63 protein-coding genes (2 of these 63 running past the window's edge) are annotated in these 57671 nt (G+C 41.8%); 50 read left to right on the forward strand and 13 right to left on the reverse strand.

The window, feature by feature from the left end; all coding sequences use genetic code 11:
- The 4 genes in view from queC to queF are tightly spaced (at most 17 nt apart) and all read left to right on the forward strand, a layout consistent with a single transcriptional unit that may run on beyond the window.
- Positions 1-428, forward strand: the 3' portion of a protein-coding gene (queC, locus tag NYE49_RS07515) for a 7-cyano-7-deazaguanine synthase QueC (RefSeq protein ID WP_069837470.1). It extends 232 nt beyond the left edge of the window; the window shows 428 of its 660 coding nt (coding positions 233-660); the start codon falls outside the window, past its left edge; the stop codon is at positions 426-428.
- Positions 429-869 (forward strand): 6-carboxytetrahydropterin synthase QueD, encoded by a 441-nt coding sequence (queD, locus tag NYE49_RS07520; RefSeq protein WP_123373493.1) that lies wholly within the window; start codon positions 429-431, stop codon positions 867-869.
- Complete coding sequence (gene queE / locus NYE49_RS07525; protein WP_231834243.1) at positions 862-1593, forward strand: 7-carboxy-7-deazaguanine synthase QueE; 732 nt, start codon at positions 862-864, stop codon at positions 1591-1593. Before queD ends, queE begins: the two co-directional genes overlap by 8 nt.
- A 17-nt stretch (positions 1594-1610) precedes the next feature.
- Complete coding sequence (gene queF, locus NYE49_RS07530) at positions 1611-2108, forward strand: preQ(1) synthase (protein ID WP_003218613.1); 498 nt, start codon at positions 1611-1613, stop codon at positions 2106-2108.
- Between the two features lie 580 nt (positions 2109-2688).
- Here the strand turns inward: queF and NYE49_RS07535 are convergent.
- Entirely contained in the window at positions 2689-3045 is a 357-nt protein-coding gene (locus NYE49_RS07535) for a winged helix-turn-helix transcriptional regulator (protein ID WP_123373494.1), read from the reverse strand.
- Between the two features lie 168 nt (positions 3046-3213).
- On the opposite strand from NYE49_RS07535, the gene NYE49_RS07540 reads away from it, so the two are divergent.
- The 5 genes from NYE49_RS07540 to NYE49_RS07560 all read left to right on the forward strand — a co-directional run bounded on the left by NYE49_RS07540 (position 3214) and on the right by NYE49_RS07560 (position 7901).
- Positions 3214-3960, forward strand: a complete 747-nt coding sequence (locus NYE49_RS07540) for a glucose 1-dehydrogenase (protein ID WP_010334554.1) — start codon at positions 3214-3216, stop codon at positions 3958-3960.
- Positions 3961-4446: 486 nt separating this feature from the next.
- Positions 4447-5646 (forward strand): spore protein YkvP, encoded by a 1200-nt coding sequence (gene ykvP, locus NYE49_RS07545; RefSeq protein ID WP_342410985.1) that lies wholly within the window; start codon positions 4447-4449, stop codon positions 5644-5646.
- 15 nt (positions 5647-5661) lie between these two features.
- Positions 5662-5889 (forward strand): LysM peptidoglycan-binding domain-containing protein, encoded by a 228-nt coding sequence (locus NYE49_RS07550; protein ID WP_123373496.1) that lies wholly within the window; start codon positions 5662-5664, stop codon positions 5887-5889.
- 96 nt (positions 5890-5985) lie between these two features.
- On the forward strand, positions 5986-6921 hold the full coding sequence (locus NYE49_RS07555) for a glycosyl hydrolase family 18 protein (protein WP_123373497.1): 936 nt from the start codon (positions 5986-5988) through the stop codon (positions 6919-6921).
- A 689-nt stretch (positions 6922-7610) separates the two neighbouring features.
- Positions 7611-7901: a YkvR family protein gene (locus tag NYE49_RS07560; RefSeq protein ID WP_174616621.1), complete on the forward strand. Its 291-nt coding sequence runs from the start codon at positions 7611-7613 to the stop codon at positions 7899-7901.
- 120 nt (positions 7902-8021) lie between these two features.
- Here the strand turns inward: NYE49_RS07560 and NYE49_RS07565 are convergent, their stop codons facing one another.
- Positions 8022-8207 carry a YkvS family protein gene (locus tag NYE49_RS07565; RefSeq protein ID WP_003232446.1) on the reverse strand — a complete coding sequence of 62 codons (186 nt, stop codon included), beginning with the start codon at positions 8205-8207 and terminating at the stop codon, positions 8022-8024.
- A gap of 165 nt (positions 8208-8372) precedes the next feature.
- On the opposite strand from NYE49_RS07565, the gene NYE49_RS07570 reads away from it, so the two are divergent.
- The 5 genes from NYE49_RS07570 to pfeT all read left to right on the forward strand — a co-directional run bounded on the left by NYE49_RS07570 (position 8373) and on the right by pfeT (position 13644).
- Positions 8373-8567, forward strand: coding sequence for a hypothetical protein (locus NYE49_RS07570; protein ID WP_015383518.1), 195 nt, complete (start codon positions 8373-8375; stop codon positions 8565-8567).
- A gap of 298 nt (positions 8568-8865) precedes the next feature.
- On the forward strand, positions 8866-9492 hold the full coding sequence (locus NYE49_RS07575) for a cell wall hydrolase (protein ID WP_003232442.1): 627 nt from the start codon (positions 8866-8868) through the stop codon (positions 9490-9492).
- Positions 9493-9609: 117 nt separating this feature from the next.
- Complete coding sequence (gene ykvU / locus NYE49_RS07580) at positions 9610-10947, forward strand: sporulation protein YkvU (protein ID WP_015383520.1); 1338 nt, start codon at positions 9610-9612, stop codon at positions 10945-10947.
- 50 nt (positions 10948-10997) lie between these two features.
- Positions 10998-11495 (forward strand): sporulation thiol-disulfide oxidoreductase StoA, encoded by a 498-nt coding sequence (gene stoA / locus NYE49_RS07585; protein ID WP_003245444.1) that lies wholly within the window; start codon positions 10998-11000, stop codon positions 11493-11495.
- A gap of 235 nt (positions 11496-11730) precedes the next feature.
- Positions 11731-13644, forward strand: a complete 1914-nt coding sequence (gene pfeT, locus NYE49_RS07590; RefSeq protein ID WP_047182538.1) for a metal-transporting ATPase PfeT — start codon at positions 11731-11733, stop codon at positions 13642-13644.
- 37 nt (positions 13645-13681) lie between these two features.
- Here the strand turns inward: pfeT and NYE49_RS07595 are convergent, their stop codons facing one another.
- Positions 13682-13885 (reverse strand): hypothetical protein, encoded by a 204-nt coding sequence (locus NYE49_RS07595; RefSeq protein ID WP_014476643.1) that lies wholly within the window; start codon positions 13883-13885, stop codon positions 13682-13684.
- Between the two features lie 165 nt (positions 13886-14050).
- Between NYE49_RS07595 and papB the strand changes: the two genes are divergently transcribed.
- The 8 genes from papB to splB all read left to right on the forward strand — a co-directional run bounded on the left by papB (position 14051) and on the right by splB (position 23161).
- The gene (gene papB, locus NYE49_RS07600; protein WP_047182539.1) at positions 14051-15145 is read left to right on the forward strand and encodes a di/tri-peptidase; all 1095 of its coding nucleotides are present in this window, start codon (positions 14051-14053) and stop codon (positions 15143-15145) included.
- A 281-nt stretch (positions 15146-15426) separates the two neighbouring features.
- Entirely contained in the window at positions 15427-16392 is a 966-nt protein-coding gene (locus tag NYE49_RS07605) for a LacI family DNA-binding transcriptional regulator (RefSeq protein ID WP_014479644.1), read from the forward strand.
- A 62-nt stretch (positions 16393-16454) separates the two neighbouring features.
- The gene (gene glcT, locus NYE49_RS07610; protein WP_047182540.1) at positions 16455-17321 is read left to right on the forward strand and encodes a ptsGHI operon transcription antiterminator GlcT; all 867 of its coding nucleotides are present in this window, start codon (positions 16455-16457) and stop codon (positions 17319-17321) included.
- 228 nt (positions 17322-17549) lie between these two features.
- A complete protein-coding gene (gene ptsG, locus NYE49_RS07615) occupies positions 17550-19649 on the forward strand; it encodes a PTS glucose transporter subunit IIABC (RefSeq protein WP_003244661.1) in 2100 nt (699 codons plus the stop codon).
- A 97-nt stretch (positions 19650-19746) separates the two neighbouring features.
- Positions 19747-20013, forward strand: coding sequence for a phosphocarrier protein HPr (locus NYE49_RS07620; protein ID WP_003154654.1), 267 nt, complete (start codon positions 19747-19749; stop codon positions 20011-20013).
- Positions 20013-21725 carry a phosphoenolpyruvate--protein phosphotransferase gene (ptsP, locus tag NYE49_RS07625; RefSeq protein ID WP_003218638.1) on the forward strand — a complete coding sequence of 571 codons (1713 nt, stop codon included), beginning with the start codon at positions 20013-20015 and terminating at the stop codon, positions 21723-21725. The genes NYE49_RS07620 and ptsP overlap by 1 nt, the downstream gene beginning before the upstream one ends.
- A gap of 90 nt (positions 21726-21815) precedes the next feature.
- Positions 21816-22055 (forward strand): splAB operon transcriptional regulator SplA, encoded by a 240-nt coding sequence (gene splA / locus NYE49_RS07630; RefSeq protein WP_003218644.1) that lies wholly within the window; start codon positions 21816-21818, stop codon positions 22053-22055.
- A 77-nt stretch (positions 22056-22132) separates the two neighbouring features.
- Entirely contained in the window at positions 22133-23161 is a 1029-nt protein-coding gene (gene splB, locus NYE49_RS07635; RefSeq protein ID WP_003232425.1) for a spore photoproduct lyase, read from the forward strand.
- Here the strand turns inward: splB and NYE49_RS07640 are convergent.
- The gene (locus tag NYE49_RS07640; protein WP_041517836.1) at positions 23154-23855 is read right to left on the reverse strand and encodes a GNAT family N-acetyltransferase; all 702 of its coding nucleotides are present in this window, start codon (positions 23853-23855) and stop codon (positions 23154-23156) included. The genes splB and NYE49_RS07640 overlap by 8 nt on opposite strands.
- Before the next feature lie 134 nt (positions 23856-23989).
- Here NYE49_RS07640 and mcpC point away from each other — a divergent pair, with 134 nt between their 5' ends.
- Both mcpC and NYE49_RS07650 read left to right on the forward strand, forming a co-directional pair.
- Entirely contained in the window at positions 23990-25957 is a 1968-nt protein-coding gene (gene mcpC / locus NYE49_RS07645) for a methyl-accepting chemotaxis protein McpC (protein WP_015383527.1), read from the forward strand.
- A 137-nt stretch (positions 25958-26094) separates the two neighbouring features.
- A complete protein-coding gene (locus NYE49_RS07650; protein WP_047182541.1) occupies positions 26095-26961 on the forward strand; it encodes an NAD(P)-dependent oxidoreductase in 867 nt (288 codons plus the stop codon).
- A 38-nt stretch (positions 26962-26999) separates the two neighbouring features.
- On the opposite strand, the gene NYE49_RS07655 is transcribed toward NYE49_RS07650, so the two are convergent.
- On the reverse strand, positions 27000-27773 hold the full coding sequence (locus NYE49_RS07655) for a CAP domain-containing protein (protein WP_015383529.1): 774 nt from the start codon (positions 27771-27773) through the stop codon (positions 27000-27002).
- 336 nt (positions 27774-28109) lie between these two features.
- Here NYE49_RS07655 and NYE49_RS07660 point away from each other — a divergent pair, with 336 nt between their 5' ends.
- Entirely contained in the window at positions 28110-30233 is a 2124-nt protein-coding gene (locus NYE49_RS07660) for a penicillin-binding protein 2 (protein WP_047182542.1), read from the forward strand.
- Between the two features lie 163 nt (positions 30234-30396).
- A complete protein-coding gene (kinA, locus tag NYE49_RS07665; protein ID WP_015252197.1) occupies positions 30397-32217 on the forward strand; it encodes a sporulation histidine kinase KinA in 1821 nt (606 codons plus the stop codon).
- A gap of 9 nt (positions 32218-32226) precedes the next feature.
- Here kinA and NYE49_RS07670 read toward each other — a convergent pair whose 3' ends face one another.
- Positions 32227-33408, reverse strand: coding sequence for an aminotransferase A (locus NYE49_RS07670; RefSeq protein WP_123373508.1), 1182 nt, complete (start codon positions 33406-33408; stop codon positions 32227-32229).
- Between the two features lie 201 nt (positions 33409-33609).
- Positions 33610-33771: a hypothetical protein gene (locus NYE49_RS07675; RefSeq protein ID WP_003245246.1), complete on the reverse strand. Its 162-nt coding sequence runs from the start codon at positions 33769-33771 to the stop codon at positions 33610-33612.
- Positions 33772-33974: 203 nt separating this feature from the next.
- On the opposite strand from NYE49_RS07675, the gene cheV reads away from it, so the two are divergent.
- Positions 33975-34886, forward strand: coding sequence for a chemotaxis protein CheV (cheV, locus tag NYE49_RS07680; protein ID WP_014476655.1), 912 nt, complete (start codon positions 33975-33977; stop codon positions 34884-34886).
- A gap of 43 nt (positions 34887-34929) precedes the next feature.
- Here cheV and NYE49_RS07685 read toward each other — a convergent pair whose 3' ends face one another.
- From NYE49_RS07685 to NYE49_RS07700, 4 genes are all read right to left on the reverse strand, one after another.
- Complete coding sequence (locus NYE49_RS07685) at positions 34930-35394, reverse strand: YkyB family protein (RefSeq protein ID WP_003232406.1); 465 nt, start codon at positions 35392-35394, stop codon at positions 34930-34932.
- A gap of 125 nt (positions 35395-35519) precedes the next feature.
- The gene (locus NYE49_RS07690) at positions 35520-36812 is read right to left on the reverse strand and encodes an MFS transporter (RefSeq protein ID WP_014479656.1); all 1293 of its coding nucleotides are present in this window, start codon (positions 36810-36812) and stop codon (positions 35520-35522) included.
- Between the two features lie 75 nt (positions 36813-36887).
- Positions 36888-37382, reverse strand: a complete 495-nt coding sequence (locus tag NYE49_RS07695; protein WP_123373645.1) for a L,D-transpeptidase family protein — start codon at positions 37380-37382, stop codon at positions 36888-36890.
- Between the two features lie 55 nt (positions 37383-37437).
- A complete protein-coding gene (locus tag NYE49_RS07700) occupies positions 37438-38298 on the reverse strand; it encodes a metallophosphoesterase (protein ID WP_047182545.1) in 861 nt (286 codons plus the stop codon).
- A gap of 142 nt (positions 38299-38440) precedes the next feature.
- Here NYE49_RS07700 and fadH point away from each other — a divergent pair, with 142 nt between their 5' ends.
- The 13 genes from fadH to NYE49_RS07765 all read left to right on the forward strand — a co-directional run bounded on the left by fadH (position 38441) and on the right by NYE49_RS07765 (position 48208).
- The gene (gene fadH / locus NYE49_RS07705) at positions 38441-39205 is read left to right on the forward strand and encodes a 2,4-dienoyl-CoA reductase (protein ID WP_015383534.1); all 765 of its coding nucleotides are present in this window, start codon (positions 38441-38443) and stop codon (positions 39203-39205) included.
- A gap of 63 nt (positions 39206-39268) precedes the next feature.
- On the forward strand, positions 39269-40492 hold the full coding sequence (locus NYE49_RS07710) for an EAL-associated domain-containing protein (RefSeq protein WP_047182546.1): 1224 nt from the start codon (positions 39269-39271) through the stop codon (positions 40490-40492).
- Positions 40493-41138: 646 nt separating this feature from the next.
- A complete protein-coding gene (locus NYE49_RS07715; RefSeq protein WP_003218671.1) occupies positions 41139-41378 on the forward strand; it encodes a DUF1797 family protein in 240 nt (79 codons plus the stop codon).
- 110 nt (positions 41379-41488) lie between these two features.
- Positions 41489-42007, forward strand: a complete 519-nt coding sequence (locus NYE49_RS07720; RefSeq protein WP_003232389.1) for a ribonuclease H-like YkuK family protein — start codon at positions 41489-41491, stop codon at positions 42005-42007.
- A 133-nt stretch (positions 42008-42140) separates the two neighbouring features.
- Positions 42141-42338 (forward strand): AbrB antirepressor AbbA, encoded by a 198-nt coding sequence (gene abbA / locus NYE49_RS07725; RefSeq protein WP_010886502.1) that lies wholly within the window; start codon positions 42141-42143, stop codon positions 42336-42338.
- Positions 42339-42475: 137 nt separating this feature from the next.
- Positions 42476-42919, forward strand: coding sequence for a cyclic-di-AMP-binding protein CbpB (cbpB, locus tag NYE49_RS07730; RefSeq protein ID WP_003218674.1), 444 nt, complete (start codon positions 42476-42478; stop codon positions 42917-42919).
- A 147-nt stretch (positions 42920-43066) separates the two neighbouring features.
- Positions 43067-43948, forward strand: a complete 882-nt coding sequence (gene ccpC, locus NYE49_RS07735; RefSeq protein ID WP_003232387.1) for a transcriptional regulator CcpC — start codon at positions 43067-43069, stop codon at positions 43946-43948.
- Between the two features lie 113 nt (positions 43949-44061).
- Positions 44062-44538: a flavodoxin gene (locus NYE49_RS07740; RefSeq protein ID WP_014476664.1), complete on the forward strand. Its 477-nt coding sequence runs from the start codon at positions 44062-44064 to the stop codon at positions 44536-44538.
- Positions 44528-45421, forward strand: a complete 894-nt coding sequence (locus NYE49_RS07745; RefSeq protein WP_047182547.1) for a hypothetical protein — start codon at positions 44528-44530, stop codon at positions 45419-45421. The genes NYE49_RS07740 and NYE49_RS07745 overlap by 11 nt, the downstream gene beginning before the upstream one ends.
- A 15-nt stretch (positions 45422-45436) precedes the next feature.
- Positions 45437-45892: a flavodoxin gene (locus NYE49_RS07750; RefSeq protein WP_015383540.1), complete on the forward strand. Its 456-nt coding sequence runs from the start codon at positions 45437-45439 to the stop codon at positions 45890-45892.
- A gap of 104 nt (positions 45893-45996) precedes the next feature.
- Complete coding sequence (dapD, locus tag NYE49_RS07755; RefSeq protein ID WP_003218680.1) at positions 45997-46707, forward strand: 2,3,4,5-tetrahydropyridine-2,6-dicarboxylate N-acetyltransferase; 711 nt, start codon at positions 45997-45999, stop codon at positions 46705-46707.
- Positions 46708-46776: 69 nt separating this feature from the next.
- Complete coding sequence (locus NYE49_RS07760) at positions 46777-47901, forward strand: N-acetyldiaminopimelate deacetylase (protein WP_047182548.1); 1125 nt, start codon at positions 46777-46779, stop codon at positions 47899-47901.
- A gap of 61 nt (positions 47902-47962) precedes the next feature.
- A complete protein-coding gene (locus NYE49_RS07765) occupies positions 47963-48208 on the forward strand; it encodes a YkuS family protein (RefSeq protein ID WP_003232382.1) in 246 nt (81 codons plus the stop codon).
- Positions 48209-48244: 36 nt separating this feature from the next.
- Here the strand turns inward: NYE49_RS07765 and mscT are convergent, their stop codons facing one another.
- Positions 48245-49048 (reverse strand): small-conductance mechanosensitive channel protein MscT, encoded by an 804-nt coding sequence (gene mscT / locus NYE49_RS07770; RefSeq protein WP_041517839.1) that lies wholly within the window; start codon positions 49046-49048, stop codon positions 48245-48247.
- A gap of 236 nt (positions 49049-49284) precedes the next feature.
- On the opposite strand from mscT, the gene ahpA reads away from it, so the two are divergent.
- The 3 genes from ahpA (at position 49285) to rok (ending at position 51385) form a co-directional block, all read left to right on the forward strand.
- Positions 49285-49827 carry a biofilm-specific peroxidase AhpA gene (gene ahpA, locus NYE49_RS07775; protein ID WP_047182549.1) on the forward strand — a complete coding sequence of 181 codons (543 nt, stop codon included), beginning with the start codon at positions 49285-49287 and terminating at the stop codon, positions 49825-49827.
- A 70-nt stretch (positions 49828-49897) separates the two neighbouring features.
- Positions 49898-50344, forward strand: a complete 447-nt coding sequence (gene ykuV, locus NYE49_RS07780) for a thiol-disulfide oxidoreductase YkuV (protein ID WP_047182550.1) — start codon at positions 49898-49900, stop codon at positions 50342-50344.
- 465 nt (positions 50345-50809) lie between these two features.
- Complete coding sequence (gene rok, locus NYE49_RS07785) at positions 50810-51385, forward strand: transcriptional regulator Rok (protein ID WP_003232378.1); 576 nt, start codon at positions 50810-50812, stop codon at positions 51383-51385.
- Positions 51386-51425: 40 nt separating this feature from the next.
- On the opposite strand, the gene cse15 is transcribed toward rok, so the two are convergent.
- Positions 51426-52391 carry a spore protein Cse15 gene (cse15, locus tag NYE49_RS07790; RefSeq protein WP_047182551.1) on the reverse strand — a complete coding sequence of 322 codons (966 nt, stop codon included), beginning with the start codon at positions 52389-52391 and terminating at the stop codon, positions 51426-51428.
- A gap of 136 nt (positions 52392-52527) precedes the next feature.
- On the opposite strand from cse15, the gene NYE49_RS07795 reads away from it, so the two are divergent.
- The 7 genes from NYE49_RS07795 to NYE49_RS07825 all read left to right on the forward strand — a co-directional run.
- The gene (locus NYE49_RS07795) at positions 52528-53127 is read left to right on the forward strand and encodes a molybdenum cofactor guanylyltransferase (RefSeq protein ID WP_047182552.1); all 600 of its coding nucleotides are present in this window, start codon (positions 52528-52530) and stop codon (positions 53125-53127) included.
- Positions 53128-53177: 50 nt separating this feature from the next.
- Entirely contained in the window at positions 53178-54197 is a 1020-nt protein-coding gene (locus NYE49_RS07800; RefSeq protein ID WP_342410986.1) for a molybdopterin-synthase adenylyltransferase MoeB, read from the forward strand.
- A 17-nt stretch (positions 54198-54214) separates the two neighbouring features.
- A complete protein-coding gene (gene glp, locus NYE49_RS07805) occupies positions 54215-55507 on the forward strand; it encodes a gephyrin-like molybdotransferase Glp (RefSeq protein WP_015383547.1) in 1293 nt (430 codons plus the stop codon).
- On the forward strand, positions 55468-55989 hold the full coding sequence (gene mobB, locus NYE49_RS07810) for a molybdopterin-guanine dinucleotide biosynthesis protein B (RefSeq protein ID WP_003232370.1): 522 nt from the start codon (positions 55468-55470) through the stop codon (positions 55987-55989). Before glp ends, mobB begins: the two co-directional genes overlap by 40 nt.
- A complete protein-coding gene (locus NYE49_RS07815) occupies positions 55989-56462 on the forward strand; it encodes a molybdenum cofactor biosynthesis protein MoaE (protein WP_015715811.1) in 474 nt (157 codons plus the stop codon). The genes mobB and NYE49_RS07815 overlap by 1 nt, the downstream gene beginning before the upstream one ends.
- The gene (gene moaD, locus NYE49_RS07820) at positions 56455-56688 is read left to right on the forward strand and encodes a molybdopterin converting factor subunit 1 (RefSeq protein ID WP_014476678.1); all 234 of its coding nucleotides are present in this window, start codon (positions 56455-56457) and stop codon (positions 56686-56688) included. The genes NYE49_RS07815 and moaD overlap by 8 nt, the downstream gene beginning before the upstream one ends.
- 223 nt (positions 56689-56911) lie before the next feature.
- Positions 56912-57671, forward strand: partial view of an ABC transporter ATP-binding protein gene (locus NYE49_RS07825; RefSeq protein ID WP_047182553.1) — the beginning only. Its footprint extends 998 nt past the window's final position; the window shows 760 of its 1758 coding nt (coding positions 1-760); the start codon lies at positions 56912-56914; the stop codon falls past the right edge of the window.

The raw sequence follows: 57671 nt of genomic DNA on the forward strand, positions 1-57671 counted from the left end.
ATGATATTGAGATAGAAGTAAAAGACGGCGAACTGCCATCCACATTCGTTCCAGGCCGCAATTTGGTATTCTTATCCTTTGCGTCTATCCTGGCTTACCAAATTGGCGCGCGCCACATTATTACAGGAGTTTGCGAGACAGACTTCAGCGGTTATCCTGACTGCCGTGACGAATTCGTGAAATCTTGCAATGTCACGGTAAATCTGGCAATGGAGAAGCCGTTTGTGATCCACACGCCTCTCATGTGGCTCAATAAGGCGGAAACGTGGAAGCTTGCAGATGAGCTTGGCGCGCTGGAGTTTGTGAAAAACAACACGCTGACATGCTATAACGGCATCATCGCCGACGGCTGCGGCGAATGTCCGGCATGTCATCTTCGTTCAAAAGGTTATGAAGAATATATGGTGATGAAAGGAGAGCGTGTATAAATGTTATCTCAAATTTATCCGCAGGCCCAGCATCCTTATTCGTTTGAACTGAATAAGGACATGCATATCTCAGCCGCTCATTTTATCCCTCGGGAAAGTGCGGGAGCGTGCAGCAGGGTTCACGGACATACGTATACCGTAAATATAACCGTCGCCGGCGACGAACTTGACAATTCAGGCTTTCTTGTCAACTTCAGCGTACTCAAAAAACTGGTGCACGGAAACTATGATCACACGCTATTAAATGATCATGAAGATTTTTCTCAGGACGACCGGTATTCGCTGCCGACAACTGAAGTCGTGGCGAAAACGATTTATGACAACGTACAGGCTTATTTAGACACTTTGGAGAATAAGCCGACCTGTGTACAGGTGTTTGTCCGTGAAACACCGACAAGCTACTGTGTCTACCGTCCGAAAAAGGGTGGTTTGAATGGCTAAAGGAATTCCTGTATTAGAAATTTTCGGCCCGACGATTCAAGGAGAAGGCATGGTGATCGGACAGAAAACGATGTTCGTCCGGACAGCCGGCTGCGATTATTCCTGCAGCTGGTGTGACTCCGCTTTCACTTGGGACGGATCTGCTAAAAAAGATATTCGCTGGATGACGGCGGAGGAGATTTTTGCGGAGCTTAAGGACATTGGGGGAGACGCGTTTTCTCATGTGACGATCTCAGGCGGCAACCCGGCCCTGTTAAAACAGCTGGATGCTTTTATTGAACTGCTGAAGGAAAATAACATCCGTGCAGCGCTTGAAACTCAAGGGACCGTTTATCAGGATTGGTTTACGCTGATTGATGACCTGACAATTTCTCCAAAACCGCCAAGCTCAAAAATGATAACGAACTTTCAAAAGCTTGACCACATTTTAACTTCACTTCAAGAGAATGATAGACAGCATGCTGTCAGCTTGAAGGTTGTTATCTTTAATGATGAAGATCTGGAATTTGCCAAAACTGTGCACAAGCGGTATCCGGGAATCCCGTTTTATTTACAAGTCGGAAATGATGACGTGCATACGACAGATGATCAGTCACTGATTGCACATTTGCTTGGAAAATATGAAGCGCTTGTTGATAAGGTAGCTGTCGATGCGGAGCTGAACCTCGTCAGAGTGCTCCCGCAGCTGCATACCCTGTTATGGGGCAACAAACGCGGAGTATAATAGAAAGGAAGATGAACATGACGACAAGAAAAGAATCAGAATTAGAAGGTGTAACATTGCTAGGCAACCAAGGTACAAATTATTTGTTCGAATATGCACCGGACGTGCTGGAATCCTTCCCGAATAAACATGTAAACCGTGATTACTTTGTAAAATTCAATTGTCCGGAATTCACATCTTTATGTCCTAAAACAGGGCAGCCTGACTTTGCGACAATCTACATCAGCTACATTCCTGATGAAAAAATGGTTGAAAGCAAATCATTAAAGCTGTATCTATTCAGCTTCAGAAACCATGGTGACTTCCACGAGGACTGCATGAACATCATCATGAATGACTTGATCGAATTAATGGACCCGCGCTACATCGAAGTATGGGGCAAATTCACGCCAAGAGGCGGAATTTCCATCGATCCGTACACAAACTACGGAAAGCCTGGCACGAAATATGAGAAAATGGCCGAATACCGCATGATGAATCATGATTTGTATCCGGAGACGATTGATAATCGTTAATTATTCCGTTGTGTGATACGGAGTGTGAAACGAAGTGGAGTCACAGTAAAATCCGAACATTCAGTGCTGATTTTCAGCGGAAATGTGACCTGGTCACAGCGAAGTGTGACCCGCACTAAGCTCAATAAAAGTGTGACCCGGTCACACTAAAAGTGGGAAAAGTCACACCTGAAAATGGCTCTACTCATGGGAATTGTATTAAAAAGTGTGACCTGAGGTGCAACCTGAACTGTGACTTTTATGCAGTGAAAAATTGATAGTACAGAAGCAGATTAAGGCGTACAATTTGTACGTCTTTTCTTTTTTATCCGAAAGAAAAAATGCCTGTCTAGAGATCATAGGCATTATATATTATTATCAATATCTTCATTTATTTTTTGGCTAAGTTTCTGAATCTTCTCTTTAACATTTGAAACAGCTCTTTTTTGAATTTCATCAATTCTCCTGAATATAGTCGATGACACTTCTTATTAGAACTTCACTTTCAAAATTGAATATCTCATTTATTTCTGACTGTTCTTCATCTGTTAGGTGATGGTATTGAAGTTGTTTAGCATTTACTTCAGCAGCTACATCAATCCTAACTTAGTTGTTCTAGTTGTACAATTTCATATTCACCTTCTGCATACTCTTGCTCCGCATAATGCACTCCCCATTGACAGAGCTCCTGCAAGATAGGTTTAAGAGATTCTCCAAGTTCAGTGGATGAATATTCAACCTTCGGCGGTACTTGATTATACATCTTTCTGCTCACAAGTCCACTGGCTTCAAGCTCTCTAAGTGTTTGAATCAGCATTTTCTGAGTTATATTTGGGATAATGCGCTTTAATTCACTCGTTCTCTTTGGTCCATTCATTAAAAAGTATAATACAAGACCTTTCCATTTTCCGCCAATAACTTCCTTTGTCACTTCAAACCCACAGCTAAATTTTTTCATGTCTAAAGCTCTCCATTCCACATTTATTACTTTTTAGTTACTATATCACAAAAAAGTGGGTACTTCCGATAATGTGCTTACTGAAGGATACTATATCTTGTAAGTTGTTCTTCAAGTACTTAAAGGTACTAGACATAAAATAATATTAATTCTAAAGGAGTGTTAAGTATGGGTAAATTTGAAGGTAAAATAGCGCTTGTAACGGGTGGAACAAGTGGGATTGGTCTTGCTACAGCACAAAAGTTTGTAAACGAAGGTGCATATGTTTATATCACAGGACGTAGACAAAACGAACTTGATAAAGCTGTTAACCAAATTGGCAAGAACGTAACCGGTGTTCAAGGTGATATTTCTAAGCTTGAAGACTTAGACAAACTATATGACATTATAAAGCAGGAAAAAGGTAAGTTGGACATTCTTTTTGCTAATGCAGGCATCGGCAACTTCCTTCCATTAGGTGAAATTACTGAAGAGCAGGTTGATAGAACGTTCGACATTAACGTTAAAGGAACCATCTTTACTGTTCAAAAAGCGTTATCACTATTCCCGGACAAAGTAGGTTCTATTATTGTAACGGGCTCTACTGCTGGATCAATTGGCAACCCAGCGTTTAGTGTATATGGAGCATCTAAAGCAGCTTTAAGAGCACTAGTTCGCAACTGGATTCTTGACCTAAAAGGTACTGAAATCCGTGTAAATGTGGTTAGTCCAGGAGTTATTCTTACACCTGCATACGATGAGCTTTTTGGTGATGCACTTGAAGGAGCAATGGAAAATACGAGAAATACTGTTCCAGCTGGAAAAGTTGGGACCCCTGAAGAAGTAGCAAACGCTGTATCTTTCCTTGCTTCAGACGAAAGCAGTTACTTGACGGGTGTTGAATTGTTCGTAGATGGCGGGCTAGCACAGGTATAATTTCACTGCGCAGAGATTACAAATAGTCCCCAAAAAAGGTTAATGGGGATTTACATTTACTTGAAGAAGTCGTATAAAAAAGTCGTTTTCCTTAAAGGACAGGGAATTCGACTTTTTTATGTTTGAATTTGATTAACGTTGTAAATTCGCATTTTCCTGGGGCTACCACTAAATGACCTGTAAAAAAGATTACACTGTGATTAAATGTACTTAAAGTAACGGGGGCTCTTGATTTTTAATAAAAAATAATATCCCTGTCCTTGTATTCTAATACTTTTGAAAATATTTAAAGGAATCCTTATGTCCTGAATAACCACATAGGAAAATATGTTGTAGGTTGCTTTCTTTTTTTGTGGGGCATCCCACACAAGCTATCACGTGATCTCACACCTGAACGTTTTTTATAGACTAGTACCGCGACAAGTTATATTACAGATACATACCAATAAAGTAGACATTAAAAAGTGAAAGAGAGGATGGAAATGTGTGAAAATTCTTTTCCTTGAGAGTCATCCCATGTGGCTCTATGGTTTACCGAATGGGTTTAGGGAAGCAGGACATACCGTAATGATTTCCGGTCCTGTAAGTCGGGAAAATATCACTGAAATGATGGACGAATTTAAACCAGATCTAATAGTATCTATGGGATGGACACCAGAGCATTCAAGGGAAAAGCAGGCCTGGATTCGCAACGCTACTAAAAAGGTGAATATCCCTCTCGTTTATTGGGCAACTGAAGACCCGCTGCACACTCAAAACTTTACTATCCCGTTAATTAAAAAGATGAAACCAGATTTTGTTTTCACGGTTACGCCTTCTCTGTGTAAAACTTATGAAAGCATGGGGATTAAAGCAGCTCACTTAGACTTTGCATTTCACGAAAGTATACATCACCAGATTAAACCATTAGCGAAATACAGTTGTGATATAGCAGTGGTGGCTAATGCTTACCCTAATTTTCTTGAAGAACATCCGGAAGTGTTCCGTTCGTCCTCTTTAAAAACGCTTATTCGTCCTCTTATACGGAAGGGTATTCGCATTGATTTTTGGGGGAGAAACTGGGAAAAAATGAGTAAATATATAGGAAGAGAAATTCCCCGCAATTGGATCCATGGATACCTTGATTACACTGAAGCATATAAAGTTTACAGTTCAGCAAAAATCATTATCGGTTTGCAAAACTGTGAAAGCCAACTTACGCAACGCACCTATGAGATTCTCGGTTCCGGGGGGTTTTTATTGACATCGGATACACCAGCAGTTCGAGGTAAATTCAAACCTGGCCGCGATCTCATCGTTTCTTCCTCCCCAAAAGAAACATTGGAAAAGGTTAAATACTATTTGAATCATGATAGCGAGAGAAAAAAGATTCAGATAAACGGTAAAAAGGCTGTAAAGAATGATTCCTATCGGCATAGAGCCGAGAGAATGCTTGAGGTGCTAAAAAGCAGAGGAATTATAAGAAACTTAGGGGAAACCATTCATTATGTAGATGTTCTCAAAGAAAAATACCTGATCCATCATGTTACTCCCGGTGAAACATTATCAATAATTGCCAGGAAGTATAATGTTTCCCTGCAGCAACTCATGGAGCTTAATCATTTCAAATCAGATCAAATATATGCTGGACAAATCATTAAGATTAGAGAGAAACTGTTTAGAAATATGAATAACAAATTTTTCTAAAGGAGAGTAATATGAATGAAGGGGAAAATACCGAAAATAGGAAATCGAGCGAATAAAGTAAAAAGAACGCCTCGTTATATGGAATTTCCCGTGACATACGAAGTATATCATGTGGAATCCGGTGATACATTATGGACGATTGCCAAATCCTTTGAAATTCCGGTACAACAACTTATGAATCTTAATAAGCTTTCTTCAGATAGAATTTATCCTGGACAAATTATAAAGATAAGAGAAAGATAATCTTTGAGGTTTCGGAAACGAATCAAATTGAAATGACAATCCTCATTTTTTTATTTGTGGGGAACTTGATATTTTTGGGGATGAAGGGGTTATGAGATGTTTCAAATGAGCTATTTCTATTCTGGATTAGGATGGGATTTTATTCAACACGTTGATCAAACGAACGGAGTATTAAATGTTGTGTCTCCTGATTTTTTCTATATCAGAAAAGATGGATCATTACTTCTCCGTTCAGCTAATCCCGATGTGATTAAAGCTCTTCATAGAAGAAATTTAAAAGTAGTTCCTTTTCTAAGCAATCATTGGGATCAGGATTTGGGACGTTTTGCATTAATGAACCGAGTTCTTTTAGCTAAACAAATTTCTCATGCAATAGAAGAACTGGATTTGGACGGAGTTAATATCGATATAGAAAACCTTACAGAAAAAGATCGGAATTTATTTACAGATTTTGTTAGATTGGTAAGGAAAAGTATTCCTAGACATAAAGAAGTATCAGTTGCAGTGGCGGCAAATCCTTTTGGCTGGACGAAGGGCTGGCACGGATCATATGATTACGAGTATTTAGCTAAATATGCAGATTACCTTATGATTATGGCCTACGATGAAAGCCACCTTGCTGGGCCTACTGCAAGTGTAGGATGGGTGGAAAAGTCCATTCAATATGCTCTGACCCAAAAAATCTCTCCTCAAAAACTAGTTTTAGGATTGCCATTCTATGGCCGCTGTTGGATGAAAGGCCAATCTGCCTCTCAAGCCATTCCCCTTTACCTTGTTGACTCATTAGTAAAAAGGCATAACGGGACAATTATTTTTGACACAAAGAGTCAATCTCCAAAAGCTATTTTTACTGTCAATCACGATAACAAGGGGCTGTTGCCTTCGGGAACATATACATTATGGTTTGAAAATGAACAGTCACTCAGAGCAAAAATAAAACTCGCTCAAAAATATAATCTGAAAGGTCTTGGCAGCTGGAGTCTTGGACAAGAGGATGCGTCAGTCTGGAATACAGTGTTTAAAAATATATAATGATTTATAGTTCAAAGCAAAATTCGAAGATAATTGCAATGAATCTCTAAATCTTGGACATACTGAAAGATGTTTATTACGAGTGCGGGTAAAACAGTGAGGGCATTCCATAGACCCTTGTCCCGAAATGTTCTATACGAGGCCTTGAAATACACATTCAAACTTATGTTATAGAACGCATTTAAAGTAATTACGGATGACTTGAATTTATTCTGCTTCCATGATTTATGTCATACACACGCTACCTTGATAGCGGGATTATTGCATTTCATTCAGAATTGTTCAGGCTCGATATGGAAGCGCACGAATAACTAGAACTTTAAAAACTCACCTCATATACTTCCTGAATGGATGCGGGGTTATCTCATTAAAGAATGGGGAATTCGGCGCCAAGGTACGCATGGAGAACCATGACTTGTTGATAATCGACCATATAGTTTCTCCTCAGAAATGAGGGGGGTTTTACATAAAAAAGACGAGCGAATCCGGGGGGAATTCCACTCGCCGCTTTCTAATGAAAAGACGGGATGCTGGATGGCAGCTCGTCTGTTTTATTATAATTTAACGAACGTATGTTTGTAAAGGTGTCTTTTCGAATGAATTGGTTCATATAACCGTTAAGAACAGATTCATTGTAAACATTCGCTAAGGTATGCTAAGATGCATGGACTATAAAGGAGTGATATGAAGTGAAGACATTGCGGTTAAACAATGTAACGTTAGAAATGGCTGCATATCAAGAGGAGAGCGAGCCGAAGCGTAAAATTGCATTTACCTTAAACGTTACGAGTGAGACTTACCATGATATCGCTGTCCTGTTGTATGAAAAAACGTTTAATGTCGAGGTTCCGGAACGCGATCTTGCCTTCCGGGGGGAAATGACAAATTATTCAACAGCTTTGACCAACCTGTACGAACCAGGGTCCGTCAGCGAGTTCTATATAGAAATAACGGAAATAGACAAAAACGCCGATTCATGATCGGTGTTTTTTATGTAAAAAAGCTGCCGGCCGGCAGCTTTTGAGAAAGCGAATTTCATATGTAAGGTGTTAAATTGTCCGTCTTGCAGTTTTTTGAATAAATGTGGAAATAAGGAGGTTTTAATAGGAGTCTCTGATGATCTTATAATTTTTATGATTAACAACTGTCAATGAATCTAACTCAAGATCCCGATAGTTATCCATGATTGTCACATCAACGATAACAGAATTCTCATTTACTTTTTCAACAACACCGGTTAATCCGTTTTTAAATTCAATGACATTCCCAACCTTAGCGATTTTCACAAGCTTCCTCTCCTTTAAACATAATAATGCCTTTTGAAAGTATTTTGCAGTATTTTCATTGAGAAGTAAAGCGATAAGGAGTTTTATCTCCCTTATGAATTGTTCTGTCGCTATAAAGATGATATATTGATTTTCGTCAATAGAAAGAAAAGGGGGGAATTTTCGTTGCGTCCCGAAGAAATAACAGAAATGATTGAACAGCTGCGCACCGGCGCCATAACCGAACTGAGAGTCCAGAAAGAGCATTTTCTTAATTTCAGGGCCGTGTTATCTAAACAAGATGATTTTAAACATTTCCGAGGAATTGCCCAGCAAGGCGGAGATGTTATCTTTCAATACTTAGAACAGCCAAGAAGCTGAAGGTTTCTCATACGTGAGAAGCCTTTTTATCATATATGACAGAATACAAGCCTTTTATTACAGCTGTCTGTAACAGGTGTAAATAAAATGTAAAGTGCCAAAGATGGATAAACATGTTTTAATTTGACAATATTTATAGAATTTCAGACTGTTTTTTTGCCATTAAGCAGTGAGTCATCCTCTTTATTCCATCCTGATACCTCCTTGGGAGAGTTGGAAAATCTTTTTCCGTGAAAATGAATGGATCTCTTGTTAAGGTTATGAAGTGTTTTTTGGAGCACTTTAAGGAGGAAACTGTATGACAACGAAATTCACTGCTCTGGCTGTTTTTCTTCTTTGTTTCATGCCTGCAGCCAAAATTGAGCATACACAAGCTTCACTACTGAGCGCAAAGAAGACAAAACATGAAGAAGCGAAATGGCTTACACATATAGATCGAAATACGAATGAATCTTTCCCTTCACTGTCTGCTGATAAGGACAAGAAAATAAAACCGATTAAGCTATCAGCACACACTGAAAAGAAAGAGAAAGATAAACCCGACAAAACAAATGATGAGAAAGAAACATATACACAGTCTGAAAAAGAGTTGCTGTCCCGTCTCGTTCACGCAGAGGCCAAAGGAGAATCATATAAAGGCAAGGTCGCTGTAGCAAGCGTTGTACTGAACAGGACGGAGAAAAAAGGTTTTCCTGATACGATAAGAGGGGTTATTTATCAGAAAAACGCCTTTGAACCGGTCGCAAACGGGAGCATTAACCAAAAGCCTGATAAAGAATCGATTGAAGCTGCCGAAGAAGCGCTGTCCTCAAAAAATAGAGAAACAGATGCCATATTCTTTTATAATCCGAAAACAGCGTCAGATAATTGGATTCGTTCAAGAAAAATCGTAGAAAAAATCGGCAGACACGTTTTTGCCGTCTAAGCATAGAAGAGACAATTTGTCTCAGCTGTGCTTTTTTTCATATAAAGAGTAAAAATAAAATAATTTTTGAACTTGTCTCATATGATGTTGGTAGTACAAGAGACAAGGAGAGACATCATGAATCGATTTGTGAAAGGGATCATTCTTTTATCCATTGCCGCCTTTTTCGCTGAATGCCTTGAATTTGTCGTCAATATGATTTTGGCGCGGGAGCTTGGCGAGCATGGGATGGGGCTTTACATGAGTATTTTGCCCACGATCTTTTTAATTATTGTCATCGCGAGCCTGGAACTGCCGATATCCATTTCTAAATTCATTGCCGAGTCAAATCCTAAGCTTCATGAAAGCATGCTGAGGCACGCTTTCAGAATGACAGCCATTTTTACTGCTTTTTCTACTGCCGCCGCTAGTATTGCGCTTCCGTTTATACCGGTATTTGATACATACCACCCGTTTATTAAAGGGATTGTCATCGGCTTAATTCCTGTTGTCGCCTTTACTTCAATCGCCAGGGGCTACTTTATGGGTGTGCAGAAAATGGGGAAGATCGCAATTGCCAATGTGCTGAAAAAAATCATCCAGCTCTTGTGCTTATTCCTCTTTTTTCAATGGTACTCATTTGAATTGGACATGGCTGTGCTGATTTCCTTGTTTGTTCTAGTTGTGAGTGATGTGGTCGTGCTTGTTTATTTATATTCACAATTTATCATGGCAAGGCGGGCGTTATCCGGCCAGCAGCACATTCATTTGCGCGGAAAGGATGTAAGGAAAAGGCTGCTTGCTGTTTCAATTCCTACAACAGGACTGCGCATTTTTCATGCGGTTGTCAATGCAATTGAACCCTTTTTAGTAAAAGGAGCTCTTTTGGCTGCGGGCGTTGCCGGGACAGCGGCGATCGATCAATATGGAATGCTGGCAGGAGTGGCTGTGACGATAGGGTCGTTCCCTGCTTTTATTGCCCATTCGTTAATGGTCGTCATGATACCGAGTATTTCGGAAGCTTATGCACTTTCTCAGTATGACATCGTGTTAAAAAGGCTGAAGCAGTCGATTTTCATTACATTAGGTTACGGTATACCTGCCGTCTGGGTCATGTTCCAGTTTGCGGGACCTCTCACGCATTTGTTTTTTCACTCTCCTGAAGCGCAGTATTACCTGCAGCTGTTGTGGCCTTACTTTCTCTTTCATCTGTTTGTCATGCCGCTGCAGGCGTGCTTAATCGGGATGGGTTTTGTGAAAGAGGCTTTTTATCACAATGTATGGAGCCATATCGTTGCGCTAAGTATGATGTATGTACTGGGATCAATGGAGAATCTGCAAATGCTCGGGATCATCCTTGGAATGAACACTGGCATGATTCTTTTGACGAGCCTGCACTATGCCACGATCTGCAAAGCATTGAAGGTATCCGTATTCCTTATGAGAGGGACCAGAACGCCGCGAATTGAAGGATGATAATGGAACAGCAGGGGCAAGCTAATTGAAAAGCATGAAAGGAAGATTCCGTGTTGACGAAGCGCTTGCTTACTATATACATTATGTTATTAGGGTTGATTGCATGGTTTCCAGGTGCGGCACAAGCTGAGGAAAAACAGCCTGCTGTTCCCGCTGTTTTTCTTATGAAAACGATAGAAGGGGAGGACATCTCGATTCCGAATAAAGGGCAAAAAACAATTCTCCATTTTTGGACGTCATGGTGTCCGCCCTGCAAAAAGGAGCTTCCCCAGTTTCAATCGTTTTATGATGCCCATCCATCCGACAGTGTAAAGCTGGTAACGGTGAATTTAGTGAATTCGGAACAAAATCAGCAAGTCGTTGAAGACTTTATTAAAGCAAACAAGCTGACGTTCCCGATTGTCCTTGACTCAAAAGGGGAATTGATGAAGGAGTATCATATCATTACGATCCCAACATCATTTTTGCTGAATGAAAAGGGAGAAATTGAAAAAACAAAAATTGGCCCGATGACAGCGGAACAACTGAAGGAATGGACGGAAGAATAGCTGAGAGCATAGACTCTCAGCTTTTTTCATATAGAGAAGAAGTGAATAAACATTAATGATAATTATTATCAAAAAGAAATTAAAATAATTATAATTGAAATTCTCTTCGTGCGTGCTATAATAAAGGAAGACATCAAGAAATAACTGACGATAAAGCTGCCTTTTGGGCAGCGATTTTGTTTTTATAAGAGAAATGAAGATGATTTACGTTCTCAATTAGAGAGGAGAATTCGATATGAATGAACAAGTTATCGTTCAACGCGACCCGCATGAGCCATTGAAAACAGACAAGAGGGAAAAAAACTGGGCACAGCACGCGGAGCTTATTGCAGCACTTGTATCAGGCGCTCTTATTTTGGCAGGCTGGCTCTTATCCGGATATCAGGTATTATCCATAATACTTTTCTTGCTGGCTTTTGTGATCGGCGGATTTGCTAAAGCAAAGGAAGGAATCGAAGAAACACTCGAATCCAAAACGCTGAATGTAGAACTTTTAATGATTTTCGCTGCCGTTGGTTCCGCCTTGATCGGATACTGGGCAGAGGGTGCTATTTTAATATTTATTTTTTCCTTAAGCGGAGCTTTAGAAACATACACGATGAATAAAAGCAGCAGAGATTTAACGTCTTTAATGCAGCTTGAGCCTGAAGAAGCGACATTGATGGTCAATGGTGAAACCAAAAGAGTTCCGGTTTCAGACTTGCAGGCCGGTGATATGATTGTGATCAAACCTGGAGAACGCGTAGCGGCAGACGGTATCATTGAATCGGGCTCGACAAGCCTTGACGAGTCGGCTTTAACAGGTGAATCAATGCCTGTAGAAAAAAACACAGGCGACACTGTATTCACAGGAACGGTGAATCGCAATGGCTCCTTGACTGTCCGAGTCACGAAAGCAAATGAAGATTCGTTATTCAGAAAAATTATCAAACTGGTTGAATCAGCGCAAAATAGTGTTTCACCTGCGCAGGCTTTCATCGAACGATTTGAAAATGCTTATGTGAAAGGTGTGCTAATTGCGGTGGGGCTCCTTTTATTCGTCCCGCACTTTGCGCTGGGCTGGAGCTGGAGTGAAACCTTCTACCGCGCAATGGTGTTTATGGTTGTCGCGTCACCTTGTGCGCTTGTCGCCTCTATTATGCCGGCGGCGCTGTCCCTGATTTCAAATGGCGCCCGCAACGGTATGCTTGTGAAAGGAAGCGTCTTTCTTGAACAGCTGGGCTCAGTGCAAATGATCGCCTTTGATAAAACCGGCACTGTAACAAAAGGCCAGCCTGCCGTAGAGACGATCAGAATAGCAGAAGGATTCAGTGAAGCGGAAGTTCTTGAGGCTGTCTATGCCATCGAAACGCAATCAAGCCATCCGCTCGCCCAAGCCATAACGGCGTACGCGGAAAGCCGCGGCGTGAATCAGTCCGGCTACATATCTATAGAAGAAACCTCAGGGTTTGGCGTTATGGCAGAAGTGTCGGGTGCGAAATGGAAGGTCGGTAAAGCAGGTTTTATCGGCGAGGAAATGGCAGCACAATTTTTGAAACGAACAGCATCAGATGTCATTCAAAGCGGTCATACAATTGTATTTGTGAAAAAGGATGATCAAATAGCAGGCTGTATCGCACTGAAGGACCAAATCAGGCCTGAAGCAAAAGAGGTCATGGAAGAACTGAACCGACTTGGGATTAAAACGGCCATGTTGACAGGAGATCACGAAGACACGGCTCAAGCGATTGCCAAGGAAGCCGGCATGACAACTGTCGTGGCAGAATGCCTGCCTGACCAAAAAGTGAATGAAATCAAACGGTTAAAAGAAGAATTCGGAACGATTGCAATGGTGGGTGACGGAATCAATGATGCGCCGGCACTCAAAGCGGCGGATGTCGGCATTGCGATGGGCGGCGGAACAGATGTAGCACTTGAGACCGCTGATATGGTCCTCATGAAAAACGATTTGAAAAAGCTCGTAAACATGTGCCGCTTGTCTCGGAAAATGAACAGGATCATCAAACAAAATATCGTGTTTTCTCTAGCTGTAATCTGCCTGCTGATTTGTGCAAACTTTTTGCAGGTGATGGAATTGCCATTTGGCGTGATTGGTCATGAGGGAAGTACGATTTTGGTCATACTAAACGGATTAAGACTCCTAAAATAAAACCAGCAGCCCCATCAGGCTGCTGGCTTTTTATGTATCAAGCTTTCCCTTCATTTTTGTCTTTATCAGATCTTTTCATAACCAGGATGAGAGCGAGGATGCAGCAAAGGAAACCCGCTGCACAGCCTATGATAGAGCTGTAATAATAAAAGCCCACCATCTTCATCCCGATAAAAGGAGCGGAAATTCCCAAAACCGTTAAGAGCATAACTGCTTTTCGTCTGAAAAAATTCATCAGCAAACGGAACAACCCCCCTGCGATTGAACGTTACTGTCAGTATACAGGAAGAGGAGCAGGAAATAAAATGCATTAGAAAATGAAGGCGTCGTGAAAGGCAAACACCGGTAAAACCTGTTACAATGGAAGACAGAACAATGCATTGCAAATGGCAGGGAGGAACAAGAAGTGAATAGAATACAACGCGTCTCTTCATGGCTGAAGGAAGCGGGGCATACTGCCGCATTTATTCATACAAAAGAAAATGTTTTTTACTTAACCGGTTTTTACACAGAGCCGCATGAAAGATTAATGGGGTTATTTATTTTTCAAGAAGAGGAGCCTTTCTTTGTTTGTCCAGGAATGGAAGCAGGACAGGCCCGCAACGCAGGCTGGAATCATGAAATCATTGGCTATGCGGATCACGAAAATCCGTGGGAGCTGATAGAGAAAGCCTTGAAAAAGCGAAATATCAGCATACATACGCTTGCGGTAGAAAAGGATTCAATCTCGCTATCACGTGCAGAACAGCTGAAGCATGCGACGGGCGGGGCTCAATTTGTTTCAGCAGAAGAAACACTCAATCAATTTCGCCTGATTAAAGATGACAATGAGATTCGTTTGCTGAAAGAGGCGGCAAAGCTTGCAGATTACGGTGTTGAAGTTGGCACAGCCGCTTTGCGTGAAGGCATCAGTGAAGTGGAAGTGCTCGCTCAAATTGAGTATGAGCTGAAGAAAAAAGGAATTCAGGGCATGTCTTTCTCTACAATGGTTTTATTCGGAGAAAAATCTGGCCAGCCTCATGGAAATCCTGGTACAGCCACGTTGAAGAAAGGTGATTTTGTTTTATTTGATCTCGGTGTTATTCTTGATGGCTATTGCTCTGATATTACAAGAACGTTTGCATACAAAACCATCAATCCGAAGCAGGAGGCCATTTACGAGACTGTGCTTCAAGCGGAAAAAGCCGCGATTGAGGCAAGCAAACCCGGTGTGAGAATCGGAGATCTGGATTTAACTGCCCGCGGAATCATTGAAAAAGCGGGATACGGTAATTATTTTCCTCACCGGCTTGGGCATGGACTCGGAATTTCTGTCCATGAGTATCCATCAATGAGCCAGGCCAACGATACACTGTTGCAGGAAGGCATGGTCTACACGATCGAACCGGGGATTTATGTGCCTGAGATCGGCGGCGTGCGCATTGAGGATGACGTTCACGTAACAAAGGACGGAGCAGTTGCTCTGACCCAATATCCAAAGGAATTAATCATACTGCCTTAATAGAAATAAAAAAGGACTTTGTTCTCGACATCGTCCTTTTTTATCTGCATTAAATAAAAAAATCATCAAATGTTCGAAAGGGTTTAATTTCATGTTTTTGGTTGAGAGGTTTTACAGCAAGACAGCTGCCACCGAGAACAGTGAGACATAACCCAATTAAAATGAAGAAACCCATGTGATCTTCTCCTTTCAGCTAAAAACACAAAAAGATATCTGGTACGTCCATATCATATTGTATGAAACGCATTCCAGATCAAGGGGATTTAGAAAGAAGGGAATCTATGGCTAATATTAAAGACATTGCAGAAAAAGCCGGTGTCTCTGTTACAACGGTTTCCCGAGTCATAAACAATCATCCATACGTCAGTGAAGACAAACGAAAAAGAGTGTTTGAGGCAATGGAATCATTGGAGTACACGAGAAATATTCACGCTGTACATTTGTCGAAAGGATTTTCAAACATGATTGGTGTTGTCTTGCCGACGGTTAATCTGCCATATTTTGCAGAGCTGATTGCAGGAATAGCCGACGCAGCCGCGGAATCCGGGGTTCACCTCTCTTTATTCCAAACAAACTATGAGGTACAAAAAGAAATCTTTGCGCTGTCCCAATTAAAGCAGCGCCAGGTTGACGGCCTGATTTTTTGCTCAAAGGCGCTTGCTGATGAGAAACTCATGGAATGGGAGGGCCCGATTTTGCTTTGCCAGAATTCAGATAATGCCCGCTTCCCAACCATCAGTATTCCTCACCAAGAAGCATTTCGGAACGGCTTGGACTATTTAATTGCCAAAGGGCACAAAAAAATAGCCATCTGTTTGGCAAGAAAAAAAGGCATGAACAGCCATTTTCGAATCAAAGCCTACAAAGAGGCATTGGAAGAGATCGGCGAGGCATTTCGTGAAGACTGGGTAATCGAGAAAGCGATTACAATCAATGATGGGAAGGCGCTTTTTCATAAATGGAAAACGTGGAAGGAAAAGCCGACGGCTATTTTTGTTGCCAATGACCAAGTCTCAGCAGGGCTTTTTCTTGAAGCAAAGAACCAGCGGGTGTCAGTGCCGGATGAGCTTGCAATCTTAAGCGTTGATAACCACGAAATCAGCCAAGCGCTTGGAATCACAACGATCGATATTCAGACAAGGGAAATGGGAAAGCAGGCATTTGCTATACTGGAAAAAAGAATTCAAGGACAGCCGATTGAAAGGAAAGTTCTGGATTACCGTCTCATCGAAAGATCGACTGTTTAGTGAATGCATTGAAAAAAGGTTTGACGTGCATTCTGTTCGTTATGTACGATATGAGGTATTGAATGACAAAGGAGCTGAGGATCGTGAATGGGTCCTTCACAGTGAAAAAGGTACTGAATAATAACGTATTAATTGCTTCTCATCATAAATACAGCGAAGTCGTTTTAATCGGAAAAGGTATTGGTTTCGGAAAAAAACAGGATGATGTCATTAAAGATAAAGGCTACGATAAAATGTTCATTTTAAAAGACGAGAAGGAACAAAAGCAGTTTAAAAAGCTCCTTGACTATGTTGATGAAAAGCTCGTTGATATTTCAAACGATGTCATCTATCACATAAGCAATAGGACTAATCACTCATTAAATGAACATATTCACATTGCGTTGACAGACCATATCGCATTTGCGATCAAAAGGCAGCAGCAGGGATTTGATATGAAAAATCCATTTTTAATGGAGACTCAGTCACTATATCCTGAGGAGTACCAAATTGCCAAAGAAGTCATAGATATGATCAATGAAAAAGCGGGAATCTGCCTTCCTGAAGGGGAGATTGGTTTTATCGCTCTGCATATCCATTCAGCGTTGACAAACCGTCCGCTGTCCGAGGTCAATCAGCACTCTCAGCTCATGGCGCAGCTTGTCGAGGTGATTGAAGACTCATTTCAAATGAAAGTAAATAAGGAAAGTGTCAACTATTTGCGGCTGATCAGGCATATCAGATTTACAATAGAAAGAATTAAAAAAGAAGAACCGACTAAAGAACCAGAAAAATTAATGTTGTTATTGAAAAATGAATATCCGCTATGCTACAATACAGCTTGGAAATTGATTAAAATCTTGCAGCAAACATTGAAGAAACCAGTTCATGAGGCGGAAGCGGTTTATCTGACGCTTCATCTGTACCGATTAACCAATAAAATGTCATAAATTCAGTTTATCCTTATAACGTGTTACTGATTCGATCAGGCATGAGTGATTGAGGGAAAAAAACGGGAAGTTCATTCTCGTTCTTTTGCGCACCCAATTTTGCTCATGCCTTTTTGTTGTGTAAAAGGGCAAATGTAAACGGTTAAACTGGAAGACTTACGCCTGTGAATTCGTTGTCATGATTTTTAGCTGTAAGGTCAGACTAGTAAAAAGAGGAGGTCAATTCTTATGTTTAAAGCATTATTCGGCGTTCTTCAAAAAATTGGGCGTGCGCTTATGCTTCCAGTTGCGATCCTTCCGGCTGCGGGTATTTTGCTTGCGATCGGGAATGCGATGCAAAATAAGGACATGATTCAGGTCCTGCATTTCTTGAGCAATGACAATGTTCAGCTTGTAGCAGGTGTGATGGAAAGCGCTGGGCAGATTGTTTTCGATAACCTTCCGCTTCTTTTCGCAGTAGGTGTAGCCATCGGGCTTGCCAATGGTGATGGAGTTGCAGGGATTGCAGCAATTATCGGTTATCTTGTAATGAATGTATCCATGAGTGCGGTTCTTCTTGCAAACGGAACCATTCCTTCGGATTCAGTTGAAAGAGCCAAGTTCTTTACGGAAAACCATCCTGCATATGTAAACATGCTTGGTATACCTACCTTGGCGACAGGGGTGTTCGGCGGTATTATCGTCGGTGTGTTAGCTGCATTATTGTTTAACAGATTTTACACAATTGAACTGCCGCAATACCTTGGTTTCTTTGCGGGGAAACGTTTCGTTCCAATTGTTACGTCAATTTCTGCACTGATTCTGGGTCTTATTATGTTAGTGATCTGGCCTCCGATCCAGCATGGATTGAATGCCTTTTCAACAGGATTAGTGGAAGCGAATCCAACCCTTGCTGCATTTATCTTCGGGGTGATTGAACGTTCGCTTATCCCATTCGGATTGCACCATATTTTCTATTCGCCGTTCTGGTATGAATTCTTCAGCTATAAGAGTGCGGCAGGAGAAATCATCCGCGGGGATCAGCGTATCTTTATGGCGCAGATTAAAGACGGCGTACAGTTAACGGCAGGTACGTTCATGACAGGTAAATATCCATTTATGATGTTCGGTCTGCCTGCTGCGGCGCTTGCCATTTATCATGAAGCAAAACCGCAAAACAAAAAACTTGTTGCAGGTATTATGGGTTCAGCGGCCTTGACATCCTTCTTAACGGGGATCACAGAGCCATTGGAATTTTCTTTCTTATTCGTTGCTCCAGTCCTGTTTGCGATTCACTGTTTGTTTGCGGGACTTTCATTCATGGTCATGCAGCTGTTGAATGTTAAGATTGGTATGACATTCTCCGGCGGTTTAATTGACTATTTCCTATTCGGTATTTTACCGAACCGGACGGCATGGTGGCTTGTCATCCCTGTCGGCTTAGGGTTAGCGGTCATTTACTACTTCGGATTCCGATTTGCCATCCGCAAATTTAATCTGAAAACACCTGGACGCGAGGATGCTGCGGAAGAAACAGCAGCACCTGGGAAAACAGGTGAAGCAGGGGATCTTCCTTATGAGATTCTGCAGGCAATGGGTGACCAGGAAAACATCAAACACCTTGATGCTTGTATCACTCGTCTGCGTGTGACTGTAAACGATCAGAAAAAGGTTGATAAAGACCGTCTGAAACAGCTTGGCGCTTCGGGAGTGCTGGAAGTCGGCAACAACATTCAGGCTATTTTCGGACCGCGTTCTGACGGGTTAAAAACACAAATGCAAGACATTATTGCGGGACGCAAGCCTAGACCTGAACCGAAAACATCTGCTCAAGAGGAAGTAGGCCAGCAGGTTGAGGAAGTGATTGCAGAACCGCTGCAAAATGAAATCGGCGAGGAAGTTTTCGTTTCTCCGATTACCGGGGAAATTCACCCGATTACGGATGTTCCTGACCAAGTCTTCTCAGGGAAAATGATGGGTGACGGTTTTGCGATTCTCCCTTCTGAAGGAATTGTCGTATCACCGGTTCGCGGAAAAATTCTCAATGTGTTCCCGACGAAACATGCGATCGGCCTGCAATCCGACGGCGGAAGAGAAATTTTAATCCACTTTGGTATTGATACCGTCAGCCTGAAGGGCGAAGGATTTACGTCTTTCGTATCAGAAGGAGACCGCGTTGAGCCTGGACAAAAACTTCTTGAAGTTGATCTGGATGCAGTCAAACCGAATGTACCATCTCTCATGACACCGATTGTATTTACAAACCTTGCTGAAGGAGAAACAGTCAGCATTAAAGCAAGCGGTTCAGTCAACAGAGAACAAGAAGATATTGTGAAGATTGAAAAATAAGGGTGTTAGTACGCCGTGCTTGTCAGATGACAAGTACGGTTGTATGATATAATATTGTGAAGTAATAAAGCTTTAAGTTAAAAGGAGAATGATAAAAATGGCACAAAAAACATTTAAAGTAACTGCAGATTCTGGAATCCATGCTCGTCCTGCGACAGTTCTTGTACAAACTGCTAGCAAATACGACGCTGACGTTAATTTAGAATATAACGGCAAAACAGTTAACCTTAAATCTATTATGGGTGTTATGTCTTTAGGTATCGCTAAAGGCGCTGAGATCACAATCTCTGCTTCCGGAGCTGACGAAAACGATGCTCTTAACGCTTTAGAAGAAACAATGAAAAGCGAAGGACTCGGCGAGTAATGCAAGAATTAAAAGGGATTGGCGCTTCAGCCGGCATCGCGATTGCAAAAGCATACCGGCTTGAAGAGCCAGATTTAACGGTTGAAAAGAAAAACATCTCTGATTCTGAAGCGGAAGTAAGCCGTTTTGATGAAGCGATTGCACGTTCAAAAGAAGAGCTCGAAAAAATCAAAGAGCACGCTTTGAAAGAACTGGGTCAGGATAAAGCTGATATTTTTTCTGCTCACCTTTTAGTTCTCAGTGACCCTGAGCTTCTGAACCCTGTGAAAGAAAAAATCAGCACTGATTCAGTGAACGCTGAATTCGCTTTAAAAGAAACGTCTTCTATGTTCGTTACTATGTTTGAATCTATGGACAACGAATATATGAAAGAGCGTGCGGCAGATATCCGCGATGTAACAAAACGCGTAACCGGCCACCTGCTTGGCGTCGAAATTCCAAACCCAAGCATGATCTCAGAAGAGGTTATTATTGTAGCTGAAGACTTAACACCGTCTGACACAGCTCAATTAAACCGTGAGTTCGTAAAAGGATTCACTACTGATATCGGCGGACGCACATCTCACTCTGCCATCATGGCACGTTCTCTTGAGATTCCAGCAGTTGTTGGAACGAAAGCGGCTACAGGCACGATCCAAAACGGCGTGACTGTTATCGTTGACGGTATCAATGGCGATGTCATTATTGACCCATCTGCGGAAACTGTAAAAGAGTATGAAGAAAAACATAATGCTTATTTGGCTCAAAAAGCTGAGTGGGCGAAGCTTGTCAATGAACCGACTGTCTCAAAAGACGGACATCATGTAGAGCTTGCAGCGAACATCGGTACTCCTGATGATGTAAAAGGTGTTCTTGAAAACGGCGGAGAAGCAGTTGGCCTTTACCGTACAGAATTCCTTTACATGGGAAGAGATCAGCTGCCTACAGAAGATGAGCAGTTTGATGCTTACAAAACGGTTCTTGAGCGTATGGAAGGAAAATCAGTTGTCGTGCGGACACTTGATATCGGCGGAGACAAAGAGCTTCCTTACCTGCAGCTTCCTAAAGAAATGAACCCGTTCTTAGGATACAGAGCGATTCGTCTTTGCCTTGAAGAGCAAGAAATCTTCAGAACACAGCTTCGCGCGCTGCTTCGTGCAAGTACATACGGAAACTTGAAAATCATGTTCCCTATGATTGCGACAGTTAACGAATTCAAAGAAGCAAAAGCGATCCTTCTTGAAGAGAAAGAAAAGCTCGTAAAAGCGGGACAGGCTGTATCTGATGATATTGAAGTCGGTATGATGGTTGAAATTCCGTCAACTGCAGTCATCGCTGATCAGTTTGCTAAAGAGGTTGATTTCTTCAGTATCGGAACAAACGATTTGATCCAATACACAATGGCAGCTGACCGTATGAATGAACGTGTATCTTATCTGTATCAACCATACAACCCGGCAATCCTTCGCTTAATTACACTAGTAATTGAAGCAGCACACAAAGAAGGAAAATGGGTTGGCATGTGCGGAGAAATGGCAGGAGACGAGATTGCGATTCCTATCCTTCTCGGCTTAGGCTTAGATGAGTTCTCAATGAGCGCAACGTCTATCCTTCCGGCAAGAACACAAATCAGCAAATTGTCTAAACAAGAAGCTGAGTCATTCAAAGAGAAAATCTTATCTATGAGCACGACAGAAGAAGTTGTCGCGTTCGTAAAAGAAACATTCAAGTAATGTACAAAAACCAGACGGCCTCCGGCCGTCTGGTTTTTTTTCATAAGTAAGGGTATAGAAGGACACAATAACATGGCTAGGAGGGATAGTATGTCAAACCAATTTAACGCAGGAGATACTGTTTATGTGATCTACAGAAATCCGCACGCCGCCAATGTAGCCCACATAAAGGAAGCCGAAATTGTGCACCATCCATACCATGAAGGCGAGCTTTCCCTGTTTATTTATGAAACCTATCATCCGTTCGCAGAGGACGATGCTGTGTTTGCAAGCTATGAAGAAGCTAAATCGCTTTACAAAGAACTCTTTGATATTGATCCGTATGAGTAACAAGGAAATCATTACAACTCATATCCTTTCCGTCTAGTGAGAAAAGTAACGTTAGTAAAGGAAAAGGATGTGGCATCATGCAGAACCCATTTGTTCCGCAGCTTGTATATATAGAACCGAGGGCACTGGAATATCCGCTAGGTCAAGAATTACAAGAAAAATTTGAGAATATGGGCATTGAAATCAGAGAAACAACATCCCACAATCAGGTGCGTAATATTCCTGGGAAAAATCATCTTCAGCAATATCGCAATGCGAAATCAACTTTAGTTATCGGTGTCCGGAAAACATTAAAGTTTGATTCATCCAAACCCTCGGCCGAATATGCCATTCCGTTTGCAACAGGCTGCATGGGGCATTGTCATTACTGCTACCTGCAAACAACCATGGGATCAAAGCCGTATATCAGAACTTATGTAAACGTCGAAGAGATTTTGGATCAGGCAGATAAGTATATGAAGGAGCGCGCACCAGAGTTCACAAGGTTCGAAGCATCATGTACGTCAGACATTGTAGGAATTGATCATCTGACACACACGCTGAAGCGCGCCATTGAACATTTTGGCCAAAGTGATCTCGGAAAGCTCCGATTTGTAACGAAATTTCATCATGTCGATCACCTATTAGACGCAAAGCATAACGGGAAAACGAGATTCAGATTCAGTATTAATGCCGACTATGTGATTAAAAACTTTGAGCCGGGAACTTCACCTCTTGATAAGCGGATAGAAGCGGCAGTAAAAGTTGCAAAAGCAGGCTACCCGCTAGGCTTTATTGTTGCTCCGATTTATATTCATGAAGGCTGGGAAGAAGGATACAGACATCTGTTTGAAAAGCTTGATGCTGCTTTGCCGCAGGACGTTAGACATGACATAACGTTTGAATTAATTCAACACCGTTTTACAAAACCGGCCAAACGAGTGATAGAGAAAAATTATCCGAAGACGAAGCTCGAATTAGATGAAGAAAAGCGCCGTTATAAATGGGGCCGTTACGGGATCGGAAAATATATTTATCAGAAAGATGAAGAGCATGCACTTCGAGAAGCACTTGAATCCTATATTGATACCTTTTTTCCTAACGCGAAAATTGAATATTTCACTTAAACGGGCTGTTGTGATCAACAGCTCTCTTTTTATAAAAAGGATTTTTCCATTCCATCAAAACGCCGTAATTCAATGATTCTTTATCCTCTATATAATTGCTGACTACACGAATAGGTGAACGCCCGCAACGGAGGAGAAAGGACAGCACAGGGTCGTTTTTCCTGCCTTCCATCACATCTTCAACGTACTGAACAGCGCTGATCTCGTGTGCGTATTTATGATATAAAGGAATGCGGCCGCCGCCGAGAAGGCGCTCCAGTCTCTTATCAACAGTCAGCTCATACATCGTATTCATCAGCCATTTTCCGATTCCAAGCTTTCGATAATGAGGAGAAACAGAAATATCCACTACATATAAAGTATTTCCTTGAGGTTCATGGTTTTTAATCGATCCGTTGTCTGTTGCTTGTGCCCATGTATGATCAGGAGATTCAGGCTCAAATTGTACAATAAGAGCAGTCATGGAACCGACAATTCTGCCATTGATAAACGCGCATAATGCGCCTTCCGGAAAGGTTTTGATATGGCTGTCAAGCTGGTCCTCTGACCACAGCAATTCCTGGGGAAACGGAGGAGGGAAACATTCTTTTTGAAGAGAAATCAGCCTCTCGATGTCAGTCTCAGTGTAGTTTCTGATGGTCAGAGCCTCAAATTTTCTGCCGTTGTGCACATACATTTGTTTTAGTATGATCATCACTCTCCTTATGTTGTTTCATTATAAAGAAGATTAAATTTTTAGTAAATATATTCCGATTTTCTTATAATTTATTTTTTGATTATTCATTTTTCAAACAAAAGGGCCGATATAGAAATTAGGAGGGGATTGGTTTGTTTAAAAAACTTCACATGAAGATTGCTGTTTTTGTTTCGATTATGTTAATCGTCACAGTTGTTCTTTTAATGCTGTCTTCTTATTTGACGCTAAAACCGATGATTACAGAGGATGGGAAAAATACAACTCAAAACGTGACGCAGTCACTTGAACAAAATATTGAATTGCAATTAAAGAGTTATGCCATTTCGTTATCAAGATTGGCTAATGGGGAATTAACGCATACATTTGTAACGAAACCAAGTAAAGAAGCTGCTCGGCTGTTTCACGATGACATTAAGCAAATCAAAGATAACGATGATTATGTTGCGATGGCTTACATAGGCACCGCAAAAAAAGAAATGTTTACATATCCAAAAGCGGATTTCGCTGAGGATTATGATCCAACATCAAGACCGTGGTATAAGCTTGCAGCTGAAACCCCGGATCAAGTTGTTTGGACGGAACCTTATAAAGATGTCGTGACTGGAGATATGATTGTTACTGCATCGAAAGCAATCTTAGACGGGCAAAAAGTGATAGGGGTTGCCAGCTATGACTTGAAACTCTCTGCTATCCAGAGTATGGTCAATAAACAAAAGGTGCCTTACAATGGATTTGCCTTTTTAGCTGATGAGAGCGGCAATCTTTTAGCCCATCCGTCAAATCAAGGAAAAAATATATCAAAGGATCAAACACTGCAAACCATCGCATCCGAGAAACAAGGGATACAAGATGTGAATGGGAAAATGGTTGTGTACCAAACGATTGGCGAAACGGGCTGGAAGGTCGGAACGCAATTTGATACCGATCAATTAATGTGGATTTCAGATAAAATGAATCGGGCAAATCTTTGGATATCATTGATTGCGCTTATCATAACAATTATTCTCAGCTACCTCCTGGCCAAAACGATAACCGGTCCGATACAGCAGCTGATCGCAAAAACGAAAGCTGTTTCCGCAGGCGATTTAACAGTGCGCGCGGAATCAAAATCCAAGGATGAAGTCGGTATTTTAACAAGAGACTTCAATCTGATGGTTGAAAATATGAAGGAGATGGTTGAGCAAGTGAGACTCTCTTCAGGGAAAGTATCTGACACCTCTGAACAATTAACGGCTGTCTCTGCCGAAACAAATGAAACAAGCGGACAAATTGCAAAAGCGATTGAAGAAGTAGCCGCAGGGGCATCGGAACAGGCTTCTGAAGTTGAAACCATTAATGAAAAATCGGAAAGCCTGTCAACGAAAATCAGGCAAATCGCTGAGGAGGCAGGCGGAATTAAAGAACGCTCAAAATCGTCCGAGGATGCAAGCTATAAAGGACTTGACGCGCTCGGCCAGCTGCTGATGAAATCAAACGAAGCCAATATGGAAACGAAAAAGGTTGAAACGATGCTGCTGGATTTGGAAAATCAAACTAAGAATATTGAAGAAGTCGTTACAGCGATTTCAAACATATCTGATCAAACCAACTTGCTTGCCTTAAATGCCAGTATTGAGGCAGCCAGAGCCGGAGAAAGCGGGCGCGGTTTTGCCGTCGTAGCCGATGAAGTGCGGAAGTTAGCTGAGCAATCAGCCCTTTCTACAAAGCATATCAGCGAGACTGTGAAGCTTATCCAGCTTGAGACAAAAGAGGCCTCTCACGCGATGGTTGAGGCAAGCAGAATGAATGATGAACAAAACAGTGCAATTCACGAAACTGGAGAGGTATTAAATACGATAACTGCAGAAATGCAGTCACTGGTACAAGGTATTGATCACATTTACGCGGAAATTCAAAGAATGAGTGAAGAACAGCTTGCGATTTCTGAAGCTATTCAAAGCATTTCAGCCATATCACAGGAATCAGCTGCCGCAGCAGAGGAAGTGAACGCATCAACCGATGAACAGCTAGTCACCCTTGATAAAGTCAAACACTCAACGGAAACACTAAAACATGCAAGCCAAGAGCTTATGAACACAATTGCAAAATTCACATTGTAATCCAATTACATCCCCAAACATCATTTGTTTTGGGGATTTTTTATTTTATAAGATGAATAGATATGGTAGTCTAAAAAATGAAGGAAAAATGATAAATTTTAACTAAAATCAAAACGAAACATCTGGGAGGAATGACCTTGAAAAAAACAATTGGTTTTATCGGTCTTGGAGTGATGGGAAATAGCATGGCATCACATATTCTGAATGACGGCCACCCTGTTTTGGTGTACACCCGGACAAAAGAAAAAGCAGAAAGCATACTTCAAAAAGGCGCGATCTGGAAAGATACGGTCAAAGATCTTTCGAACGAAGCGGATGTTATCATCACAATGGTCGGCTATCCCAGTGATGTTGAAGAAGTGTATTTCGGAAGCAATGGAATTATTGAAAACGCAAAAGAAGGCGCATATCTTATTGATATGACGACATCTAAGCCTTCGCTTGCGAAGAAGATTGCTGAAGCGTCCAAAGAAAAAGCATTGTTCGCTTTAGACGCTCCTGTTTCCGGTGGAGACGTCGGTGCACAAAACGGAACACTCGCGATTATGGTCGGTGGAGAAAAAGAAGCTTTTGAAGCCTGCATGCCGATTTTCTCTTTAATGGGAGAGAACATTCAGTATCAAGGACCGGCTGGAAGCGGACAGCATACCAAGATGTGCAATCAGATTGCAATTGCAGCCGGTATGATCGGTGTTGCTGAAGCGATGGCTTATGCCCAAAAATCAGGCCTAGAGCCGGAAAATGTTCTGAAAAGCATCACAACGGGCGCAGCCGGAAGCTGGTCATTGTCAAATCTTGCTCCCCGTATGCTGCAAGGCAACTTTGAACCGGGATTTTATGTGAAGCATTTTATTAAGGATATGGGAATTGCACTAGAGGAAGCAGAATTAATGGGGGAAGAAATGCCAGGCTTGTCGCTCGCAAAATCCTTATATGACAAGCTCGCTGCACAAGGTGAAGAAAACAGCGGTACACAGAGTATCTATAAGCTCTGGGTGAAATAAAAAAAGATTGCCTGTACGAAACAGGCAATCTTTTTTTATTATTTTCCGATGAATTGTTGTGTCCAGATGCTTCCAGACTCAACGTAGCCAACACCGATGTGAGTAAAGTTAGGGTTTAGAATGTTTTTTCTGTGTCCTTCACTGTTCATCCAAGCTTTTACTACTTCTTCAGGTGTCTTTTGGCCCTTAGCAATGTTTTCACCTGCTGTTTTGTAGCTGATTCCGAAAGATTTCATCATATCAAACGGTGAGCCGTAAGTTGGGCTTTGGTGATCAAAGTAGTTTTTGTCTTTCATATCCTGAGATTTTGCGCGTGCGGATTTGCTTAACGTTTCATCAATTTGAAGCGGTTTTAAGCCTTGTTTTTGTCTTTCTGCATTTGTAAGCTCAACAACTTTTTTCTCATATGCACTTACAGATGAAGGTGCAGATGTTGTTGTGTTTGTTTTTTCAGCAGTTGCGGGTGCTTTAGAAGCAGTGTTTTGATCAGCAGCTGCTTTTTCAGTAGTCTTTTGTGCAGGTTTTGCCGTTTCTGTCTTTTGAACATCCTGAACTTTCACGTTAGATTGCTTCGCATGTTTTTGAAGAAGCTGTTTAATCTCTTTTTCGTTTGCAGCGTTTAACGTTTTGACATTTGTGTTAATATGCAGTTTTTTCACTGCATCGTTAAGTGACATGTTTTGTACTGTGTTCCCCGTTTTTACTGTAACCACAGGCTGGCAGGAGAGTTCTTTCGCTGATGCTTGCTGTACGCCCCCGAATGTGAATAATCCAACCGCAGCGGCAGCAGATAAAATAAATGCTTTCTTCATTAGTTCGTAACCTCCTAGAGTTGTTTGTTTCTACAGAAAAATCATAACATAGCTTTTTTGTCATAAAGATTCCAGCACTTTCCTTTGACAAATAGAGATTGTCATTTTCGTAAAGTAAATCCGTTGAATCACTAAGAATAAGGGAATCATCGGTATATATGATTTTATCGTACCGTTACATAGCTTCCTTTTTTTTGAACCGTTAGTTATATTTTAATGTGTTTTTATATTGACAGCTTTTTTTACTCCTTTTCGCTGTAACAACTATTACAAAGGTGTTACAATTAATCTCAGTATATGTAAATATATTGAATGATTTGAGAGGGGTAACCAGAAGTGACTGAAATAGGACGTGAACCAAAGAAAAAGAGCAAAGGAAACAGAGCAATCAGAATGAATCTTTTTTTCCTAGCTGTCTTTGTTCTATTCACTGCATTAATTTTTAAGCTCGGGGTTGTTCAAATTGTTGAAGGCGAACAGCATGAAGAAGACGCTGAGAAATCAAATGCAAAAACAGCTTACTATCCTGCGCCTCGCGGGAAGATGTACGACAGAAACCAGAAAGTTGCTGTCGACAACCAGAGCGTTCCAGAAATTGTGTATGTATCAACATCTAGCACAAAAACAGAAGATAAAATCAAAACAGCGAAGCGGCTTGCTTCTTTCATTCATATTGATACCGAATTTTTGAAGGAAAGGGATCTTCGTGATTACTGGATCGCAGCTCATCCGAAAAAAGCCGCCGCTCTGCTTAAGGAATCAGAAAGCAATCTGAAAGGAGACCAGGCTTACAAGCTTCAAATAGAGCGTGTTCCAGATCAAGAATTAAAGGCTATTCAGCAAGATGACGAAGAAATGGAAACTGCTGCGATATATACAAGGTTTTCAAGCGGAAATGCTTACGAACCTCAAATCGTAAAGGCAATGAATCCAAATAAGAGCAATAGCAATGGAAAAAACGGAGCGCTGCTTGATGAGAAGAAAAACTCCTCGCAAAGACCAAAAAATGACTTAACATATGATGAAATTTCCATTGTTTCTGAGCATTTAGAAGAACTTCCGGGAATCGATATCGTAAACGATTGGACACGAAAATATCCTTATGACAAAACCCTTTATTCTGTTTTCGGGGGCGTCACGACACCTGATCAGGGCCTGCTGAGCGACCGGAAAGATTTCTACTTAACAAGAGGCTATGCGAATAATGACAGGGTGGGAAAAAGTTATTTAGAGTATCAATATGAAGAATATTTAAATTCGCATAAAGAAAAAGTGGAATACGTAGAAGATAATAAAGGAAATGTCGTCAGCCAAAAAACCATTGATAAAGGCAGCAGGGGATACGATCTTCAGCTTTCTTTTGACATGGAGCTTCAGGCAAAGGTAGAAAAGATCATTGAAGAAGAAGTAAGAAACAGCCGTGCACGCGGAAATTACATGCTTGACAGAGCCTTTGTCGTGATGATGGACCCGAATAACGGCGATATTTTATCGATGGCAGGGAAAAAGATAGATTTAAAAACCAACAAAATTGAAGATTATGCTATAGGGGCATTTACCACCCAATATGAAATGGGATCAGCAGTAAAGGGGGCCACCGTGCTAGCCGGCTATCAGGACGGGATCCCGCATTATAAATATTTTGTTGATACACCTCTTTATTTAGCAGGATACGGTAACAAACCGAAGAAATCCTACATGAACATGGGAACCATCAATGAATTAACCGCTCTGCAAAAAAGTTCAAACGTATATATGTTTAATGTTGCCATGCACATTGCCGGTGTCACATACAAGCCGTATGGACCTCTTCCTGCTGACCAGAAGGATTTAAACAAAATGAGAAATTACTACAGCCAATTTGGCCTGGGAGTAAAGACAGGTATTGATCTTCCGCAGGAATCAGCCGGAATGCAAACTACACCTGATGCGGTAGGGGGGTTAATTTTAGACTTGGCCATTGGACAATACGATACATATACACCGCTTCAAATGGCACAGTACATCTCATCAATTGCCAATGGGGGGTACCGCATTCAGCCAAGAATTGTTACAAGTGTTCATGAGCCCAGCAAAAAAGAAGGCCTTGGGAAGACCATTGAACAAAGAAAGCCAAACATTCTCAACAAAATTAACAACTCAGAAAGTGACATTCAGCAGGTGAAGACTGGAATGAAGCTAGTTACCACTTCGGGAACAGCTAGAAATACGTTTGCAGAGGATGTTTCCGGAAAAACAGGAACTGCTCAAACATTTTATTACGGAACAAATCGTAATTGGTGGGGAAAAAGCACGTACAATCTAACATTTGTCGGCTATTATCCATCAAAAAATCCAAAAGTAGCATTCAGTGTTGTTGTCCCTTCTGTTGCGAACGACCACGACCCGATCAACAAACTCATTGCCAAAAGAGCTATCCATGCCTACGCAGAGCTCGAAAAAAAACACAGTAAAAAATAAAAAACAGGGTGCACAACTAAAAGATTGTGTGCCCTTTCTTTTATTCAAAAATTGACGTTCACCATAAGAATAGAAGGAGAATACTCATTTTCTAGCGAATCATACTAGGTAAAAGTCAATCTGTATATGTCGAAACACGATGATCATGCAAAGGAGGGATTCTGTGGAACAGGATACGCAGCATGTTAAACCACTTCAAACAAAAACCGATATTCATGCAGTCTTGGCCTCTAATGGACGCATCATTTATATATCTGCCAACTCCAAACTGCATTTGGGCTATCTCCAAGGAGAGATGATCGGATCATTCCTCAAAACGTTTCTGCATGAGGAAGACCAATTTTTAGTTGAAAGCTATTTTTATAATGAACATCATCTGATGCCGTGCACCTTTCGTTTTATTAAAAAAGATCATACGATTGTGTGGGTGGAGGCTGCGGTAGAAATTGTTACGACAAGAGCTGAGCGGACAGAACGGGAAATCATTTTGAAAATGAAGGTTCTTGAAGAAGAAACAGGCCATCAATCCCTAAACTGCGAAAAACATGAAATCGAACCTGCAAGCCCGGAATCGACTACATATATAACGGATGATTATGAACGGTTGGTTGAAAATCTCCCGAGTCCGCTATGCATCAGTGTCAAAGGCAAGATCGTCTATGTAAACAGCGCGATGCTTTCAATGCTGGGAGCCAAAAGCAAGGATGCTATTATTGGTAAATGGTCCTATGAATTTATTGAAGAAGAATATCATGATATCGTGAAAAACAGGATTATACGAATGCAAAAAGGAATGGAAGTCGGAATGATTGAACAGACGTGGAAAAGGCTTGATGGCACACCTGTTCATTTAGAAGTGAAAGCATCCCCGACCGTCTACAAAAACCAGCAGGCTGAGCTGCTGCTGCTGATCGATATCTCTTCAAGGAAAAAATTCCAAACCATCCTGCAAAAAAGCCGTGAACGATATCAGCTGCTGATTCAAAATTCCATTGATACCATTGCGGTGATTCACAATGGAAAATGGGTGTTTATGAATGAATCGGGAATTTCCCTGTTTGAAGCGGCTACTTATGAGGACTTAATTGGCAAAAACATATACGATCAGCTGCATCCTTGCGATCACGAGGATGTAAAAGAGAGAATCCAAAACATCGCCGAGCAAAAAACAGAATCTGAAATTGTCAAGCAATCCTGGTTCACCTTTCAGAACAGGGTCATCTATACGGAGATGGTCTGCATTCCGACGACCTTTTTTGGTGAAGCGGCCGTCCAGGTCATTCTTCGGGACATTTCAGAGAGAAAACAAACAGAAGAATTGATGCTGAAATCGGAAAAATTATCAATCGCAGGGCAGCTCGCGGCGGGAATCGCCCATGAGATCCGCAACCCTCTTACAGCGATCAAAGGATTTTTACAGCTGATGAAACCGACAATGGAAGGCAACGAACATTACTTTGATATTGTGTTTTCTGAACTCAGCCGTATCGAATTAATACTCAGTGAACTGCTCATGTTGGCGAAACCTCAGCAAAATGCTGTCAAAGAATATTTGAACTTGAAAAAATTAATTGGTGAGGTTTCAGCCCTGTTAGAAACGCAGGCGAATTTAAATGGCATTTTTATCAGAACAAGTTATGAAAAAGACAGCATTTATATAAACGGGGATCAAAACCAATTAAAGCAGGTATTCATTAATTTAATCAAAAATGCAGTTGAATCAATGCCTGATGGGGGAACAGTAGACATTATCATAACCGAAGATGAGCATTCTGTTCATGTTACTGTCAAAGACGAAGGGGAAGGTATACCTGAAAAGGTACTAAACCGGATTGGAGAGCCATTTTTAACAACAAAAGAAAAAGGTACGGGGCTTGGATTAATGGTGACATTTAATATCATTGAAAACCATCAGGGAGTTATACATGTGGACAGCCATCCTGAAAAAGGCACAGCGTTTAAAATTTCATTTCCAAAAAAATAAAACAACGGCTTAAACGCCGTTGTTTATCGTCTGCATTGCTTCACGTTTTTTTAATACAAATAATTCTAAACGGTCCAGGCCTTCTCTCAGTGTGTCCAGCGAGTACGCAAAAGACAATCTTACATATCCTTCACCATATGTTGAGAACGAGCTGCCCGGCACGAGTGCCACACCAGCGTCTTCCAAAAGAGCCATACTAAAATCAAATGAAGTCATTCCAAATGATTTAATAGAAGGGAAGATATAAAACGCACCGGACGGTTTAACTACGTCAAGTCCCATGGAAACAAGACGGTCATAAACATAGTCCAGACGTTTTTTGTATTGTTCTCTCATAATCAATGCGTCGTCAAAGCCGTTTTTGACAGCTTCAAGCGCGGCTTTTTGAGAAATGGATGAGGCGCACGACACATTGTATTGATGAACCTTTAAAATGTGCTTTGCAATGTCTTTCGGTGCGAATAAAAATCCAATTCTCCAACCGGTCATGCTGTGTGATTTTGACAAGCCGTTAATGACAATTGTTTGATCCCGCAAATAGGTTGCGATGGAGTAATGCGGTCTGTCATATGTTAATTCACTGTATATTTCATCAGACAATACGAAGACATTTCTGCCTTTTAAAAGGGCTGCGATGCTTTTCAGTTCTTCTTCAGATAAAGTCACGCCGGTAGGATTTGACGGATAAGGAAGCACGACACACTTGGTGTTTGGTGTCAGAGCATCTTCAATCAGCCGGGCGGTAAGCTTAAAGCCGTGTGACGTAGTATCAACAATGACAGGCTTGGCCCCGCACAAATTGATAATAGGTTCATAGCCCGGATAAATAGGCCCTGGCATAATGACTTCATCACCGGGAGATAAAATCGTCCGGAATGCAGCATCAATGGCTTGGCTTGCGCCTGTTGTGATGATAATTTCAGATTCAGCATCATAGTTGAAATCCGCTTTTTTCTTCATATAAAGCTGCACAGCTTGTCTCAGCTCCAGGTAGCCGGCATTCGGAGTATATGACGTCACATTTTCATCAATGGCTTTTTTTGCGGCAGCTTTCACATGATGCGGTGTGAAAAAATCAGGCTGGCCGATTGTAAGTGAAATGACGTCTTCGTGTTGGGCTACAAGATTCGAGAATTTGCGTATTCCTGAAATTTCGATCTCTCTTGCTTTCGGATTCAGCAAATGTTCCATAATTCATCACCTTAACAAATATAATGAGTTTATCCTATTTTACCACTAGCTGATCATTTGTCACCTTTTTAACTGATATATTTCGATTGTATGCGCCTTTTTTCTAAACATACCTTTCTTTTCAGAAAAAAAGAAGACAACCAGCGATTTGATTGTCTTTATTGTATCATGTTCTATTATTGTTTATATGTGCCAATTTCATTAATAGCCATAATCAAAATGAAGGTCTTCGTGCCAAATCAGATACGGAGGATGCTCTTCTTGAAGGTCAGCTGATTCTTTCTTCATATTCAGGTAAGTTTCTTCACTGATATCCTCTAAAACAGTCATTTCGTTTTCTTTAAATATTACTAAGGTACCCATTATTTACACCCTTCTTTGGAAAAATCCTTGACTATTTTATCACTGTTAGTTGGAAAGTCAATGGTTATTAGGAAAAAAGTTTCTTTTTTGAGGAACGCGGCTTGTTGCCTTCGGAATTCGATTTTGAAGAGCTGCCATTCACTTTTTACAAATTACGCCGATATATACAGTACAATACTGAATGCGAATAGCGAGGGATTGAATTGTCGTTACAACAATACGAAATTTTATTGGATTCTGGTACAAATGAATTAGAAATTGTGAAGTTTGGCGTGGGTGAAAATGCTTTCGGAATTAACGTTATGAAGGTAAGAGAAATTATTCAGCCTGTCGAGGTGACATCAGTGCCTCACTCCCATCAGCATGTAGAAGGAATGATTAAACTCAGAGGAGAAATCCTCCCTGTGATCAGTCTCTTCTCATTTTTTGGAGTAGAGCCTGAAGGATCAAAAGATGAGAAATATATCGTGACTGAATTTAATAAACGGAAAATTGTTTTTCATGTCGGCTCTGTTTCTCAAATTCACAGAGTATCCTGGGAAGCGATTGAAAAGCCGACATCGTTAAATCAAGGAATGGAGCGGCACCTTACCGGGATTATTAAGCTCGAAGACCTGATGATCTTTTTGCCTGACTATGAAAAAATTATTTATGACATTGAATCAGATTCAGGTGTGGACACGTATAATATGCATACCGAGGGTTTCGATGAAAGAAGAACTGATAAAAAGCTTATCATTGTAGAGGACTCACCGCTTTTGATGCGCCTCTTGCAGGATGAATTAAAAGAAGCAGGGTACAACAATATCGCTTCGTTTGAAAATGGAAAAGAGGCATATGAATACATTATGAACCTTGCTGAAAACGAAACTGATTTATCAGAACAGATTGATATGATCATCACTGATATTGAAATGCCAAAAATGGACGGACACAGGCTCACAAAGCTGCTGAAGGAAAATCCGAAAAGCTCAGATGTGCCGGTTATGATTTTCTCATCGTTAATTACGGATGATCTGCGTCACCGCGGCGAAGTTGTAGGCGCAGATGAGCAAATCAGCAAGCCTGAGATCAGTGATTTGATTAAAAAAGTGGATACGTATGTTATTGAATAAATAAAAACAGCCGTTGCCAGAAAGAGGCACGGCTGTTTTTATTTTAAAAGTAACTCTCGCCAAGTTTTTTAAAGACCGGTTTATGGTAAGCTGGCTGCTGGCGATTTGGCACTAGCGGTTTTTCTTTCATGCCGACATATTCTTGCAATAGGTGTTTCGCTTTTGTTAAAGACATTTGAGCTTTAGGATTTCGGTACGATTGATTAAGTGTACCTAAATGCGGAAGATGTTCGAAGTCTTCTTTAGTTGGAGGCATGTGAAAATAGTAGTCTCCGATTGAGATAAGCACGTCCGATTGCTGTTGGCTGAACCTTGGATTTTTTGAAAAATGAAGCCCTATTTTCTTTCCTTTACCTTCTTTGACAAGCTTTTGCAAAGCCCGTTTTTTCAGCAGATATAGGTATTTAGGGTTGGGGGCGGTTTTTGCATGGCGGTTCACAGTGTAAACTGCTTTTGAAAGATTTTCTACGGTTGGCTGCAGATCTTTCGTATATGCATGGTCGTCCATTATTTCTCTCCTTTGCTCTTATCAATTTCTATATGTTTAGATTATACTTTTTTAAAGTTGAAATGCAAATATTGAATGTAAAAATGCGCTTTTTTCTAAGAAAAAAAGCGCATTTTTAACCTGCATTATACAGATCTTGCCTTCTTTTTCGGCTGTTCTTGAAATGCTTCCTGAACATTCACTTCCACAGCCTGAGCACTGTATTTTGGCAGTGCAATAAAATAAAAAATAAAAACGAGCAGGATAATAACACCCATGCCGTAATAAAGATAATCAATGTTTGAAACAAACTTAGGGAATAACAGCGCGACTAAGCCAAGTGTCAAAGACTGTGCAAACATCATAAAAGGGTCCTGCATGCCGCTTACACGTCCCATCAGTTTTGGATGAACAATTTTTGGCATCCACCCTCCAATTGCAATGTTGATCGGCCCGATGCACATTCCCAGTGCAAAAGCTGCCGCGTAATACACCCATAAAATATTGGTGTAGCCGAGTACGAAGATCAGCAAACCTGCAATGAAAATCGGTATCGACATTAAAAAGTGCGGCTTCACTTTTTTAGAGATGATCGTGCCGATTACGCTCCCTGCCAGCAGCCCAAACCCGAGTGCGATCGTAAATACAGACGTATGCCACTCATAACGGTCAGGCGCCAATCCATATTTCATTGTAAACATCGGCAATACGGCGAATCCTCCATTGACAAATCCAAAAATGAAGAAGCCAAAAATAAGAGATGCCAGCAATTTGTTTTTTAAAATATAGAGGATGCCTTCTCTAAAGTCATTTATTGAATCCTTAACAGAAGTCTTTCTCCAGCTGAATGCACCGTTTGGCTGTCGGGCTTCTTTTGGAATCCGGCAGCTGCGGATCAGCAGCCCGGAAATGATAAAGCTGACAAAATCAAGAATAATGGCGCCTTCAATACCGATGGTGTTGTACATAAACGCGCCTATACCGACTCCAAACACCATAAAAATGCTAAAAAGCATCTGATTAAGCCCTGCCGCTTTCGCATAATGCTCCTTCGGCAGAATGGCTTGTACCAAACTGTTTTCTGCCGGAAAGAAAAACTTTGTTACAGCGCTTCTGATAAATAAGATACAAAAAACAAGAGGAATATTGCCGGTAAATAAAGTGAAAAAAAGCACGACAGTCAGGCCTGCTCTGATCCAATCACAATTTTCTGCCACCTTTTTTCTGTCAAACCGGTCCGCGACGACTCCCACGATCAGAAATACAAATATGGTCGGAAGAGAATACATTAGCTCCGCCAAGGTCGTATATGAAGGCTGGCTGCTGAATCGGTCCAGCAAAAAAAAAGCAAAGGCCATGTTGCCTACTGTCGTGCCCATTTGAGAAGCGAGTGCTGCGAAAAATAGACGAACAAAATTACGATTTTTAAATATATCCATAAAAACGCTCCTTACCCTAAAGGTCCCACTTTATCATATTATAAACCGCCTGTTTTTGAAACAAATAAGAAAACATTACCGGTTAATCGTGACTCTTGTTCCGTTTGGCACAATTGATGCAAGTTCAATCACGTCTTTGTTATGCATGCGAATGCAGCCTTTAGAAACAGCCTTACCAATCGAAGCGGGATTATTCGTCCCGTGTATTCCGTAGTGCTGCTTTGAAAGGCTCATCCAATAAGCGCCAAATGGGCCGCCGGGATTGCGCTGGCGGTTAATAATGTAAAACTCGCCAGTAGGCGTTTGCGTTAGTATTTTACCAACGGCGATGGGATAGGTTTTCATTACCCGATTATTTAGGAACAGCGTAAGGGTCTTCGCTCCGATTGAGACTGCGATATGATACGGAATTGTATAAGGGTCCGGCAGCCCGGGGATGACTATGGACTGTCCCGCTGTGAGCCCTGCCTGCAGTGACGGATTAGCCTGGAGTAATGCAGCCGTGCTGATTCTGAAATCAGCCGCGATGCTGTTCAGTGTATCACCTTGTTTCACCTGGTACGTAAGCAGTTTCCTCATCTCCTTTTTTACTTATAAGTATTGATGAGGAGCCCATCCTGCTACATTAATTTGTGCTTTTTAAGGTGAAGACAGTGATTTCAGGCTTGGCCAGAAACCGCAAAGGCAGCCTGGTCATCCCGAGGCCTCGGTTTACGTAAATATGAGTGCTGCCCGTTTGATACATTCCCTCTGTGTAGACTTTTCCATATGGAGGCGTAATAATCGGTCCGTAAAAAGGCAGCTGAATCTGACCGCCGTGTGTATGGCCGGAAAGCTGAAGGTTCACGGGATAGTCTGTTGTTTTCAAGGCCGCATCAGGTTCATGGACGAGAAGAATGGAAAAAAGTCTGTCGCTCAGCCTTGAAAGGGTGCCTTCATAATCTGGGTTTCCCAGCATTAAGTCATCAAGCGAAGCAATTTCGATTTTGCTGCCATCTGCCAGTGACAATGTTTGATAGCCATTGCGATATACCGTGAAACCGCCGGCCGTCATCAGGCTTTTGTAAACGGCAGTTCCATAGCCTCCGTGATCATGATTGCCGTAAATACAAAGCTTGCCGAAGGGAGCATTAAGCTTTCTCAATAATGGAATGACTGCCTGGTGGTGCTGGTACGTATCAGGATTATCGATGATATCACCTGTAAAAACAATGAGATCAGGTTTAGATTCATTAATTGTAAAAATGACAGTTTTTAAATCTTCGAGAGTAAAGTAATCACTCAAGTGTGTATCACTGAACTGCACGATTTTAAAACCGTCAAATCCGTGCGGAATGAGAGAGCTTTTTATTGTGTGTTCGGTTGTCTCGATCATATGCGGCTCGAGATACCTGGCATAGCCATATCCCCCGCCGGCCGTTAAAGCCCCGGCAGCAAGAGCGCCGAACATTCCTTTTAGAAATTGTCTTCTGGACATCTTTTTCATTTCAAACCAACCTTTAATAGAGTTTTTCTATTATATCATCTGTATCTGATAAAAATCTCATATGAGCATGTGCTGACAGAGGCAGGGATATAATGATAGAATATTATTGAATGAATACTCATTCACAATTGGAGGGATAAACATGGAAAAAAAGGCGGTAATTATTACCGGCGGGTCAAGCGGCATGGGAAAAGCGATGGCAAAAAAACAGGCTGAATTAGGGTGGCACGTTATGGTGACAGGGAGGAACCATGAGGCACTTGAGGAAACAAAAAAAGAAATTCAGACCTTTGAGGGACAGGTCGCTTGTTTTCAAATGGATGTCCGTTCCGATTCCGCCGCTTCAGACATGATTAAAGAAGCGATAAAAGCCTTTGGCCGGCTTGACGCGCTGATTAACAACGCAGCCGGAAACTTTATTTGTCCGGCAGAAAAGCTGACGCCCAATGGATGGAAAGCCGTTATTGAGATTGTTTTAAACGGCACATTTTTTTGCAGCCAGGCAGCGGCAAGGCATTGGATTGACCAGAAGCAGCAGGGTGTCATTTTAAATATGGCAGCCACTTACGCTTGGGGAGCGGGAGCGGGGGTCGTTCATTCCGCTGCAGCCAAAGCGGGGGTATTGTCATTGACAAGAACGCTGGCCGTTGAATGGGGGAGCAAATACGGCATTCGCACAAACGCTATAGCCCCCGGACCGATTGAACGAACAGGCGGTGCGGAGAAGCTCTTTGAATCGGAAAAAGCGATGGCCCGCACGATGAACAGTGTGCCGCTCGGCCGATTGGGCACACCGGAGGAAATCGCCGCTTTGGCAGCGTTTTTGCTTTCTGATGAAGCATCCTATATAAACGGGGATTGTATCACAATGGACGGGGGACAATGGCTGAATCCTTATCCGTTTTAAAGAATATTAATCTTTGGATTCAATGTGGTATAATCAGACAAAGATAGAGAAGCAGGTGATAACATGTTGGATCCACTTGATATTTTAACGAACATTGATGATGTCCTTCCATATTACCAGGCGATTTTTAGTGCCGAGGAACAGAAGGTCGTCGGATATGAGGTGCTTGGACGAATTTTGGCAGATTCAGAAATCCAAAGTCTCGGGCCCTTCTTTTTAGATGCAGGGATACCCGAAGAATATAAATTAGAGGTTGATAACAGGATTATTCGCCAGGCTCTTGACCGCTTTTTAGAGGCCGATTCTGATCTGCTGATTTTTATGAATCAGGATGCCAATCTGCTGATGCTGGATCATGGTGAAAGCTTTCTGGAGCTTCTGAAAGAATATGAAGCGAAGGGAATCGAACTCCACCGTTTTGTGCTTGAAATTACAGAGCACAATTTTGAAGGGGATATTGAGCAGCTCTACCATATGCTTGCATACTATCGTACATACGGAATTAAAATCGCAGTTGACAACATCGGAAAAGAAAGCAGCAACTTGGACAGAATCGCGCTGCTCTCACCAGATCTGTTAAAAATCGATTTGCAGGCGCTGAAAGTATCACAGCCGTCACCGTCATATGAGCATGTGCTGTACAGCATCTCTTTATTAGCGAGAAAAATCGGTGCGGCGCTGCTGTATGAAGACATTGAGGCGAACTTCCAGCTTCAGTACGCCTGGAGAAACGGAGGCCGCTATTTTCAGGGCTATTACTTGGTGTCCCCATCTGAAACGTTTCTAGAGAGAGATGTATTGAAACATAGACTTAAAACTGAATTTCACCAATTTATCACACATGAGAAAAAGAAACTGGAAACAGTCTATGAGCACTCCGAACAGTTTTACAAACGAGTGCATCAGGCTGTGACTTCTTTGAGAAAAAACAATCTGTCTTCTGATGATGACTTTATTAAAAAGCTGGCGGAAGAGCTGACAGATTGCAGCTTCAGGATTTACATGTGTGATGAAGAAGGCGATCAGCTGACGGGAAATGTGTTTAAGCAAGATGGAGAATGGATTTATCAGCCGGAATATGCGGAGAAAAACTGGAGCTGGCGCCCTTATTTTCTAGAGAACATTATGAGAATGAGAAATCTCAGAAAAGGTTTTTTCAGTGATCTGTATAGTGATTTGGAAACAGGTGAAATGATTAGAACGTTTTCGTATCCGATGGAGGATCAGGTGTATTTATTTATAGACTTGCCTTATTCATATTTATATGAGCAGGATGGATTGATTTAACGGCTGAGAGGCCGTTTTTTTTATGAATTGAAAAAAATATCAAAAAACGATTGACATTGATACTGAGAATCATTATCATTTAATTATAGAGAGAAGCTACTCTCTGTTCCCCAACCCCTCTATCAGATCAAGATCCGAAAAAACTTGGCGCTACCCCCGCCAAGTTTTTTATTTGTCAAAGCATAGGACAATCCAATGAAACAATAAACCTAACTAGTGGTAAACGTTTAACACGGGGAGAAACATTCAGTGCCGAACACCCCTGACACTGCTGCACGGGTGAGGAGGAAAATTCGTTCTGAAATGATTATTTATTTCAGGTCCGTGTTTACTCTATCCAGCATGACTCCCATTGATTATGGCCACGCGGGACTTCACCAGAAAATTCAAAAGAAGGTTTTGACAAAGTTGCAAAAAGGCATTCTTAATGCTGCAAAGATTCGAAAAAAATTATAATTGTGTGCATGACATTCAAAAAAAGCCTCAAACTAAAGAAAAATAGTTTTTTTCACTTTTTTTCTTTGCTTAAATTCAGCAGTGAAAATGCCATCCTGTCCGACTTTATGGTATGATGCTCAATAGAACTTGTATTATAATAAATACTTGTTGATTTGAAGTTGCTTTTTGAAAGGAGTCTTTTTTTAGAATGTCACAATTAATGGGTATCATCACACGGCTGCAAAGTCTGCAAGAAACAGCGGAAGCGGCTAACGAGCCAATGCAACGCTATTTCGAAGTGAATGGTGAGAAAATATGCAGTGTTAAATATTTCGAAAAAAATCAAACGTTTGAACTGACGGTTTTCCAAAAAGGTGAAAAACCTAACACATATCCGTTTGATAATATCGACATGGTTTCCATCGAAATCTTTGAACTTCTTCAGTAAGATTCCTGAAATAGGGGGGAACAAGCTTCCGCCTTTGCAAAAGTAATCGAAATAAACGGTAAGGAACATACTTGTTTCATGGTTGTAAATCCTTGAAAAGGAGTGTCGTGATGGCTGATTCTTTTCTGTTTTATAATCTTTCAGAAGCACAGATGACCTTTCAAGATGTGATGGAACGGCTTAAAGCCTTTGTTCAAAAGGACCCCCGTTCTTCTTATGTGTTATCGATCGGAACCGATTCACAGGTTTACCGCGATTACACAAAGTTTATTACCGCATTGCATTTGCATCGTACAGGCAAGGGAGCTTGGGGCTGCTTGAAAAATCATACAGTCGACAGACCCATACATAGCCTTCGGGAGAAGATTTCGTTAGAAACGGCGTACAGCCAAGAAACGGCCGCTCATATTCTTGATGGACACTTAATGGATATTACCGATCTGCTCCTGCCCTTTACCGGTGAGGGGGCGGATCTTACCTTTGAAGTTCACTTGGATATTGGGAAAAAAGGGCTTACAAAAGATCTGATCCAAGAAATGACTGGACGTATTACCTCCATGGGGATTGAGGCCAAAATAAAGCCGGATTCATACACTGCCTTCAGCTATGCAAATCGTTTCACAAAATAATTTGGCTGGAAAAGCCAAGGTAAATGTCGAATTATGCGGTTGACGTTTGTTATCTGATTACTTATTCTAGCGGTAGAGCTGAAAGTAAGTTGTCTTGCTTTCAGAGGTATTCAGTATAAAACAGGGGGCCTGATTGCGAATGAGTCTTATCGGTGAACGATTTACAGAAGAAGAACAAAAACTTCTGCTGAATATCCTGATCAACCATGAGTATGCCATCGAGCTATTAAGCAGTGAGATCAACGATATAGAGACAGGGACCAAAAACGTTGACGGAACCACCTACAAAAAACTTGTAACGCTATACGACCGATTTCGATTTGAAAATTAATGGGACACCCTATAATTGATACTCCACAAAGAGTATCTTTTTTATTGAAAGGAAACTTTTCGACAAATACTGATAAAGTTTATATTATTGCAATATAGGGAATGTATTGATGATGAAAATGAAAAGGGGTCGAAAACATGATAAGCTTACAATCAGATCAACTTCTTGAGGCAACAGTCGGACAATTTATGATTGAGGCGGACAAAGTAGCGCACGTGCAAGTCGGAAATAACCTTGAGCATGCATTATTAGTATTGACAAAAACCGGATACACAGCCATCCCGGTTCTGGATCCTTCCTATCGTTTACATGGCTTAATCGGGACAAATATGATCATGAACAGTATTTTTGGGCTTGAGCGAATTGAGTTTGAAAAGCTTGACCAAATCACTGTTGAGGAAGTCATGCTGACTGACATTCCGCGCCTGCATATCAATGATCCGATTATGAAGGGATTCGGCATGGTCATTAATAACGGATTTGTCTGTGTTGAAAATGACGAGCAGGTTTTTGAAGGGATTTTTACGAGAAGAGTCGTTTTAAAGGAATTGAATAAGCATATACGCTCATTGAATAAGTAGGCTGTACAGCCTATTTTTATTATATAGGCAGAGTGAAAAAAGAAAGCGCATACATAATTTAAACGAGAATAGGGCTTGAATAAGAAACTAAGATTTTATTAGAATGGGAGATAAGAAAAACTTATTGATAACAAAAAGGAGGACGACATGCAGCTTCAAGAGCTTCATATGCTCGTAGTTTTAGCTGAGGAATTAAATATGAGAAAGGCGGCAGAACGGCTTTTTGTATCTCAGCCGGCTTTATCTCAGCGCTTACAAACCATTGAAAAGGCGTGGGGAACAAAAATCTTTTTAAGATCCCAAAAAGGATTAACGGTAACGCCCGCCGGTGAGAAAATCATTCAGTTTGCGAATGATGTGACATTAGAGCAGGAAAGAATAAGAGAAAATATTGACGAGCTTGAAGGTGAAATTCACGGCACGTTGAAGCTTGCCGTCGCCTCCATAATCGGTCAGCATTGGCTCCCTAAAGTCCTGAAGACGTATGTGGAAAAGTATCCGAATGCAAAGATCTCGCTCATAACCGGGTGGAGCAGCGAAATGCTGAAAAGCTTGTATGAGGATCAGGTTCATATCGGCATTATAAGAGGCAACCCTGAGTGGAAGGGGCGCAAAGATTACTTAATGACAGATCATCTGTATTTAGTGGATACTGAAATTTCCTGCATCGAAGATATTGCCCATACAGAACGGCCGTTTATCCAGTTTAAAAGTGACAGCACTTATTTTCAGGAAATTCAGCACTGGTGGCATCAAAAATTTAAAACGTCGCCGAAACAGACGATATTGGTTGATCAGATTGAAACGTGCAAACAGATGGCGCTGCACGGAATCGGGTATGCCATTTTGCCGTCTGTTACCCTTCAAAATGAAGATAAAGTGAATAAAATGCCTCTTTTAGACATGAAAGGGCATCCGATCGGTCGGGATACATGGTTATTAGGCTATGAGCCTGCCTTTGAACTGAAACAAGTCCAAGCTTTTGTACAAGTGATAAAGGATATGCTGGATCAGGAAAATCCATTTTAAAGACAGCGAGGTGGTGCTGTCTTTTTTTATTTAACTATTGACAATGAAAATCATTATCATTTAAAGTGATACATATGATATTGAAAATCATTATCAATTAATGGGGTGATAACATGGCTAAAGCCTTGATTACATATGCCAGCATGTCAGGAAATACAGAAGACATTGCCTTCATAATAAAAGATACGCTTCAGGAATATGAGTTGGATATCGATTGTGTCGAGATAGATGATGTGGATGTGTCTTGTTTAACCTCCTATGATTATGTACTGATTGGCACCTATACATGGGGGGACGGCGATTTGCCCTACGAAGCGGAGGATTTTTTCGAAGAGGTCAAACAGCTTCAGCTTAATGGTTTAAAAACAGCCTGCTTCGGGTCTGGCGATTATTCTTATCCAAAGTTTTGCGAAGCGGTGAATTTGTTCAATGCCATGCTGCAAGAGGCGGGAGCTGCTGTTTACCAGGAAACACTAAAAATTGAATTAGCGCCTGAAACAGATGAAGATGTGGAAAGCTGCCGAGCGTTTGCGAGAGGTTTTCTTGCATGGGCAGATTATATGAACAAGGAAAAAAGCCATGTTTCATAAAGGAGCAACTGCTGTTACGGCATCGGCGTTTTCTGGATATTTTGTGGCGGTACAAAGAGAAGGCATTTTTCATTATTCTTTGGAGCAGGGCTGGAGAAAGCTTTTTCGTTTGAAAAGTAAGATACACTGTATCAGCTACATAGGGCCTTACTTATTTGGCGTTGGTGAAAAGGGAACAGTCATTCGTTCGGCTGATGAAGGGAAAACCTGGACGATGTCGAGCTTTCCGACAAATGCAACAGTGTGGGCGATTACCGGCAGAAACAACGGGTTTGTCTGCGCCCACGGTAAGCATTGTATTTATGTATCGGATGATTTTGGTATCTCATGGCGCGTAACCAAACCTTTTGCCGAATTTCATAATCCCCCTGTTATCCGGTCGCTATGCCTTCACGGGGGCAATCTTTTTATCGGCACGCAAATACACGAATATTTTGGCGGCATTTGGGCTTACGACATTAAGCGTGACACTGTCCAAGTTGTCAAAAAAGAAAAAAACCGGATGACGGCATCCATGCTCGTGTTCAATGAAAATTGGCTGGTGGCGGCGATGGGTTCTGTGAAAGGAAAGCACGGTGCTGTCACTGTACGGAATCTTTTGAATGGTGAAGAATTCATCATTCAATCCAGCATGATCAGAATTGAAGAGTCATTTCTTGATCTTTCAGAGGATGATGGCATTATATATGTCACTACAACACAAGATGAAAATGGTTTTTCGAGAATTTACCAGGCTGATCTCGAAGCCCGGTCGTTAAAATGGTTCGATACCATTAAGGGGCATGGATGGAGAGTGGCCAATCAGAAAGAGAATTTCTTTTGCGCAGGCTTGTATGAATGTAAATTTGTCCAGCCGTACGAAGTTTCAGCAATGATTCATTAGAGGAGGAACAAGGAATTGGCGAAGATTTTGCTCGTTTATGCAACAATGTCAGGCAACACTGAAGCAATGGCAGATTTGATTGAAAAGGGGCTTCAGGAGGCGGAAGCAGAAGTAGACCGTTTCGAAGCAATGGATATTGATGATGCCCAGCTGTTTACCGATTATGACCATATCATAATGGGGACCTACACGTGGGGAGACGGAGATCTGCCTGATGAATTTTTAGATCTGGCTGAAGACATGGAGGAGATTGATTTTTCCGGTAAAACATGCGCTGTATTCGGTTCCGGTGATACAGCATATGAATTTTTCTGCGGAGCGGTTGATACGCTCGAAGCAAAAATAAAAGAATGCGGTGGCGACATTGTGCTGCCTTCGGTAAAAATCGAAAATAATCCAGAAGGTGAAGAAGAGGAAGAATTAATAAACTTCGGGAGACAATTCGCAAAGAAAAGCGGGTGCGCTGTCTGATCACTCACTGGGAACTGCTAAAACGGCTGTTCCTTTTTTTCTTGTCTTTGTATCTTTCCTTTGATACAGTAATGAGGTAGAAAATCAGGAGGAGGACTATACATATGAAAATGATGGACGCAAATGAAATTATTTCATTTATTCAAAATAGTACAAAATCTACACCTGTAAAGGTTTACGTGAAAGGTGAGCTGGAAGGAATCAATTTCGGCGAATCTGCGAAAGCTTTTATCAACGGAAACACTGGTGTCGTTTTCGGTGAGTGGAGCGAAATCCAAACAGCAATCGAAGAAAACCAAAGCAAAATCGAAGACTATGTGGTTGAAAATGACCGCCGCAATTCTGCGATCCCAATGCTTGATCTAAAAAACATCAAAGCGCGTATCGAGCCGGGCGCGATCATCCGCGACCAAGTTGAAATCGGTGATAACGCAGTCATCATGATGGGTGCTTCTATTAATATCGGTTCAGTCATCGGCGAAGGCACAATGATTGATATGAACGTTGTGCTTGGCGGACGAGCTACTGTTGGAAAAAACTGCCATATCGGCGCGGGTTCTGTACTTGCGGGCGTTATTGAGCCGCCATCCGCTAAACCGGTTGTGATTGAAGACGACGTCGTAATCGGCGCAAATGCTGTTGTGCTTGAAGGTGTAACAGTAGGTAAAGGAGCTGTTGTTGCTGCGGGAGCGATCGTGGTAAATGACGTTGAGCCATACACTGTTGTTGCAGGCACACCAGCTAAAAAAATCAAAGACATTGATGAAAAAACAAAAGGCAAAACTGAAATCAAGCAGGAATTACGCCAGCTGTAAGGAAAAGTTTGATAAAAAAGGCGTGGATAATGTATCCACGCCTTATTCGTATAGGCAGGAGGAATAGAAATGAAGAAAGAGGAGCTCATCGCAATTCGCAGAGATCTGCATCGTATACCGGAGCTTGGATTTCAGGAGTTCAAAACCCAGCAGTATTTATTAAATGTCTTGGAACAATATCCCCAAGACAGAATTGAAATTGAGAAATGGCGAACAGGGCTTTTTGTAAAAGTGAACGGGACGGCGCCGAAAAAAATGCTGGCGTACAGAGCGGATATCGACGCGCTTTCTATAGAAGAGCAAACTGGTCTTCCATTCGCATCAGAGCATCACGGCAACATGCACGCCTGCGGCCACGATTTGCATATGACGATTGCACTCGGCATTATTGATCATTTTGTTCACCACCCAGTCAAACATGATTTGCTTTTTCTGTTTCAGCCGGCAGAGGAAGGGCCTGGCGGTGCGGAACCAATGCTTGAGAGCGATGTATTAAAAAAGTGGCAGCCTGATTTCATCACTGCGCTTCATATTGCTCCAGAGCTTCCGGTAGGCACCATTGCGACAAAAAGCGGCCTTCTATTTGCGAATACATCAGAGTTAGTCATCGATCTGGAAGGCAGAGGGGGACATGCGGCATATCCGCATTTGGCTGAGGATATGGTTGTAGCGGCAAGTACACTTGTCACCCAGCTGCAAACGATTATCTCTAGAAACACAGATCCGCTAGACAGTGCTGTTATTACAGTTGGTACCATTACCGGAGGCTCGGCACAAAATATCATTGCGGAAACGGCCCACCTGGAAGGCACGATCCGCACGCTTTCTGAAGAATCGATGAAACAGGTAAAGGAACGGATTGAAGATGTGGTGAAAGGAATCGAAATCGGATTCCGCTGCAAAGGAAAAGTGACATATCCGTCTGTTTATCACCAAGTTTACAATACGAGCGGATTAACAGAAGAATTTATGTCTTTTGTTGCTGAACATCAACTGGCGACAGTAATTGAAGCAAAAGAAGCTATGACTGGAGAGGATTTTGGCTACATGCTGAAAAAATATCCCGGCTTCATGTTCTGGCTCGGCGCTGATTCTGAACATGGGCTTCATCACGCTAAGCTGAATCCCGATGAAAATGCGATAGAAACAGCGGTTAATGTCATGACAGGTTATTTTTCTGTTTATGCCAATTAAGTACAAATGAAAGAATAAAATTCCATAAAATGAGCACTCTAGTAAACGGAGGTGTTCAAAAATGGCTAAAAAAATTGGAATTGAACAATCGTTATCAGATGTAGAAGCTGCTTTAAAAGAAAAAGGATATGACGTTGTAATGATGAAAAGCCCTGCTGATGCTCAAGGCTGTGACTGCTGTGTCGTAACAGGTCTTGATAATAATGTGCAAGGGATAGCCGATACGGTAACACAAGCACCTGTCATTACAGCTTCCGGGATGACGGCTGAAGAAATTTGCAGCGAAGTTGAGAGCAGAATTCAGTAACATAAAAACCGAAGCAAAAAGCTTCGGTTCTTTTATTTATTCTGTTTCTTTAGGGAAAGCGCGGTCGAACGCGTTCTTTATTTCTTTTCTCAACACTCGTTCGACTCGCCACTGTTCCATATTTTCTGTTTTGGCAATGACCCTGATCACAATTTCAGAAGTCCCCAGTTCTTGAATGCCGATGACATTTGGGCCTTCTTTTATTTGTGGAAGAGCCGCTGCCGTTTCATCACAAACCTGCTGTAAAATATGAATCATTTCATCAATGTTTCTTTCAGCCGGCACTTTAATATCAACAAGAGCCTGCATGGTACCACGAGAATGATTGCTCACGTTTGTGATGTTTCTGTTGGGGATGTAATGCAGTGTTCCGTCAAAGCTGCGGATTTGAGTTGTTCTTAAGCCAACCTGCTCGACAATTCCGTCAAAGGTGGAAACGGTAATATAATCTCCGACATCCAATTGTTTCTCAAGCAAAATAAAAAAACCTGTCACGATATCACTGACAAGCCCTTGGGCGCCAAATCCGACAGCCAGGCCGACGATTCCTGCCCCCGCTAAAAGAGCGCTTGGATCATAATGAAACAAATCTAGAACCATGACGAAAAATATGAAAATCAATGTATAAGCAAATATGTTAAGAGTCAGGCTTCGGAGCGTATGTGCACGTCCGATAGACAAGCTATTCTGCTCCTCGAATTTTGCAAACAGATGTTTAATGATTTTCATGCCTAATGATCGAACGATAAAATAGAGCAATATCATAATGGCGAGTTTAATGAGCAGAACACCGGCATTTGTAATCAGTCCCGCCCAATCATATTGTTTAATAATGTCCATGTTGAGCTCCTTTTCTAATTGATTGCTGCACATTGAGACTAGTTACCCTGTACATGACCATGTTAAACGTTTTATTCAAAAATGTCGAAGCCAAAGACATACATGATTTGTTAAAAATTGACTCGGGAAATCTGCTTTTATATAATGGCATTGCGATATAACTAAAAATGGTTAATTATCCTTTATTTTCATGAGATTTTGACCTTTAAGCCAAACAATAAATTGGAGGGATACATATGGCAGAACGTATGGTAGGTAAACAAGCTCCTCGTTTTGAAATGGAAGCAGTCCTTGCAAGCAAAGAATTCGGCAAAGTAAGTCTTGAGGAAAACATGAAAAACGACAAATGGACAGTGCTGTTCTTCTATCCAATGGACTTCACTTTTGTTTGTCCGACAGAAATTACAGCAATGTCTGACCGCTATGACGAGTTCGAAGATCTTGATGCAGAAGTCATCGGAGTTTCAACTGATACCATCCATACTCATTTAGCTTGGATCAATACAGACCGCAAAGAAAACGGTCTTGGCCAGCTGAAATACCCGCTTGCTGCTGATACAAACCATGAGGTATCCCGGGAATATGGCGTCTTAATCGAAGAAGAAGGTGTGGCTTTGCGCGGATTGTTTATTATTAATCCTGAAGGGGAGCTTCAATATCAAACTGTTTTCCACAACAACATTGGGCGTGATGCTGATGAAACGCTTCGTGTTCTCCAGGCGCTGCAAACTGGCGGACTCTGTCCGGCTAACTGGAAACCAGGCCAAAAAACACTTTAATTCTTTCCAAGAACGAAAAGCGGTCTAGCATATTCGTTAGGCCTTTCTGTTAAATAGGAGGGAAAAAGCAATGAAATTACGTCAGCCCATGCCGGAATTGACGGGAGAAAAAGCTTGGTTAAATGGTGAAGTGACGAGAGGGCAATTGATTGGGGAAAAGCCGACGCTTATTCATTTCTGGTCCATCAGTTGCCACTTGTGCAAAGAAGCGATGCCGCAAGTGAATGAATTTCGTGATAAATATCAAGATCAACTGAATGTTGTAGCTGTGCATATGCCTCGTTCCGAAGATGATCTTGACCTTGGTAAAATTAAAGAAACAGCTGCTGAACACGATATCACTCAGCCGATTTTTGTTGACAGTGACCATGCTTTAACCGATGCATTTGAAAATGAATATGTACCTGCATATTATGTGTTTGATAAAACAGGACAGCTCCGTCACTTCCAAGCCGGCGGGAGCGGTATGAAAATGCTTGAAAAACGTGTGAACCGCGTTCTGGCTGAAACGGAATAGGTATCTGACTAAATAGTATTTCCTAAAAACCTGATCACATCAGGTTTTTTATTTGTGCAAAAAGCAATGGAAGAAGAGTAAGAAGCTTATTTTTCCAAATTTGGGTATAGGAATTGATGATTTGTTTGATTGATACGCTAAAAAACACAGCTGATTTTTGATGTTTTTCCTCAATTTTAGATAAATCTCATATCTCATAACTCGAAAATTGTAGATATTACACTAAATTTCTTTAAAGAAGTAAGTAAAATATATATTTTCAACATTATACCAAATAAACTAGAAAGACCCTTGACCCCTTGAGAATAAAGGACTCTTTTGAAAAATAAAACTTTTTCAGAAAATAAGGAATTTTTCATAGAGTAAATATAATAGTAAAATGCTAAAATAATAGTTGATAAAATTACTTTTGTAATCTAATATCTTAATTAAAGATGTTAATTTTGATAGGGGGTACATTGAGGAATGTTTAATGAAAGAGAAGCTTTGCGCTTGCGGTTAGAACAATTAAATGAAGCTGAAGTGAAAGTCATTCGTGAATATCAAATTGAACGTGATAAAATATACGCAAAATTAAGAGAGCTGGACAGAAATGGAAGCCCTTCCGAAATCAAAAAGGATTTCCGTTCTGAAAAAAAACCTGACTCTCTGCCGGTTCTCGCTGAGCTTGCGGCTCAGGAAATCAGAAGCTATCAGCCGCAATCACAGCAGCAGTCTGTTCAGCCTCAGCTTCAATCTATTTCCTCTCTTCCTGCCGGTATACCAGACGGAACTACACGAAGAAGAAGAGGAACGGCAAGACCGGGATCAAAAGCAGCTAAGCTGCGTGAAGCTGCTATTAAAACATTAAAACGCCACAACGCGGCGATTAAGAGCTCGGAGCTTCAAAAAGAGATTGAAAAAGAAAGCGGTCTTGAAATCCCTAATATGACAACGTTTATGCAAAGCTTAATTAAAATGTACCCGGAAGTGAAAAAGCCATATCGCGGGCAGTACATTTTAGAGGGTGAAATCGAATCTGCAGAATCAGCAAATGAATAAATATAAAGAAAAACTGCTTGGCATCGCTCAAGCAGTTTTTTTATTGAGGTTTTTTCTGTGAAGGTTTGTTTTCTTTTTCAAGATTAAGCTTATACACCCACTTTTGATAAGGCTTTTCTTCAGCGGCTCTGTTTTTCAGCTCTTCGATTGTATGGCTCTTGGCCTGGTCTGATGATTGGGCGCGGGCAAGCTGTTTTTGAAGCACATGTATCTGTTTGGTGACATCTTCAAGGATGGTCTCTACATGATTTGGCTGCGCGTAGACCGCTGGAGCTTCTTCTTCCGTTTTTTCTTTTTGTGTCGTGCCGCCATCAATATCAGCAAAATGAGAAGCAATCCAGGCATCGCTTTCATCAAGCTGCCGTTTATACGATATAATAGTTTCGTGAAATAATTTTTCTTTCGTTTTTTCTATGTCTAGCAGTCTTTCTTTCGTTTCTATGATTCGATCTTTCATATGATCAACTTCTATTTTAATATGTTTTAGCTGATATTCTTTTTCTACCATTTGCTCTTTAAGACGCCCATTTTCGGCTTTTATCAATTCGGCTTGCTGTTTTGCCTGAAGCAGTGCATTTTGTTCCTGCTCAATTGAGGCTTGAAGTTCGCTGATCCATTTATGAAGATTTTTATTTTCTTCTTCGATTTTGACTTTAGCAATATGAAGTTTATGTTTTTCTTCGATTTCGGCTCTGCGTTTATAGGTTTCAGCAGATAGAAGCTCCTGCAAAACAACGATTTTATCAAGCAGTTCAGCTCTTATTTGGTGCAGGGTTTGGCTGGTGTGGGAGGCATGTTTTTCTTTTGTTGACATATGTGTTAATTCGGCAGACAGCTGCTGGAGTTTTTCTTTCATATCGTTATTTTCTTTGAGCAGTTTGTTATTTTTCTGATGAAAGTAGCTTGCTTCAAGTTCAGAAATCAGCTTATGGCACCTTGAAAGCTCGGATTTTAAATAAAGGTTCTCCTGAGACACGTCGTGGAAAAAAGGACCTGATCTTTTCATTCGAACCATCTCCCTCATGATGTTAACACTACAATATGCAAATACTGAACAGCTATTCCTCTTTAATAAACAGACAAGCAGTAGCGTGGAGCCTTTGCTTTTGCTATGCTTTTAACGAAACTAGAGGTGAGATGATTTGAAGCATGTACACGTACTGCTGGCAGGGGGAGCCTCGCGGCGATTTGGAGAACCGAAGGCGTTTGTCAAATGGAAGGGCAGGATGCTTTATGAATGCGCTAAAGAGGCACTTGGAGAACATACGGTTATCATCAGCCGTCCCGAATTTATTGATAGATTTCAAGAAAACGGTGAAAATGAAGTGTGTCAAGATGCTGAGCCATTTCAAGGCATGGGGCCATTGGCTGGTATATATACCGCTTTTAAAAAGACAGACGGTGATCTTTATACTGTTCTTTCCTGTGACACACCGCTGATACAAAGAAGGACGATGCTGGAGCTCAAACGTCTGATGACTGCCGGTGCGGACGCGGTAGTCCCAATTTCAGACGGACAAGTGCAGCCATTGATTGCGATTTACCACAAACGTATCATGCCAGTTCTATACGATCAGCTTTCTGAGAAGAGGTTGAGAATATCAGATTTATTAGGCAGAATTTCGGTTTGTTACGTACAGGCTGAAAATATCGGAGCAAACCCGGCAGAGTTTATCAACATTAATACACGTGATGATTTTAGCTGTTTGGAAGAAAAATCGAACTCCCTCAAGCGGGACTGACGGGGCAATAACATGATAAGATGACATAAAAGATAAGGAGAACAGGTTTGATGGAGGAACGTTATTCACGGCAAATCAGATTTAAGCAAATTGGGGAAGAGGGTCAGAAAAGACTGGCAGACAGCCATGTGCTGATTGTCGGAGCGGGAGCGCTCGGCACTGCAGGAGCTGAAGGGCTTTCGAGAGCGGGAGTCGGTACTATTACCATTATTGACCGTGACTATGTGGAGTGGACCAATCTTCAAAGGCAGCAGCTTTATACAGAAAGCGATGCCAAACTCCGCATGCCGAAAGCCATGGCTGCCAAAGAGCATCTATCAGCGATTAACAGCGAAATACATATTGATGCGTATGTTACCGAAGGAACAGCCGAAACGCTTGAGCCGCTGATTGAAAAAGCAGATGTCGTGATCGACGCGACAGATAATTTTGAAACCCGCATGCTGATAAACGATCTTGCCCAGAAAACAAAGACACCTTGGGTCTATGGCGCCTGTGTAAGCAGCCAGGGAATGTTCATGACGGTCATTCCCGGAGAAACCCCTTGTCTGTATTGTTTGTTTGAGCAAATTCCTGTCGGCGGGGCGACGTGTGATACTGCCGGCATTATTCCGCCTGCTGTGCATATCGTTTCAGCATATCAGCAGGCTGAGGCATTAAAGCTGTTAACCGGCCAAATAGAAGCAATACAGCGGGGTTTTGTGACATTTGATGTCTGGAACAATTCGCATATGAAGATTAACGTTAATCATGTACGCCGTGAGGAATGCCCATCTTGCGGAGCTAATGCGGTATATCCTTATCTTCAGGATTGGAACACACCAAAAGCTGCTGTATTATGCGGCCGTGATACAGTGCAGGTAAGGTCAGAATCATTAAAAAGAATCCCGAAACAGGAGCTCATTAAGCGGCTGAAAACAATCGGCAAGGTCGAGGCCAATGCGTTTTTGCTGCATATTTTTTACGAGGATTTCAGAATTGTCATTTTCAATGATGGACGGGCACTGGTGCATGGAACAAATGATGTGAAAGAAGCCAACTCCGTGTTGGCAAGAGTGATTGGATTGTAACAACAGGAGGGGTCAGAATGCTGGAGAAAAGAACACCGATACCGGTAGACGAGGCAGTTCGGCGTGTCTGCCATTTTCAAAAACAAGGTGAAACAGAATGGGTGGCGCTTGAAGACAGCCTTCATCGGTTTTTAGCCGAAGATATAACTGCGGATCACCACGTACCTGCGTTTGACCGTTCGCCATACGATGGTTTTGCTGTCAGAGCGTGCGATACGGCAGAAGCTTCACGTGAAAACCCAGTTCGGTTTGAAGTTATTGACCATATTGGAGCGGGAGCAGTATCTGAAAAAGAACTTGGCCCGTTTCAGGCCGTGCGGATTATGACTGGCGCGCAAATCCCTGAAGGGGCAGATGCAGTCGTCATGATTGAACTGACTCAAGCCTTTGAGGAGAATGGGAAGTCATTTATGTCTTTAAAACGCCGCTTTCAGACGGGGGATAATATTTCAAAAACAGGTGAGGACGCTCAAAAAGGGAGTGTTTTACTGAGAAAGGGCACCCGGGTGACACCAGGAGTGACGGCTCTTTTGGCAACATTCGGATACGCATCTGTGCCTGTCGTGAGAAAGCCTGTAGTCGGGATTATCGCAACCGGTACCGAATTGCTGAATGTCAGTGATCCGCTGGAACCGGGAAAAATCCGCAACAGCAATGCGAGTATGGTATATGCGCAAGCGATAGAAGCAGGCGCAACACCGCTTTATTTAGGGAAAATCTCTGATGAATTGGATAAAAGCTTTGCTGCAGTTAAAGAAGCGATGAAAAAGGTGGATTTCCTGATCACAACTGGCGGTGTGTCAGTCGGTGACTTTGACTTTTTGCCTGCGATCTATGAAAAACTTGGAGCGGACGTGCTGTTTAATAAAGTTGCCATGCGCCCGGGCAGCGTGACAACGGTGGCGCATGCAAACGATATGCTGCTGTTTGGCCTTTCAGGTAATCCGTCGGCATGCTATGTCGGTTTTGAACTGTTTGTCAAACCAATAATCCAGACATGGCTGCTCAATGAAACACCGCATTCAATTTGTGCGGAAGCTGTTTTGATCAAGGATTTTCCGAAGCCGAACCCATTTACCCGATTTGTTCGTGCGTTCGTGCACCATCAGGAAGGGAAGCTGTTGGCGACACCCGTTGGCTTAGATAAGTCGAGCTCTGTCACATCACTTGCAGATGCCAATGCATTTATTATCCTGCCGGGCGGCACGCGAGGCTACGAATCTGGCAGAACGGTTCAAGTGCTGCTCATCAGAGAAGAGAATGGAAGTGAATGGCCTTGGTCCGTCCTTTCCCGATCGTCCAAGTTGTAGGATTTCAAAACAGCGGGAAAACAACGTTTATTGAGCGCATTCTTGAAAAAGCCTCTGAACAGGGAGTCCATTTGGGCTGCCTGAAGCATCATGGTCACGGCGGTGAACCGCAAACGCTCACGGAAGGAAAAGACACGGACCGTTACAAGGCGGCAGGTGCTGATGTAACAGCGGTAGAAGGTGCTGGTGTGTTACAGCTGACTGCCCGCCGCAATTGGGATTTGGCACGGCTGATCGAGTTATACCAATTTCTCGAAACAGACTGTCTTCTGATTGAAGGCTTTAAAAAAGCCCCTTATCCTAAAGTGGTTATCCTAAGTGAAAAGGAAGATCTGGAAGCGCTGCAAGCAGTAAATATAATCGCCATCATCTATAGAAAAAAAGAGCATATGACAGAGCATCAGGGATTACCCGTTTTTCATGCGGATGATCCGGTTGCCGTGGATTTTGTGCTTTCACAGCTGAAGGGGGAATCTGCATAATGGAACGGTTTGAGATTACGAAAACACCCATTAATACTGAAGACATCATCAAAAAAGTGGAGAAACGGGAAGCAGGAGCCATTACGACATTTATTGGTACGGTTCGGGAATGGACAAACGGAAAAAGAACGGTTCGGCTTGAATATGAGGCATATGAACCGATGGCCGTGCAAATGCTTGCTCAAATCGGCGCTGAAATCGAAGAAAAATGGGAAGGTGCCTCAGCTGCGATCACGCACCGTATAGGTGTGCTCGATATCGGTGAAGCAGCGGTAGTGATTGCTGTATCTTCTCCCCATCGAAAAGCCGCATATGAAGCCAATGAGTATGCGATTGAACGCATTAAACAGATTGTGCCGATTTGGAAAAAAGAAATTTGGGAAGACGGTGAGCAATGGATCGGCGACCAGCTAGAAACAACTGCTTATCCGAACGGAAAACCAGACCTAAGCGAGGGAGAGCAGCATGATTAAAATTCTTTTATTTGCAGGACTGGCTGAACAGGCCGGTACACAAGCAATAGAAATAGATGTGGAACAAGCAACCACAGATGAAATAAAAGCGAGTCTAAAAGAACAATACGGTCTTGAATCTATTGATACGGCTATGATTGCCGTTAACGAAAGCTATGTAAAAGAAAATACCTCTGTATCTTCGGGTGACACGGTAGCCATCATACCGCCGGTCAGCGGGGGATGAAAACCGGACGGCATTTCAGCCGTCCGGTTTTTCTGTATTTCATTGGCATATCCCCAAGTATCCCCAGCATACAATGATTTTCTGTAAGCGTTTATTCTACATATGTTACTCCCTATAAAGTAAGAGACTCACTCCATAATTAGACTGAAATTTCGAAAAATAATAGAAATTTATTTCGGGTATCGATATAGTGAAGATGATAAATGTTGGAAAGGTGCTGGATATGGAGACATTTAAAAGATTAAAAATGTATTATTGGCCGTACAGAAAAGTGTTTATGTGGTCGCTTCTAGCCATGCTTTTGATGACTGCAATTACTGTCGTTTATCCGATTATCCTGCAAATTACGATTGATGAGATCGTGCTGGGACGGCAGTATCAGCTTGCGGCGTGGGTCAGCTTAGGATTTATTGCGGTAATGGTTTTGAAAGGAATGGCTACCTTTTTTCATCAGTATTTAGGTGATATGTTCGGGATCAAATCCGTTTATCGGCTGAGAAATGGTCTGTATGAAAAACTGCAGCGGCTTTCTTTTTCTTACTATGATAACGCGAAAACAGGAGATTTGATGTCCAGGCTGACTGCTGATGTTGAAGGGCTTCGTTTTTTCTTATCATACGGTCTCGCTGAGCTCATTCGCTTCGGCCTGCTGGTAGCCATCAGCCTGTCGGTTATGTTTTACTATTCTGTTCCTCTCACGCTTGTGACAATAGCTGTTCTGCCATTTCTCGCGGTTGCGGTATACCGGTTTGACAAAAGAGTCCATCCCGCCTTCAGAGGCATCCGCAAATCGTTTGCGAAACTTAATACAAAAGTCCAGGAAAATATCAGCGGCATTAATACGGTTAAATCTCTTTCCAGGGAAGATTTTCAGATCAGCACTTTCAATAAAGCCAATGCAGAATACAGGGCGCAGTATTTACAAACATCATCCATCTGGTCTGCGTATTTCCCTTTAATGGAGTTCATTGGTAACATTTGTA

This window comes from Bacillus sp. FSL L8-0358 (assembly GCF_038593095.1).
Lineage (GTDB): Bacteria > Bacillota > Bacilli > Bacillales > Bacillaceae > Bacillus > Bacillus subtilis.

Bases quoted from the DNA above. Each gene is read 5' to 3' on its own strand.
- splA (WP_003218644.1), top strand. From the start codon at position 21,816: ATGTCAAACCAATTTAACGCAGGAGATACTGTTTATGTGATCTACAGA.
- NYE49_RS07710 (WP_047182546.1), top strand. From the start codon at position 39,269: ATGTTGGATCCACTTGATATTTTAACGAACATTGATGATGTCCTTCCA.
- NYE49_RS07765 (WP_003232382.1), top strand. From the start codon at position 47,963: ATGGCTAAAAAAATTGGAATTGAACAATCGTTATCAGATGTAGAAGCT.
- NYE49_RS07555 (WP_123373497.1), top strand. From the start codon at position 5,986: ATGTTTCAAATGAGCTATTTCTATTCTGGATTAGGATGGGATTTTATT.
- NYE49_RS07640 (WP_041517836.1), bottom strand. From the start codon at position 23,855: ATGATCATACTAAAACAAATGTATGTGCACAACGGCAGAAAATTTGAG.
- NYE49_RS07535 (WP_123373494.1), bottom strand. From the start codon at position 3,045: ATGAAAAAATTTAGCTGTGGGTTTGAAGTGACAAAGGAAGTTATTGGC.
- fadH (WP_015383534.1), top strand. From the start codon at position 38,441: ATGGAAAAAAAGGCGGTAATTATTACCGGCGGGTCAAGCGGCATGGGA.
- rok (WP_003232378.1), top strand. From the start codon at position 50,810: ATGTTTAATGAAAGAGAAGCTTTGCGCTTGCGGTTAGAACAATTAAAT.
- mscT (WP_041517839.1), bottom strand. From the start codon at position 49,048: ATGGACATTATTAAACAATATGATTGGGCGGGACTGATTACAAATGCC.
- NYE49_RS07690 (WP_014479656.1), bottom strand. From the start codon at position 36,812: ATGGATATATTTAAAAATCGTAATTTTGTTCGTCTATTTTTCGCAGCA.
- pfeT (WP_047182538.1), top strand. From the start codon at position 11,731: ATGAATGAACAAGTTATCGTTCAACGCGACCCGCATGAGCCATTGAAA.
- NYE49_RS07720 (WP_003232389.1), top strand. From the start codon at position 41,489: ATGGCTGATTCTTTTCTGTTTTATAATCTTTCAGAAGCACAGATGACC.
- NYE49_RS07575 (WP_003232442.1), top strand. From the start codon at position 8,866: ATGACAACGAAATTCACTGCTCTGGCTGTTTTTCTTCTTTGTTTCATG.
- ptsP (WP_003218638.1), top strand. From the start codon at position 20,013: ATGCAAGAATTAAAAGGGATTGGCGCTTCAGCCGGCATCGCGATTGCA.
- NYE49_RS07605 (WP_014479644.1), top strand. From the start codon at position 15,427: ATGGCTAATATTAAAGACATTGCAGAAAAAGCCGGTGTCTCTGTTACA.
- ykvU (WP_015383520.1), top strand. From the start codon at position 9,610: ATGAATCGATTTGTGAAAGGGATCATTCTTTTATCCATTGCCGCCTTT.
- NYE49_RS07655 (WP_015383529.1), bottom strand. From the start codon at position 27,773: ATGAAGAAAGCATTTATTTTATCTGCTGCCGCTGCGGTTGGATTATTC.
- moaD (WP_014476678.1), top strand. From the start codon at position 56,455: ATGATTAAAATTCTTTTATTTGCAGGACTGGCTGAACAGGCCGGTACA.
- cbpB (WP_003218674.1), top strand. From the start codon at position 42,476: ATGATAAGCTTACAATCAGATCAACTTCTTGAGGCAACAGTCGGACAA.
- dapD (WP_003218680.1), top strand. From the start codon at position 45,997: ATGAAAATGATGGACGCAAATGAAATTATTTCATTTATTCAAAATAGT.
- NYE49_RS07800 (WP_342410986.1), top strand. From the start codon at position 53,178: ATGGAGGAACGTTATTCACGGCAAATCAGATTTAAGCAAATTGGGGAA.
- queE (WP_231834243.1), top strand. From the start codon at position 862: ATGGCTAAAGGAATTCCTGTATTAGAAATTTTCGGCCCGACGATTCAA.
- ahpA (WP_047182549.1), top strand. From the start codon at position 49,285: ATGGCAGAACGTATGGTAGGTAAACAAGCTCCTCGTTTTGAAATGGAA.
- NYE49_RS07685 (WP_003232406.1), bottom strand. From the start codon at position 35,394: ATGGACGACCATGCATATACGAAAGATCTGCAGCCAACCGTAGAAAAT.
- cse15 (WP_047182551.1), bottom strand. From the start codon at position 52,391: ATGAAAAGATCAGGTCCTTTTTTCCACGACGTGTCTCAGGAGAACCTT.
- NYE49_RS07670 (WP_123373508.1), bottom strand. From the start codon at position 33,408: ATGGAACATTTGCTGAATCCGAAAGCAAGAGAGATCGAAATTTCAGGA.
- queD (WP_123373493.1), top strand. From the start codon at position 429: ATGTTATCTCAAATTTATCCGCAGGCCCAGCATCCTTATTCGTTTGAA.
- NYE49_RS07760 (WP_047182548.1), top strand. From the start codon at position 46,777: ATGAAGAAAGAGGAGCTCATCGCAATTCGCAGAGATCTGCATCGTATA.
- NYE49_RS07700 (WP_047182545.1), bottom strand. From the start codon at position 38,298: ATGAAAAAGATGTCCAGAAGACAATTTCTAAAAGGAATGTTCGGCGCT.
- ccpC (WP_003232387.1), top strand. From the start codon at position 43,067: ATGCAGCTTCAAGAGCTTCATATGCTCGTAGTTTTAGCTGAGGAATTA.
- splB (WP_003232425.1), top strand. From the start codon at position 22,133: ATGCAGAACCCATTTGTTCCGCAGCTTGTATATATAGAACCGAGGGCA.
- NYE49_RS07620 (WP_003154654.1), top strand. From the start codon at position 19,747: ATGGCACAAAAAACATTTAAAGTAACTGCAGATTCTGGAATCCATGCT.
- mobB (WP_003232370.1), top strand. From the start codon at position 55,468: ATGGCCTTGGTCCGTCCTTTCCCGATCGTCCAAGTTGTAGGATTTCAA.
- NYE49_RS07550 (WP_123373496.1), top strand. From the start codon at position 5,662: ATGAAGGGGAAAATACCGAAAATAGGAAATCGAGCGAATAAAGTAAAA.
- glcT (WP_047182540.1), top strand. From the start codon at position 16,455: ATGACAAAGGAGCTGAGGATCGTGAATGGGTCCTTCACAGTGAAAAAG.
- glp (WP_015383547.1), top strand. From the start codon at position 54,215: ATGCTGGAGAAAAGAACACCGATACCGGTAGACGAGGCAGTTCGGCGT.
- NYE49_RS07715 (WP_003218671.1), top strand. From the start codon at position 41,139: ATGTCACAATTAATGGGTATCATCACACGGCTGCAAAGTCTGCAAGAA.
- NYE49_RS07745 (WP_047182547.1), top strand. From the start codon at position 44,528: ATGTTTCATAAAGGAGCAACTGCTGTTACGGCATCGGCGTTTTCTGGA.
- NYE49_RS07740 (WP_014476664.1), top strand. From the start codon at position 44,062: ATGGCTAAAGCCTTGATTACATATGCCAGCATGTCAGGAAATACAGAA.
- NYE49_RS07675 (WP_003245246.1), bottom strand. From the start codon at position 33,771: ATGGGTACCTTAGTAATATTTAAAGAAAACGAAATGACTGTTTTAGAG.
- ykuV (WP_047182550.1), top strand. From the start codon at position 49,898: ATGAAATTACGTCAGCCCATGCCGGAATTGACGGGAGAAAAAGCTTGG.
- NYE49_RS07815 (WP_015715811.1), top strand. From the start codon at position 55,989: ATGGAACGGTTTGAGATTACGAAAACACCCATTAATACTGAAGACATC.
- NYE49_RS07540 (WP_010334554.1), top strand. From the start codon at position 3,214: ATGGGTAAATTTGAAGGTAAAATAGCGCTTGTAACGGGTGGAACAAGT.
- queF (WP_003218613.1), top strand. From the start codon at position 1,611: ATGACGACAAGAAAAGAATCAGAATTAGAAGGTGTAACATTGCTAGGC.
- ptsG (WP_003244661.1), top strand. From the start codon at position 17,550: ATGTTTAAAGCATTATTCGGCGTTCTTCAAAAAATTGGGCGTGCGCTT.